A 56240-nucleotide genomic window follows, 5' to 3' on the forward strand; every position below is an offset into this window, starting at 1 on the left:
CAGGTGATCGCCGACTTCACGAACTTCAACGTCGTGACCAGCGATACCGTCACCGGGACCGTGACCTTGCGTCTCAAGGACGTGCCCTGGGACCAGGCGCTCGACATCATCCTGCAGGCCAAGAACCTGGGCGTGCGCAAGAACGGCAACGTGCTGTGGATCGCGCCGAAGGACGAGATCCTTGCTCGCGAGAAGCTCGAGCTGGAATCGAAGCAGCAGGTCGCGCAACTCGAGCCGGTGCGCACCCAGGCCTTCCAGATGAACTACACCAAGGCCGAGGAAGTGGCCAAGGGACTGACCGGGCAGCAAGGCAGCGGTGGCGGTGGTGGTGGCAACGCCAGCCGGATCCTGTCGCCGCGCGGCAGCGTGATCTTCGAGACCCGCACCAACCAGCTCTTCGTCAGCGACATTCCCTCCAAGCTCGAGGAAGTGGCGCAGATGATCGCGCGCATCGACATACCGGTGCGCCAGGTGCTGATCGAGGCGCGCATCGTCGAGGCCTCCGATACCTTCGGTCGTTCGCTGGGCGTCAAGCTCGGCGCCCTGGACCTGCGCGCCCAGCAGGGTGGCGTGCCGGGTTGGGGTGGCACCAACCGCGTGGCCGTTGGCGGCAACTACCTGGGCGTGGGTCAGAGCACGCTGCAGACCTCGAACACGGCCGGCCAGTTCGTGCCCAACTCGTATTTCGTGAACCTGCCTGCGATCGGCATCAACAACTTCGAGGCGGCGAGCTTTGCCATCTCGCTGTTCAGCCAGGCCGCCAATCGCTTCCTGAACCTCGAGATCTCGGCGCTCGAGGCCGACGGCAAGGGCAAGGTCGTCTCGAGCCCGCGAGTGATCACCGCCGACCAGGTCAAGGCGCTGATCGAACAGGGCACCGAGATTCCGTACCAGACCGCCACCTCCAGCGGCGCGACGGCAATCCAGTTCCGCAAGGCGACGCTGAAGCTCGAAGTGATCCCGCAGATCACTCCGGAAGGCAACATCATTCTCGACGTCGATGTCAACAAGGACAGCCCGGGAGCGACCACCGCCGCCGGCATCCTGATCAACACCAAGCACGTCAGGACCCAGGTGCTGGTCGACAACGGCGGCACCGTCGTCATCGGCGGCATCTTCCAGGTCGAGGAACAGATCGACACGACGCAAGTGCCGCTGCTGGGTGACATCCCCTACGTCGGCAACCTGTTCAAGACCCGCACCCGTCGCCAGAACAAGACCGAGCTGCTGGTGTTCATCACGCCGAAGGTCGTGACCGATCGCTCGTCCGCGACCAGCACGCGCTGATCGCCCGTCCCGCGATTGCAGCAGCAACCGATACGCAGAGAGATTCAAATGAGCAAACGATGGATGCAGTGGTTGGTGGCCTTGGCCGGCGCGGCGCTGATGGCGGCGTGTGGCGGAGATGGTGACGGCGGCTGCTCGTTGTATACGGGTGGCTCGGGCAACTCCTGCGGCTCGACGGCGCCGACGGCGGCCAACCTGATCATTGCGCTGGACAAGAGTTCGGTCGCCAACACCGGTTCCGACAACGTTGTCGCCACCATCACTGCGACCGACGCCAACAACAACACCGTCAGCGGTGCCGGTGTGCTGGTCACGGCTGATGCCGGTGCGGTGGTCGCCTCCAGCGCCGCCACTACCGGCACCGATGGCAAGCTGACCGCCACCGTGTCGATCGGCGCCGACCGCTCGAACCGCACGATCACCATCACCGCCAAGAGTGGCTCGGTGACCAACACCGCCACGTTCCAGGTCAGCGGCGCTCGGCTGACCGGAACGCTGGTGCCCGCCGTCGTGGCCCCCGGGGCCGGCGGCCAGGTGCAGTACCGCCTGGTGGATCAAAGTGGCAGCCCGATGGCGAACCAGTCGATCACGGTGACCGCGGCCGGCCTCACGCCGCCCGAAGTCACGGCGAGCACCGGTACCAATGGCGAGTATGTGTACGCCTACACCGCACCGGCGACCAGCGGCAGCTTCACCGTCACTGCCTCGGCCGGCGGTGTCGGTGACAGCCAGTCAGTGCAGGTGCAGACCGTCAGCACGATCCCGCCGGTGACGGCGACGATCACCTCGGCCTCGGTGTCGGCCAACCCGAGCGTCGTCGGCGTCAACACGACCAGTGCGCCGACGGCCAACCGCTCAGAGATCCGCGCGCTGTTCCTCGGCGCCAACAACCTGCCGATCCCGAATGTCCGGGTGCGCTTTGACCTCGACAGCGACGTGAACTCGATCGGTGGCACTTTCAGCACAGACACCTCGATGGTGTACAGCGACGCGAACGGCCTGGCACTGTCGTCGTACATCCCCGGAACACGTTCTAGCCCGACCAAGGGCCTTACGGTGCGAGCCTGCTACAGCGAGACCGACTTCGCGGTGGGCGCCTGCCCGAACTGGACAACCGTGGCGCTCACCGTGACGGCCGAGCCGCTGGGTGTATCGATCGGTACCAACGCCCTGATCAGCAGCACCAACGACAACCTGCTCTACGTCAAGAAATTCATCGTCCAGGTCGTCGACTCGGCCGGGCGCGCCAAGGCCGACGTCGATCTCGCGGTCTCGGTCGATCTGCCGCGCTTCCGCAAGGGCAGCTATATCGCTGGCACCGATGGCTGGATTCAGAACGAAACCTCGGTCTGTGACAGTGAAGACGTCAACCGCAACGGGGTGCTAGAGGCGGGCGAGGACATCAATGGCAACGGCTCGCTGCAGCCAGGCAAGTCGGACGTCAGCGTCATGCTGCTGCAGACCAAGACGCGGGCCGACGGTACCGCCGAACTGCAGATTCAGTACCCGCAGAGTTTCGGTTCCTGGGTCGATGCTGTCGTCACGGTGAGCGCCTCAGGTGTGTTGGGCACCGAGGGCCGCACGACCGCCGTCGTTGCGCCAGTGCCGGTCGACGCCACTTCGGTGAAGAATAAGGACGTCCCGCCGGCGTTTGTCACCAGCCCCTACGGCATCCAGGCCGGCTGCGCCAACCCGAACTGATCTCAGCAGGCTTCGTGTCATCGAGTGGTGGAGGGATCCAACGCCCGATCGCCCTGATCGGCATGCCCGGCGGCGGCAAGTCCTCCGCCGGGCGCCAGATCGCCGCGCGCCTGCACTGGCCCTTCTTCGACAGCGATGCGGTGATCGAGCACAAGCTCGGTTGCCGCATTCGTGATTTCTTCGAGCGCGAAGGCGAAGAGGCCTTTCGTGACGTGGAGCAGCAGGTGCTCGCCGACCTGCTCGCGACCAGCCGGGCGGCGGTCATCGCCACCGGTGGCGGCGCGGTGCTGCGGCCGGCCAATCGCATGGCGCTGAAGGCGGGCGCCTCAGTCGTCTATCTGCGTTCCTCGCCCGACACCCTGCATCGCCGTCTGCGCCATGACACGCAGCGGCCGCTGCTGCAGGTGAGCGATCCCCGAGCGCGCCTGCGCGAACTGTTTGCGCAGCGCGATCCGCTCTACCTGGAGACAGCGCACCACGTGATCGAGACCGGCCGCCCGCCGATGTCGACACTGGTGGCGATGGTGCTGATGCAACTCGAGATGGCCGGCGTGATCGACATCGACGCGGCTGCCTCGCCGGTCGACCCCAACCCGGGCAGCTGAGCCGGTCATGGGCTCCGTCACGAACGCCGGCCGATAAACTCGGCGCGGTGAGCCCCCTCGACATTGACCCCACGCCCCAGTCTTCCGCGCGCGAGCGCGTCCGCCTCGACCTCGGCCCGCAGTCCTATGACGTCCTGATAGGCCGCGGTCTGCTGGAGGATCCTGCGAGCTGGGAGGGACTGCCGAACTCCGCGACCGCGCTTGTCGTCAGCAACACTACGGTCGCGCCGCTCTATGCCGCACGCCTCGAAGCCGTTCTGCGCGCGCGACACCGGCAGGTGCTGCGGCTCGAGTTGCCGGACGGCGAGTCCCACAAGGACTGGGCCTCGTTGAATCTTGTTTTCGACGCGCTGCTTGCCGGGCAGGCCGACCGCAAGACCGTGCTGTACGCCCTGGGCGGCGGCGTGGTCGGCGACATGACGGGCTTTGCCGCGGCCTGCTACATGCGCGGCGTGGCCTTCGTGCAGGTACCGACCACACTGTTAGCGCAGGTCGATTCCTCGGTCGGTGGCAAGACCGGGATCAACCATCCGCTCGGCAAGAACATGGTCGGCGCGTTCCACCAGCCGCTGCGGGTGGTGGCCGACCTCGACACGCTCGCGAGCCTGCCGCCGCGCGAGTTCAGTGCCGGCCTGGCGGAGATCATCAAGTACGGGCCGATCGCCGACATGGTGTTCTTCGACTGGCTCGAGGCCAACATCGATGCGCTGCTGGCGCACGACGACCGCGCCCTGAGACACGCGATCCGGCGCTCCTGCGAGATCAAGGCGCAGGTCGTGCAGCTCGACGAGCGCGAGTCCGGCCTGCGCGCGATCCTCAACTTCGGCCACACCTTCGGTCATGCCATCGAGGCTGGCCTGGGCTACGGCGAGTGGCTGCATGGCGAGGCCGTGGGATGCGGCATGGTGATGGCGGGCGAGCTGTCCGTGCGCCTGGGCCTGGTCGAGGCCGGCTTCGTCGAGCGCCTGAGGCGGCTCGTGCAGCGGGCACGCCTGCCGACGATCGGGCCTGCGCTGGGCACGCGGCGCTACATGGAGCTGATGCAGGTGGACAAGAAGGCCGAAGCAGGCGAGGTTCGCTTCGTCGTCATCGACGGCCCGGGGCGGGCGCGGATGGCGCCGGCGCCGCAGGCGTTGGTGGCCGAAGTGCTGACGGCCTGCACTGCCCCCTGAGCGGCACTTCGATGCAGCTCGCGGTCTACGCCTGCGACCCGCTGCGCAGCCGCGGTCGACGCATTCCGGAGCCGGCCGCACCGACGCGCACCGAATACCAGCGCGACCGCGACCGCATCGTCCACTCGACGGCGTTTCGGCGCCTTGTCTACAAGACGCAGGTCTTCGTCAACCACGAGGGCGATCTCTACCGCACCCGCCTGACGCACTCGCTCGAGGTGGCCCAGCTGGCACGTTCGATCGGCCGCAGCCTGGCGCTCAACGAGGATCTGGTGGAGGCGATCGCCCTCGCGCACGACCTTGGTCACACGCCCTTCGGCCACGCGGGGCAGGACGCGTTGCACCAGTGCATGCAGGGCCACGGTGGCTTCGAGCACAACCTGCAGTCGCTGCGGGTGGTCGATCGGCTCGAGGAGCGTTACGCGGCCTTCGACGGGCTCAATCTCAGTTTCGAGACCCGCGAGGGCATTCTCAAGCACTGCTCGCGCGCCAATGCCGAGCGGCTGGAACGCGAGGAGCCGCGCGGCGTCGCCGAGCGCTTCCTGCGCGGCACGCAGCCGAGCCTCGAGGCGCAGCTGGCGAACCTCGCCGACGAGATCGCCTACAACGCGCACGACGTGGATGACGGCGTGCGATCCGGGCTGCTGACGCTGGAGCAGCTCGAGTCGGTCGACCTGGTCGCACGTGCGCTGGCGCAGGTTCGAGGCGAGCACGCCGGGCTCGGCGGGCGCCGCCTGCTCTTCGAGGCGCTGCGACGCATGCTGTCGATCCAGGTCTATGACGTGATCGACGCCACCCGCGAGCGCTTGAGGGTGGTGGCACCCGCCAGCGTCGACGCGGCCCGCGCGGCGCCGCCGCTTGTAGCGTTCTCGCCGGAGATGCGAGATGCAAGCCGGCAGCTCAAGCGCTTTCTCTTCGCCAACCTTTACCGTCACCCGCAGGTGGAGCGAACGACAGCGCGCGCGCGCCTGGTCGTCTCGACCCTGTTCGAGGCCTACAGTGCCGAAGTTCCAGCCGAAATCGACCGCGTGATGCTCGAGCGTGACGGCACTCCGCGTGCGATTGCCGACTTCATCGCCGGCATGACCGACCGCTATGCCGGTGTCGCGTACGAGCGTGTCACAGGACATCGAGCCTTTGCCTGAGCCGAGTGGCGCAGGCGCCTGGCGGTCGCTTGCGGGATCGGGCTTGCGCTTCGGGCCGATCCCGGGCTCGTTGCCTGTCACCAAATTGCAACAGCGATCCACATCCCGGATGTCGACCGAATCGGCCCAAAGTTATAGTGCGCTGGACAGTCAGTCGGGCTCGGCCCGCTCTGTGCCCGGCGCCCGCCACGGGTGCGACACAAACTACGAAGCTAGGAGATTCCTGATGAAGAAGAAACTTGTCGCTCTCGCTGCGCTGTCGGCGATTGCCGGTGCAGCCCAGGCTCAGTCGAGCGTCACCCTGTACGGCATCGTCGACGTTGCCTACCGCTACACGACCAACCATGGTCCCGCGGTCGACAACGGTCAGAGCCTGAGCAAGGTCATCGGCGGCGGCATGTCGCAAAGCCGCTGGGGCGTCAACATCAACGAGGATCTGGGCGGCGGACTGCGCGCGCTGGCCAACCTCGAGCAGCGTTTCACGCCTGACAACGGCGCCCTCAACGGCAGCGGTACCGGCCAGCAGTTCCAGCAATCGTGGGTCGGCCTGCAGAGCAGCAGCCTCGGCCGTCTGACGATGGGCCGTCAGTACAACGTGCTGTTCGACGTCACGACCAGCACCTTCGCAAGCTTCAAGTACTCGCCGTACATCGAGGCCTACAAGCCCGAAGTTGCGATGGCGCTTGGCGTTCGCAACGACAACATGGTGAAGTACACCTTGTCGCTCGGTGGCTTCACCGGTGAACTGCAGGCCAGCGCCGGCGAAGGCAGCGACACGACCTTCGTGAAGTCCATGGGCGGCATGGCCAAGTACACCTTCGGGCCTTTCGCCGTGGGTGGTGGCTACCTTCAGCGTGAGGGCGCTAACGCGACGACCACCGACCTGAAGGCTGAGAGCTGGATCATCGGCGGTGCCTGGACCAGCGGCCCGATCTACCTGAGCGGTGGCTACGCCGAGAGCAGCTTCGACCAGGGTGTGCCGGTTGCCCTGTTCCTGGTTGGCACTGGCGCAGACAATGTTTTCAGCTACACCAACAGTCCGTTGGCTGGTGTCAACGTCGAGTCGCGCGAGATGTACTTCGTGAACCTGAACTTCCAGGTGACTCCGGCGCTCAACCTGGGCGCTGCGTACTGGAACCTCGAGGACACCTTCTACTCGCCGCTGAGCGGCAGCCCGCAGGGTGATTTCATGGCCTTCATCGCGCAGTACGCCTTCTCCAAGCGCACCGATGCCTACGTCGGCCTCGACTACACGAAGGTCAAGGGCCCGATCTCCTTCACCAGCACCTCGGGCGCCGTCAACAACGCGGACGACCGCACCGGCTTCATGGTCGGCCTGCGTCACCGCTTCTGATCGGCGGGTCTCCCGCGCAAGGCTTGGCGCCTCGGCGCCGGGCAGATCGAAAGGGCACCCTCGGGTGCCCTTTTTCATTGGACGGCAGAACGCGCTTGGCGCACTTGCTTCATGGCCCGTCAACCTCGCGCCGTCTTCGGCGGCCTGCCTCACCTGCTTTCATTGCGGGTTCAGCACCAACAGACGCTGGCGGCTGACGACGCCGACCGCGCCGCCGCCCTGCACCTTTTGAGCGACAGCATGCGCAGCGCCGACGTGCTGATGCACGCCTACGGCCTCGACGACCAGCAGGTCGAACTGGTGGTCACACCGCCGTCGGCCGAGGTGCTGAGTCGTGCCATGCAGGGCTTTGCGCGCCGCCACGCCGCTGCCTTCAATCGCCGCCACGGACGCCGCGGGTCTCTCTGGGCAGGGCGCTTCGAAGCGGCCGCCCTGGAGAGTGAGCCCTGGCTGTTGCGCGCGATGCTGCGGGTCGAGCAAGCGCCCACTGGCGGATGGCGTGGTGTTTCGAGCGCGGCGCACCATTGTGGGTTGGTCGCCGACGCCCGCATCAGCGAGCCGGCGGTCTTCTGGGCGCTGGGCAACACGCCCTTCGAGCGTGATCAGCGCTACCGTGCGGCGCTGTCCGAGCCGTTGCCCCAAATGTGGCGCGCCTCGATGGACGAGGCCTTGCGCGGCGGATGGCCGCTGGGCTCGGCGGCCTTCGTTGCCAGGTTGAGCGAGCAGATCGCTCGGCCGCTCAGTCGCCGCTTGCCGGGGCGTCCGCGTTCGGCCGCCTCGTAAGTGGGCACACTTCAATATGTCCCTGATTTATCTTGGTGCATTTCTGTTGCATCAATATTCGTATCTGACCCCATTTATTAGCGGTTGATGCGATTGCTGCGCCGCAGTACGCTTCGCGCTCGTCTGCTTTGTCCAGGGAGTGCGCCATGAGCCGCGACGCCGCCAGCCAACAAGAAATCGATGCATTGCGGGCCGCCGGCCTCTACGACCCGTCCAATGAGCACGACGCCTGCGGCGTCGGCTTCGTCGCCCACATCAAGGGGCAGAAGGCGCACTCGATCGTCGAACAGGGTCTGAAGATCCTCGAGAACCTCGACCACCGTGGCGCAGTCGGTGCCGACAAGCTGATGGGCGACGGCGCCGGCATCCTGATCCAGATCCCGGACGAGTACTACCGCGCCGAGATGGCTGCCCAGGGCGTGACCCTGCCGCCGCCCGGCGAATACGGCGTCGGCATGATCTTCCTGCCCAAGGAGCACGCCTCGCGTCTGGCCTGCGAACAGGAACTCGAGCGCGCGGTCAAGGCCGAGGGCCAGGTGCTGCTCGGCTGGCGCGACGTGCCGGTCGACCGCGAGATGCCTATGTCGCCCACGGTGCGCGCCAAGGAGCCGGTCCTGCGCCAGATCTTCATCGGCCGCGGCACCGACGTCATCGTGCCCGACGCGCTCGAGCGCAAGCTCTACGTGATCCGCAAGACCGCCTCGGCGGCGATCCAGCGCCTGAAGCTCACGCACAGCCGCGAGTACTACGTGCCCAGCATGAGCTGCCGCACGATCATCTACAAGGGCCTTCTGCTGGCCGACCAGGTCGGCAAGTACTACCTCGACCTGCAGGATCCGCGCGTGACCTCGGCGCTGGCGCTGGTGCATCAGCGCTTCTCGACCAACACCTTCCCGGAGTGGCCGCTGGCGCACCCGTACCGGATGGTCGCGCACAACGGCGAGATCAACACCGTCAAGGGCAACTTCAACTGGATGCGCGCGCGCGAGGGCGTGATGAAGTCGCCGGTGCTTGGCGACGACCTCGCCAAGCTCTACCCGATCAGCTTCGAGGGCCAGTCCGACACCGCCACATTCGACAACGCGCTCGAACTGCTGACGATGAGCGGCTACCCGCTCGCCCACGCCGCGATGATGATGATTCCCGAGGCCTGGGAGCAGCACACGACGATGGACGTGCGCCGCCGTGCCTTCTACGAGTACCACGCGGCGATGCTGGAGCCCTGGGACGGCCCGGCGGCGATGGTCTTTACCGATGGCAAGCAGATCGGGGCCACGCTCGACCGCAACGGCCTGCGCCCGGCGCGCTACATCGTCACCGACGACGACATCGTCGTGATGGCCTCGGAGTCCGGCACGCTGCCGATTCCCGAGAACAAGATCGTCAAGAAGTGGCGCCTGCAGCCGGGCAAGATGTTCCTGATCGATCTCGAGCAAGGCCGCATCGTCGACGACGAGGAACTGAAGAACCAGTTCGCCTCGGCCAAGCCCTACCGGCAGTGGATCGAGAACGTGCGCATCAAGCTCGACGCGATCCCGGTCACGGCCGAGCCGCAGACATTCAAGGAGAGCCTGCTCGACCGCCAGCAGGCCTTCGGCTACACGCAGGAGGACCTGAAGTTCCTGCTCAGCCCGATGGCACAGGCCGGCGAGGAAGGCATCGGCTCGATGGGCAACGACTCGCCGCTGGCGGTGCTGTCCGACAAGAACAAGCCGCTGCCGAACTACTTCAAGCAGCTCTTCGCCCAGGTCACGAACCCGCCGATCGACCCGATCCGCGAGGCGATCGTGATGTCGCTCAACAGCTTCGTCGGCCCCAAGCCGAACCTGCTCGACATCAACGCGGTCAACCCGCCGATGCGGCTGGAGGTGACGCAGCCGATCCTCGACTTCGACGACATGGCGCGCCTGCGCGCGATCGAGGCCCACACCGGCGGCAAGTTCAAGCCCTACGAACTGGCGATCGTCTACCCGTTGGCCTGGGGCCGCGAGGGCGTCGAGGCCAAGCTCGCGTCGCTGTGCGCCGAGGCGGTCGATGCGATCCGCACCGGCCACAACATCCTGATCATCAGCGATCGCAGCATGGACCGCGGCCAGCTCGCCATTCCCGCGCTGCTGGCGCTGTCGGCCATTCACCAGCACCTGGTGCGCGAAGGCCTGCGCACCACCGCCGGCCTCGTCGTCGAGACCGCATCGGCGCGCGAGGTGCATCACTTCGCCACGCTGGCCGGCTACGGCGCCGAGGCGATCCATCCGTACCTCGCGCTCGAGACGCTGGTCGCGCTGCACGCCGAGCTGCCGGGCGAGCTGAACGGCGACAAGGCGATCTACAACTACGTCAAGGCGGTCGGCAAGGGCCTGTCGAAGATCATGTCCAAGATGGGCGTGTCGACCTACATGTCCTACTGCGGCGCGCAACTGTTCGAGGCGATCGGGCTCGACAAGGTGCTGGTCGAGAAGTTCTTCCGCGGCACCGCCTCGCAGGTCGGTGGCATCGGCATCTTCGAGGTGGCCGAAGAAGCGCTGCGCATGCATCGCGCCGCCTTCGGCGACGACCCGGTGCTGGCCTCGATGCTGGACGCCGGTGGCGAGTACGCCTGGCGCGTGCGCGGCGAGGAGCACATGTGGACGCCGGACGCGATCGCCAAGCTGCAGCACGCCACGCGCGCCAACAAGTTCGAGACCTACAAGGAGTACGCGCAACTCATCAACGACCAGAGCCGGCGTCACATGACGCTGCGCGGCCTGTTCGAGTTCAAGTTCGATCCGCTGCGCGCGATTCCCGTTGCCGAGGTCGAGCCGGCCGCCGAGATCGTCAAGCGCTTTGCCACCGGCGCCATGTCGCTCGGCTCGATCAGCACCGAGGCTCACAGCACGCTGGCGGTGGCGATGAACCGCATCGGCGGCAAGAGCAACACCGGCGAGGGCGGCGAGGATCCGGCGCGCTATCGCAACGAGCTCAAGGGCATCCCGATCGCCGACGGCACCAAGCTCAGCGAGGTGGTCGGCGCCAAGGTCATCGCCGCCGACTACGCGCTGAAGGCCGGCGACTCGCTGCGCAGCAAGATCAAGCAGGTCGCCTCGGGCCGCTTCGGCGTCACCACCGAGTACCTGGTCAGCGCCGACCAGATCCAGATCAAGATGGCGCAGGGCGCCAAGCCGGGCGAGGGCGGCCAGTTGCCGGGCGGCAAGGTCAGCGAGTACATCGGCATGCTGCGCTACTCGGTGCCGGGTGTGGGCCTCATCAGCCCGCCACCGCACCACGACATCTACTCGATCGAGGACTTGGCGCAGCTGATCCACGACCTCAAGAACGTGAACCCGCGCGCCGGCGTCAGCGTCAAGCTGGTCAGCGAAGTGGGTGTCGGCACCATCGCCACCGGCGTGGCCAAGGCCAAGGCCGACCACGTGGTGATCGCCGGCCACGATGGCGGCACCGGCGCCTCGCCGTGGAGCTCGATCAAGCATGCCGGCACGCCCTGGGAACTGGGCCTGGCCGAGACCCAGCAGACCCTCGTGCTCAACCGCCTGCGTGGCCGCATCCGCGTGCAGGCCGACGGCCAGATGAAGACCGGTCGCGATGTCGTGATCGGCGCGCTGCTCGGCGCCGACGAGTTCGGCTTCGCCACCGCGCCGCTGGTGGTCGAGGGCTGCATCATGATGCGCAAGTGCCACCTCAACACCTGCCCGGTCGGCGTCGCGACGCAAGACCCGGTGCTGCGCGCCAAGTTCACCGGCAAGCCCGAGCACGTGGTGAACTACTTCTTCTTCGTCGCCGAGGAAGTGCGCCAGATCATGGCGCAGCTGGGCATCCGCAAGTTCGACGAGCTGATCGGCCGCGCCGACCTGCTCGACACCAGGAAGGGCATCGAGCACTGGAAGGCGAAGGGTCTCGACTTCAGCCGCGTCTTCCACCTGCCGGCGGCACCTGCCGAGGTGGCGCGGCGCCAGGTCGACGAGCAGGACCACGGTCTCTCGCGCGCGCTCGACATCAAGCTGATCGAGAAGTGCCTTCCGGCGCTCGAGCGCGGCGAGAAGGTCCAGTTCATGGAGGAGACGCGCAACGTCAACCGCACGGTCGGCGCGATGCTCTCCGGCGAGCTGATCCGGCGTCGGCCCGAGGGCCTGCCGGACCACACGATCTTCATGCAGATGGAGGGCAACGGCGGCCAGAGCTTCGGTGCCTTCCTCGCCAAGGGCATCACGCTGTACCTGATCGGCGATGCCAACGACTACACCGGCAAGGGCCTCAGCGGCGGCCGCGTCGTCGTGCGGCCGAGCATCGACTTCAGAGGCGATGCCACCGCCAACATCATCGTCGGCAACACCGTGCTCTACGGCGCCACCAGCGGCGAGGCCTTCCTGCGCGGCGTGGCCGGCGAGCGCTTCGCGGTGCGGCTGTCGGGCGCGACCGCGGTGGTCGAGGGCACCGGCGACCATGGCTGCGAGTACATGACCGGCGGCACCGTCGTTGTGCTCGGCAAGACCGGCCGCAACTTCGCGGCCGGCATGAGCGGCGGCGTGGCCTATGTCTTCGACGAGGACGGCTCCTTCGCCAGGCGTTGCAACACCTCGATGGTGGTACTCGAGAAGGTGCTGGCGGCCGACGAGCAGCGCGCCACGCAGGACGCTGCGACCTTCCACAAGGGCGTCGCCGACGAGGTGCTGCTGCGCAAGCTGGTCGAGGACCACCACCGCTGGACCGGCTCGCTGCGGGCGCGCGAGATCCTCGACCACTGGGCCGGTGCGCGCGAGAAGTTCGTGAAGGTCTTCCCGAGCGAATACAAGCGCGCGCTCAAGGAGATGGGGGCGACCCAGGAGGCTGACGCGACCATCGCCAAGGCCAAGGCGCCGAGCTCGGCCAAGGGTGGCAAGGCCGTCGCGGCCAAGTGATCAGCGAAGCAACGAATCAATCGATCAAGAACATGGGCAAGATCACCGGCTTCCTCGAATACGAGCGGCTCGAAGAGGGCTACCGCCCCGTGGCCGAGCGACTCAAGAACTACAAGGAGTTCGTCATCGGCCTGGCCGATGACGAGGCCAAGGTTCAGAGCGCGCGCTGCATGGACTGCGGCACGCCGTTCTGCAACAGCGGCTGTCCGGTCAACAACATCATTCCGGACTTCAACGACCTGGTGTTCCGCGGCGACTGGCGCAACGCGATCACGGTGCTGCACTCGACCAACAACTTCCCCGAGTTCACCGGCCGCGTCTGCCCGGCGCCCTGCGAGGCGGCCTGCACGCTCAACGTCAACGACGATCCGGTCGGCATCAAGAGCATCGAGCACGCGATCATCGATCGCGCCTGGGCCGAGGGTTGGGTCGTGCCGCAACCGCCGAAGGGCAAGACCGGCAAGACCGTTGCCGTGGTCGGCTCCGGGCCGGCCGGCCTGGCCGCCGCGCAGCAGCTGGCGCGTGCCGGCCACGAGGTGACGGTGTTCGAGAAGAACGACCGCATCGGCGGCCTGCTGCGCTATGGCATCCCGGACTTCAAGATGGAGAAGTCGCACATCGACCGCCGCGTCGAGCAGATGCAGGCCGAGGGCGTTCGCTTTCGCACCGGCGTGCTGGTCGGCCACCTGCCCGAGGGCAGCAAGGTGACCAACTGGGCCAAGGAGATCATCAGTGCCGACGAGCTGAAGGCCGGCTTCGACGCGGTGCTGCTGAGCGGCGGCGCCGAACAGAGTCGCGACCTGCCGGTGCCCGGCCGCGACCTCGATGGCGTGCACTTCGCGATGGAGTTCCTGCCGCAGCAGAACAAGCTCAACGCGGGCGACAAGCTCAAGGGCCAGCTGCGGGCCGACGGCAAGCATGTGATCGTCATCGGCGGCGGCGACACCGGCAGCGACTGCGTGGGCACCAGCAACCGCCACGGCGCCAAGAGCGTGACCCAGTTCGAGCTGATGCCGCAGCCGCCGGAAGAAGAGAACCGGCCGCTGACCTGGCCCTACTGGCCGATCAAGCTGCGCACCAGTTCCAGCCACGAAGAGGGCTGCGAGCGCGAGTTCGCGATCACGACCAAGGAACTGGTCGGCGAAAAAGGCAAGCTCAAGGCGCTCAAGACGGCCCGCGTCGAATGGCAGAACGGCAAGATGGTCGAGGTGCCGGGTTCCGAGCAGATCTGGCCGGCCGAGATGGTGCTGCTGGCGATGGGCTTCGTCAGCCCGGTCGGCTCGGTGCTTGAGGCCTTCGGCGTCGACAAGGACGCGCGCGGCAACGCCAAGGCAGGCACCGAGCTGCTCGACGGCTACCGCACCAACGTCGACAAGGTCTTCGCCGCCGGTGACATGCGGCGCGGCCAGTCGCTGATCGTCTGGGCGATCCGCGAGGGCCGCCAAGCTGCACGGGCGGTCGACGAGTACCTGATGGGTGCGAGCGACCTGCCACGTTGAGGCGCGGCCCTCGCGGCTCGCCCTGTGGGCGAACGATGGTCGCGCATCGCCTGCGGCGATGCTCGGCGCGAAGGCCGCCAGGCTGCACGGGCGGTGGACGAGTACCTGATGGGCGCGAGCGATCTGCCACGTTGAGCCGCGGCCCTCGCGGCTCGCCCTGTGGGCGAACGATGGTCGCGCATCGCCTGCGGCGATGCTCGGCGCGAAGGCCGCCAGGCTGCACGGGCAGTCGATGAGTACCTGATGGGCGCGAGCAAGCTGCCGCGTTAGGCGGCGGTTGCAACCTGTCACGCTATTGGCGGCCGCCGGGCCGCCCGCCCGACGCATGTCGGTGCTTTCCCCTATCATTCGGATGCCGGTGTCCTCGACACCGGCATTTGTTTGTTGGTGCCCATGAGCGAACTCGCGCTGTCAGAGTCCCGGGCCGGGTCGGCCCCGGCGCCCGGCGCTTCCCCCGTTGCTGCCCCCCCGACGCCCCTGATCGAACTGCGGGGCGTCAGCTGCGGCTATGGCGACCGCGTCGTGCTGCGCGATGTCGACATCAGCGTGCCGCGCGGCACGGTGGTGGCCTTGATGGGTACCTCCGGCGGCGGCAAGACCACCGTTCTGCGCCTGATCGGCCGCCAGATCGGCGTGATGAGCGGGCAGGTGTTCTTCGACGGCGTCGACATCGCCACGCTCGACCGCGACGGCCTCTACGCCGCGCGCCGCCGCATGGGCATGCTGTTCCAGCAGGGCGCGCTGTTCACCGACCTCTCGGTGTTCGACAACGTCGCTTTCCCGCTGCGCGAGCACACCGACCTCGACGAGGAGATGATCCGCGACCTGGTGCTGATGAAGCTCGAGGCGGTGGGGCTGCGCGGCGCGCGCGACCTGATGCCGAGCCAGGTCTCGGGAGGCATGAGCCGGCGCGTGGCGCTGGCGCGCGCGATGGCGCTCGACCCCGAGCTGATGCTCTACGACGAGCCCTTCGCCGGCCTCGATCCGATCTCGATGGGCGTTGCCGCGACGCTGATCCACGACCTCAACGAGGCGCTCGGCGCCACCAGCATCGTCGTCTCGCACGACGTCGACGAGACCTTCTCCATCGCCGACCACGTGGTCTTCATCGCCAACGGCGGCGTTGTCGCCCAGGGCACGCCGGCCGAGATGCGCGCCAGCACCGACCCGCTGGTGCGCCAGTTCGTCGATGGCAAGGCCGATGGCCCGGTGCGCTTTCACTATGCCGCGCCGTCGGCGGCCGATGACTTCCGCGTCAAGGCGGCCGACGGCGACGCCAAGCCATGAGCGAGCCCTCACCCTACCGCTTCGGGCCTTCGGCGCTCGGCTTCGCCGTGCGCGCCAAGCTCGAGGACCTCGGCGCCGGCGCGCGCCTGTTCGCGCGGCTGTGCCTGTTGCTCGGCAGCGTGCTGCGCCGGCCGCGGCTGCTGGTCGACCAGATCCATTTCCTCGGCAACCACTCGCTGGCGATCATCACCGTCTCCGGCCTGTTCGTCGGCTTCGTGCTCGGCCTGCAGGGCTACTACACGCTGCAGCGCTATGGCGCGGCCGAGTCGCTCGGCCTGCTGGTGGCGCTATCGCTGGTGCGCGAGCTCGGGCCGGTGGTCACCGCGCTGCTGTTCGCGGGCCGCGCCGGCACCTCGCTGACCGCCGAGATCGGCCTCATGAAGGCCGGCGAGCAACTGGCGGCGATGGAGATGATGGCGGTCGATCCGGTGCAGCGGGTGCTGGCGCCGCGCTTCTGGGGCGGCGTGATCGCGCTGCCGCTGCTGGCGGCGGTGTTCTCGGCGGTCGGCATCATCGGCGGCTGGGCGGTCGGCGTACTGCTGATCGGCGTCGATGCCGGCGCCTTCTGGTCGCAGATGCAGGGCGGCGTCGACGTGTTCAAGGATGTGGGTAACGGCGTCGTCAAGAGCATCGTGTTCGGCTTTACCGTCAGCTTCGTCGCGCTGTTGCAGGGCTATGCCTGCCAGCCCACGCCCGAGGGCGTGTCGCGCGCGACCACCCGCACCGTGGTGGTGGCATCGCTGGCGGTGCTGGCGCTCGACTTTGTGCTGACCGCGATGATGTTCAGCGTCTGAGGGGTAGGGAAGAACAATGCAGAAATCCAAGAACGACCTCTGGGTCGGCCTGTTCGTGCTGATCGGCGCGGCGGCGATCCTGTTCCTGGCGCTCAAGGCCGGCAACCTGCTGAGCCTGAGCTTCGACGAGAGCTACCGCGTCGACGCCCGCTTCGACAACATCGGCGGCCTCAAGGTGCGCGCGCCGGTCAAGAGCGCCGGCGTGGTGGTTGGCCGCGTGGCGTCGATCAGCTTCGACGACAAGACCTACCAGGCGCAGGTGCAGATCGACTTCGACAAGCGCTTCAGCTTCCCCAAGGACAGCTCGGCCAAGATCCTCACCGCCGGCCTGCTCGGCGAGCAGTACATCGGCATCGAACCCGGCGCCGAGGAGAAACTGCTCGCCGCCGGCGAATCGATCCGCATGACGCAGTCGGCGGTGGTGCTCGAGAACCTGATCAGCCAGTTCCTCTACAACAAGGCTGCCGACGCCGGGGACGGGGCCAAGAAGTGAGGATGAGCACGCCGGCCCGCTGCCTGCGCGCACTGGCCTGGGTGCTGCTCGCCGCATGGCTGGGCGGCTGCGCCACGGTCGATCGCCCGGATCCGATCGAGCCCTACAACCGCAAGATCTTTGCCTTCAACGAAGGCGTGGACAAGTATGCGATCGCACCGGTGGCGACCGTCTACCGCGAGCTGACGCCGCAACCGGTGCGGGTCGGCGTCGACAACTTCTTCCACAACTTCCAGGACGCCTGGTCGGCGGTCAACCTGCTGCTGCAGGGACGCATTGCCGACGCCGGCAACGACCTGATCCGCTTCGGCCTCAACAGCACCTTCGGCTTTGGCGGCATCATCGACTGGGCCGGCGAACTGGGTCTGGAGCGCCACGATGCAGACTTCGGCATCACGCTTGGCCGCTGGGGCTTCGAGCCGGGGGCCTACATCGTGTGGCCGATCCTCGGGCCCTCGACGGTGCGCGACACGGTCGGCCTGCCGGCCGACATCTATTTCTCGCCCGACCAGCAGGTCAACTCGGTGGCGCTGCGCAATTCGCTGTCGGGGCTGCGCATCATCAATGCCCGCTCCCAGTTGCTGGCGGCCACCCGCCTGCTAGACGACATCGTGCTCGACAAATACACCTTCGTGCGCGACGCTTATCTGCAGCGCCGGCGTAACCTGATCTACGACGGCGAACCGCCGGATCGAGAAGAACCCGAGATACCACCCGCCGAGCCGCGCCTCGCCCCCGACCTGCGACCCGAGCCACCCGCGTCGCCGCCGAGCGCTCCGGTGCCCGGTGCACCGGCCTCGGGCCCCGCACGTTGAACACACAGCGGCGGTTCGCGCCGCCCACTCCGTCGATCGAGATGATGAATGCCATGATGAACCTGAACCGACGCCGCTGGATCGGCGCGCTCGCCCTGAGCCTGGGTCTGCTGCCGCTGGCCGCGCTGCACGCCGAGCCGGTCGCGCCCGACGCGCTGATCAAGCAGGTCTCCGATGACGTGATCGACGCGGTCAAGGCCGACAAGGCGATCCAGGCCGGTGACGTCAAGCGCATCGTCGCGCTGGTCGATGCCAAGGTGCTGCCGCACGTCAACTTCGAGCGCATGACGGCCTCCGCGGTCGGCCGCTACTGGCGCCAGGCCACGCCCGACCAGAAGCAGCGGCTGCAGGCCGAGTTCAAGCAACTGCTGGTGCGCACCTACTCGGGCGCGCTGACCCAGGTCAAGGACCAGACCGTCGAGCTCAAGGCGATGCGCGGCAAGCCGGAAGATCCCGAGGTCATCGTGCGCACCGAGGTGCGCGGCCGTGGCGACCCGATCCAGCTCGACTACCGCCTCGAGAAGGTCGGCGAGGGCTGGAAGATCTATGACGTCAACGTGCTCGGCGTCTGGCTGGTCGAGAACTACCGCAACAGCTTCGCGCAGGAGATCAGTGCCAACGGCATCGACGGCCTGATCGCCAAGCTGGCCGAGCGCAACAAGGCGGCGGCCGCCAAGAGTTGAGCGCGGAGGCGATCGCGATGCTGCTGCTGCCCGAGTCGCTCACCGCCCGCGAGGCGCGCGACACGCTGCGCCTGCTCAGGGTCGCGCTCGAGCGCGAGGGCGGCGAGCGGCTGCTGGTCGATGCGATGCCGTTGCAGCGCTTCGACTCCAGCGCGCTGGCGGTGCTGCTCGAGTGCCGGCGCCTGGCCCAGGCCTGGGGCAAGCGCTTCGAACTGCGCCATCCGCCGACGGCACTGCTGCGGCTGGCCAGGCTCTACGGCGTCGAGCAGCTGATCACGGGCTGAGCGCCCACGGCGCGCCGAGCGGCAGGGCGCCGCAGGTACCATCGGTGCGACGCCCGCACGGGGCAATTGCATCCTGGCGCCATGGCCTCGCAACTCGACCAGCTCAAGCAGTTCACCACGGTGGTTGCCGACACCGGGGACTTCCTCCAGCTCGCCGCCTATGCGCCGCGCGACGCCACCACCAATCCGAGCCTGATCCTCAAGGCCGTCAAGCAGCCGGCCTACGCGCCGCTGCTGGCGCAGACCGTCGGCGCCCATCGCGGCCAGCCGCTGGCGGCACTGGTCGATCGCGTGCTGGTGCGCTTCGGCTGCGAGATCCTGAAGGTGGTTCCGGGCCGCGTCTCGACCGAGGTCGACGCCCGCCTGAGCTTCGACACCGCCGCCACCATCGCGCGCGCGCAGCGCCTGGTCCAGATGTACGAGTCCGAGGGCATCGGCCGCGAGCGGGTGCTGATCAAGATGGCTGCTACCTGGGAAGGCATCCAGGCGGCCAAGGCGCTCGAGCACCTGGGCATCCACTGCAACCTGACGCTGCTGTTCTCCTTCTCGCAGGCGGTGGCCTGCGGCGAGGCCGGCGTCACGCTGATCTCGCCCTTCGTCGGCCGCATCTACGACTGGCACAAGAAGCAGGCCGGCGCGGCCTGGGACGAGGCGGCCCAGGCCGGTGCCAACGACCCAGGCGTTGCTTCCGTGACGCGCATCTGGCGCTACTTCCGCAAGTTCGGCATCGACACCGAGGTGATGGGTGCGAGCTTTCGCAACACCGGCCAGATCGTGGCGCTGGCCGGTTGCGACCTGCTGACGATCAGCCCGGAGCTGCTCGGCCAGCTGCAGCAGTCCGAGGCACCGCTGCGGCGTGCGCTCGACGAGGTCGACGCCAAGGCTTGCGATGCGCGCGCCGTCAGCTACAACGAGGCGAGCTTCCGCTTCGCGATGAACGAGGATGCGATGGCGGGTGACAAGCTGGCCGAGGGCATCCGCCTGTTTGCCGCCGACACCCGCGCGCTCGACGCGCTGATCCAAGCTGCCTGAGGACCATTCGCGATGAGCACTGATGCCTGGCGTGCACGACCACGCTGTGACCGTACGCCGGCCTGGGCCTGGCTGCAGGCGCTGCGAGGCCCCTTCGTCGCCGGCTTCGACCTGCGCGCGGCCTTCGCCGCCGATCCGGCGCGCTTCGAGGCCCTCGCTTTCGAGGCGCCGCATCTGCTGGCCGACCTCTCCAAGGCGCACTGGAATGCCGAGATCCGAAGCGCGCTGAACGCGCTGGCCGTCGAGACCGGCGTCGAGGCCTGGCGCGACGCCCAGCTCGCCGGCGAGCCGGTCAACACCACCGAAGGCCGCGCCGCGCTCCACAGCGCCCTGCGCGCACCGCGCGATCCGGCGCTCCCCGCACCGCATGCCGACGAGGTCCACGCGGTGCTCGACGCGCTGCTGGCCTACGCCGAGGCCGTGCGGGCACGCGCGCAGTCGGGCCAGATCGACGACGTGGTCCACATCGGCATCGGTGGCTCCGACCTCGGCCCGCGGCTGGCGGTACAGGCCTTGCGCGGGCACGCGCAGGGTGGCCCGCGGCTGCATTTCGTCTCCAACGTCGATGCCCACGAGATCACGGCGCTGCTGCCGGGGCTGCAGGCGCGGCGCACGCTGTTCATCGTCGCCTCCAAGACCTTCACCACGCAGGAAACCATGGCCAACGCGCAGGTCGCGCGCGCCTGGTTCCTGCAGAATGGTGGCGACGAATCGGCGCTGGCGCAGCACTTCGTCGGCCTCACGACCAACCTCGAGGCGGCCGCGGCCTTCGGCATCCGGCACTGCTTCGGCTTCTGGGACTGGGTCGGCGGCCGCTACTCGCTGTGGAGCGCGATCGGCCTGCCGATCGCGATCGCCATCGGCGCCGAGGGCTTCCGCGCGATGCTGGCCGGCGCCCACGCGATGGACCGCCACTGGGCCGAGACGCCGATTGCGCGCAACCTGCCGATCCAGCTGGCGCTGCTCGCGCTGTGGGAGCGCAACTTTCTCGGCTTTGCCAGCCGCTGCGTGCTGCCCTATCACCAGGACCTGGCGCGGCTGCCGGCCCACCTGCAGCAGCTCGAGATGGAGAGCCTGGGCAAGCGGGTCGACCTGGCCGGCGAGCCACTGCCCGGCGAGTCCGTGGCGGTGACCTGGGGCGAGCCGGGCAGCAACTCGCAGCACAGCTTCTTCCAGGCGCTGCACCAGGGCACGACGGTGGTGCCGATCGAGTTCATCCTCGTGCGCCAGCCGACCCACACCGAGCCGGCGATGCACGCGATGCTGCTCGCCAACGGCCTCGCCCAGAGCCGCGCGCTGATGATGGGCAAGAGCGAGGCCGAGGCACGCACCGAGAAGGCATCGACCGCCGCCGTGGACATCGATGCCGGCGTGCTGGCCCGCCATCGCACCTTCACCGGCAATCGGCCGAGCACCACGTTGTTGCTCGAGCGGCTCGACCCGGCGTCCTTCGGTGCGCTGGTCGCGCTCTACGAACACCGCGTCTCGACGCTCGGCGCGCTGTGGGGCATCAACCCCTTCGACCAGTGGGGCGTCGAACTCGGCAAGCAGATGTGCAACGACCTGCTGCCGCGACTGCAGAGCGGCGACACGGGCGGCCTAGACGGCTCGACCGCCGGGTTGCTGGCGCGATTGCGCGGCGCCTGATAACGGCGACGGCGCGTGCCGAGGTGCGCCGGCGCCGAAGGGAGCGTGGCTTCGAGGCAGATCGTCTGCGCGCCCGGATCACCCTGGACCGATAATCCTGCCAGGCCATGCCATCAGGTGTGCCGTGGGCTGGCCGCTGCGAGCCTGACCGACGACCATGCCGTCATCCGGCACCGGTTCCGTCGCAGCCGATAGATCGCATAACCAGGTGCACTGACCGACCGCGTGCCCCGGCGGCCCAGCGCCCGCCGCCGGATCCACGCTGCTGCGCGGCCATGCGCTTGGCAGGCACGTCACCGGCCAAGCGAGCATGGCTCGCAAGTTGCACTGGCGCCAGGTTGATCCGGTCGTCGCCGTTCGTCAGAGCTGCCACGCCAAGCCGGATCCGAGGATTTCCGTTGGAAGCGGTGCCATGCCCCCAATGCTCAATCCCCCAACCGGTGATCTCGTGCACGAGGCTCCCGCATCGGTGCAGCGCTTGCCAGCGGCGCCGGGTCCGATTGAGGGCTCGCAAGCCTTCAGCGCGACCGCACTCGCGGCAGCAGCCGCTTCCTTGTTGGCCGCCTGTGGCGGCGGTGGCGGCGGGGAGGCCGCCGCCGCCCCGGCGCCGCCGGCCGTGCCAGTCGTCTTGGCCGAGGCCGACACCGAGGCCGCACGCTTCCTGCAGCAGGCCCAGTTCTCGGCATCCGACGCTGCGATCACGAGCGTCAAGAGCCTGGGCCCCGCGGCATGGCTCGATCAGCAGATGGAACTACCGACGGGCGAGACGGCCTGGGACTGGCTCAACTCGCGCGGCTACGACACGATCAGCGACACGACACGCTACTACGACAGCACCTATCCCGCTGACCATGCGATCTGGCGTCAGTTGATGAGCGCCAGCGACCCGGTTCGCAGGCGCATGGCGCTGGCGATGAGCGAGTTCTTCGTGGTGTCGCTGTCTGGCATCGATGTGACCTGGCGCAGCCACTTCGTGGCGCACTACTGGGACCAACTCAATGCCAACGCCTTTGGCAATTTCCGCACGCTGCTAGAGGACGTCACGCTCAACCCCGCGATGGGCGTCTACCTCAATACCCGCGGCAACCAGAAGGAGGACGCCCGCACCGGCCGCCAGCCCGACGAGAACTACGCGCGCGAGGTGATGCAGTTGTTCAGCATCGGGCTCTACAAGCTCAACCTCGATGGCACGCCGCAGCTTGGCGGCGACGGCAACCCGATCGAAAGCTACGCGCAGGACGACGTGACAAACCTGGCGCGCGTCTTCACCGGCTATGACTTCGACAACACCGGCAACCTCAACACCGTCGAGCCGATACGCAACCGCACCATCGGCAACACGCTGAAGACGCGCCTGCCGATGACCGCCGATTCCGCCAGGCATCCGTCCCCTAGTACCAACAGTCGCCACTCGTCGCTGGCGGCCACGTTTCTCGGCGTCACGATCGCGGCCAACACCGACTCCGGCACTGCGCTCAAGACCGCACTCGACACGCTTTTCAATCACGAGAACGTCGGCCCCTTCTTCGGCCGCCAGATGATTCAGCGGCTGGTCACCAGCGACCCGAGCCCGGCCTACGTGGCGCGGGTGGCGGCCGCCTTCAACAACAACGGCAGCGGCGTGCGCGGCGACCTCAGGGCGGTCTGGCGCGCGGTGCTGCTTGACGCCGAGGCGCGCGGCGCCGCCGGCCTCACGGCGGCCGGCTGGGGCAAGCTGCGCGAGCCGATGCTGCGCTTCATCCAGTGGGGCCGGACCTTCGGCCTGCACTCGATCGCGGGCTCGTGGAAGATCGGCGACCTCAGCAACAACGCCAGCTCGATCGGCCAGAGCCCATTGCGTTCGCCGTCGGTGTTCAACTACTTCCGCCCCGGCTATGTGCCGGCCGGTACCGCATTGGCGGCAAGCAGGACACCAGCGCCCGAGTTCCAGATCGTCAACGAGACCACCGTCTCGGGCTACCTGAACTTCATGCAGAGCGTGGTGAAGGACGGCTTGCGCGTCAACTCGCCCGGCGTGCCGCACAACGACTCCACGTCCTCCGGCTACGACGTCGTTCCCGACTATGCGGCCGAGCTGGCGCTGGTGACCGACTCCGCAGCACTGGTCGCGCGACTGAACCTGCTGCTTTGCGCGGGCCAGCTGTCGAGCGCGACCCAGACCATCATCATCAATGCGCTCGACGCCACTGCGCTGAGCGCCACCAGCGCCGACGCGCTCAAGCTCAACCGGGTCGCAGCCGCCGTGCTGCTGGTCCTGGCCTGCTCCGAGTACCTCGTCCAGAAGTAGGTCCGCCATGCGCAACAGCCGATCGGACTTCCTGGCCCGCCGCGCCTTCCTGCGTCGCTCCGGCCAGCTCGCCATGGCCGGCGTGGCTGCACCGTTTGCGCTCAGCCTCGCCGCCATCGGCGAGGCGGCCGCCCAGACCGCCACGGACTACAAGGCGCTGGTCTGCGTGTTCCTCTACGGTGGCAACGACCATGGCAACACCGTCGTGCCCTACGACAACCTCAACTACGACAGGTACAGCGCCATCCGCGGCGGTGGCGCCGGTCGCACCGCAGGTGGCATTGCGCTGGCCCAGGCCGATCTCTTTGCCACAGCGCTGACTCCGGCGGCCGACGCGCCGGCGCTGGCCAACGGCCTGAGCTACGCGCTGCATCCGTCGATGACGGCGATGAAGAGCTTGTTTGACTCCGGCAAGGCGGCCGTGCAGCTCAACGTGGGCCCGCTCGTCATCCCGATGACGAAGGACCAGTACAACAACCGCAACCGGGTGTTGAATCCGCTGCCACCCAAGCTGTTCTCGCACAACGACCAGCAGTCGATCTGGCAGTCGTCCTCGCCCGAGGGCTCGACCATCGGCTGGGGCGGAAACCTCGGCGACCTCGCGCTGGCGAGCAACACCGACGCGGTCTTCACCTGCATCTCGGTGACCGGCAACGCGGTGTTTCTGTCCGGCGACACGGCGCGGCCCTACAGCGTCAGCAGCAACGGGGCGGTGGCCGTCAAAGGCATCCAGGGCAACGTCTACGGTTCCCGAGCGGTCAAGGATGCGCTGGCCACGCTGATCCAGCAGACACGCAGCCAGACGCTCGAGAACGAGTATGCACGCGTCATGCAGCGTTCGATCGCGAGCGAGGCCAAGGTCGAGTCGGCACTGGCCGGCACCACACTGGCCACCGCCTTCCCCGACACCGGTCTGGCCGACCAGTTCAAGATCGTGGCGCGGCTGATCGCGTCGCGCTCGGCGCTCGGCACCAAGCGTCAGGTGTTCATGGTCTCGCTGGGTGGATTCGACCTGCACGACAACCTGATCGCCAACCATCCTCGCCTGCTCGCCCAGGTGAGCGATGCGATGAGCGCGTTCTACAGCGCGACCACCGAGCTCGGCATTGCCAACAATGTGACTGCCTTCACCGCCTCGGACTTCGGCCGCACGCTCGCGTCCAATGGCGACGGCACCGACCATGGCTGGGGCAACCACCACTTCGTTGTCGGTGGCGCGGTGCGCGGCCAGCGCTTCTACGGCACGGCCCCGGCGGTGGAGGTGGGCGGAGCGGGCGATGTTGGCCAGGGCCGCCTTCTGCCGACCACCTCGGTCGATCAGTTCGCGGCCACGCTGGCCACGTGGTTCGGCGTCTCGGCCAGCGAGATGCCGCTGGTGGTGCCCAACATCGACAGCTTTGGCGGCAGTGGCTACCCGGCGAACCTGGGCTTCCTCGGCTGAATGCCGAAAGTGACGACCGTTCACGGCTTGTAGGCCGTGATCGCCTTCTGAAGGTCACGGTACTCCGCGCAGCCGCTGCCGCAGAGGTTCTTCAATCCGCCCAGAGGCTCGCGCGCCGGGCCGATGCTGTTCAACGAGCCTGCGCAAGATCGCGTGCGACGACCTCGATCGCCGCACGCAGCAATGCGGCCCGCGGCACATCGTCCTCGAACAGCGGCGCCAGCAGCGGCATGGCCTCCGACAGGCGCATCGCGATGCCCCAGTGATCGGCGTTGACGAAGCCGAGCAGCGCGCCGGGCACGGCCACCGCGTCGCCCAGCAGCAACTGGCTGTCGTTGAGCGGATCGATCTTCGCCAGCTTGGAGTACGACAGTTTCAGCGCCGGCGAGAGCTGATCCGAGTCAGGCAGGGCGGCGATCGAGTAGAGCGGGATGCCGACTTGCGCCCCATGCTCAGACCACCAGGCCTGGCGCACGTCGCGCCGCAGGTCCCGCAGTTCCTCGCCATCGCCGGCGGCGCAGCGGTCGAAGGGCAATCGCATCAGCGTGGCGCGATAGAGGGATTCGTTGTCTTCGGCCAGCGGCGAGCCCCCGAAGGCACCGGCGATGCCGACGATGGCAGCAACGCGCTTGCCCGCCTGCGGGTACCGCACCGCCATCTCGAGCGCATCGGGCAGTCCCTTGGAGTAGGCGAACATGATCAGCGGCCGCCCGTCGTCGGGCAGGGCGGCGATCTCGCTTGCCAGCAGCGCGGCGTTGGCCACGCTGCTGGTGCGACCGCCGACCGCCATGTCGACGACCTCGAAGCCTTGCTCGCGCAGTGCCGCGATGGCATCGACGAAGGGTCGCGCGGCCGGCTTCAAGCACTCGGCCAGCAGCCCCGGCACGATGGCGATGCGAAAGCGGCTCGCGACCGGCACCGTGGCTGCCACCGGCGGCGGCGCGGGCGCTTCGTCGGCCGCGGCTACCAGCACGTCGGCGCAGGGCCGATCCGCCTTGGCGTCGAGCCTCGAGCACAGCTCGACGCGGAACTCGGCGCGCAGGTCGCGCAGCCCCGTGCGATCGCGCGCGGCCCGTGACAGCGATGGCCCGTGCTCGCTGTCTGCGGCGGGCGGCGTGGCGCAGCCGGCCAGGAACAGCGCGCCGATCGCGACGAGCCCGCGAAACGCGAGTGCCCGTGCCGACAGCCGGCGCAGGCTGCTGGTCGCGTGACGCTGCGCTTGCATGGTGCGTCGAGGGTACACGGCGCGACGCCGGCCGCCAATCCGCGGCCGGCACCGGCGTGCGGGGGCGTCGCTCAGGGCTTGTACGCGGCGATCGCCTGCTCGAGGTCGCGGTATTCCTCGCAGCCGGTGCCGCAGATGCTCTTCAGCGCCACCAGGTGCTCGCGCGCCTTGTCGGGCTGCCTGGCCATCAGGTAGGCCTCGCCGATGTATTCGTGCGCGCCCTTGTGCTTCGGGTCGAGCTTGAGCGCGGTGCCGTAGCTGCGAAACGCGGCGTCGAGGTTGCCGCTCTTGCGATAGCTGTAGCCGAGCCAGTTGTGGACGTTGGCGTTGGTCGGATCCTTCTGCTCGGCGGCCTTGAGCGTCGTGATCGCCTCGGCGTAGCGCTGCTGCTCGATCTGGCCGCGCGCGGTCTTGAGTTCGCGGCTGAGGTCGGGGGCCGACGGCGCCGCCTCCGTGCTGTCGTTCATGTCGGCGAATGCCGGCGTTCCGGCGAGCAGCGCAACAGCCAGCAGGCCGGCAGGGATGCGAAGCATGGACATGGATGCGGCTCCTCGCTGGAGAACGGATTCAACGCGGCGCGGCCAGCCACTGCTCGGCCAGCCGCACCCAGAAGGTGGCGCCGAGCGGGATCAGCTCGTCGTTGAAGTCGTAGCTCGGGTTGTGCAGCATGCAAGGCCCGAGGCCGTGGCCGCCCTCGCGGTGGCTGCCGTCGCCGTTGCCGATCACGAAGTAGGCCCCCGGCTTGTGCTGCAGGAAGTAGCTGAAGTCCTCGGCGCCCATCGTCGGCTCCATCTCGAAGACGTTCTGCGCGCCCACCATCTCTTGCATCACGCAGCGCGCGAAGGCGGTCTCGGCCGTGTGGTTGATGGTCGGCGGGTAGTTGCGGGCGAACTCGAACTCGCAAGTGGCCTCGAAGGCGGCGCAGGTCGCCTCGGCCACCGTCTTCATGCGGCGCTCGATCAGGTCCAGCACCTCGGTCGTGAAGGTGCGCACCGTGCCCTGGATCTCGACGCTGTCGGGCACCACGTTGGTGGCCTCGCCGGCGTGGATCATCGTCACCGAGATCACGCCGGTGTCGATCGGCCGCTTGTTGCGCGTGATGATGGTCTGGAAGGCCTGCACCATCTGGCAGGCCACCGGCACCGGGTCGATGCCCAGGTGCGGCATCGCGCCATGCGAACCCTTGCCGCGGATCGTGATCTTGAACTCGTTGCTCGACGCGAAGCAGGGCCCGTCCTTGATCGCGAACTGGCCGGCCGCCATGCCGGGCCAGTTGTGCATGCCGAAGATCGCCTCCATCGGGAAGCGCTCGAACAGGCCGTCCTTGATCATCTCGCGGGCGCCGCCGCCACCTTCCTCGGCCGGCTGGAACACCAGGTAGACGGTGCCGTCGAAGTTGCGATGCTTGGAGAGATGCTTGGCCGCGGCCAGCAGCATCGCGGTGTGGCCGTCGTGGCCGCAGGCGTGCATCTTGCCGGCATGCTGGCTGGCGTGGGCGAACTTGTTGTGCTCGCTCATCGGCAGCGCGTCGATGTCGGCGCGCAGGCCGACCGCGCGCGATGACGATCCGTTCTGCACGATGCCGACCACGCCGGTCGTGCCGAGGCCGCGGTGGATCGGAATGCCCCAGTCGCCGAGCGCCTTGGCGATCACGTCCGCGGTGCGCTGCTCCTGGAAGCAGAGCTCGGGATGGGCGTGCAGGTCACGCCGGATGGCCTTGACCGCCGCCGCATCGGCCAGGATCGATTCGATCAGTTGCATCGCGCTGCTCCAGCTGTTGCCACCCGACCGCATTGCAGCGGCACAGGGCGAGCAGCGATGGTAGCGCCGCGACCGACAGTGATCAGCGGCGCACGCGGCCGTCGGCGCCGAGGATGGTCAACTCGACGAAGGACGAGCCGGTGTGCTTGCGCGCGCCGAAGTCGACCCGGAAGCCGCCCAGGTCAACGTCGCGCATGCCTTCGAGGCCGGCCACGAAACTCTCGCGGCCGGTGCCGCCGCGGCGCAGACCCTCGAGCAGGACCCGCGCGGCGACGTATCCCTCCATGCTGCTGTAGTCAGGCTTGGCGTCGGCGCCCGTCGCGGCGAGGGCCTGCAGGTATTCGCCGGCCAGCGCGCCGACCGGCGCGAAGGGGTAGGGCATGACCTGGCTGACCACCACGCCACGGGCGTCGGGGCCGAGCTCGTCGGCCAGGGCCTGGGTGCCGACGAAGCTGACGTTGTAGAACTGGCCGCCGTAGCCGGCCTTGCGCGCGCCGCGGATGAAGGCGGCGCAACTGCGGTACGCGCTGACCTGGATCACCGCGTCGGGCTGTGCCGCCAGCAGCGTCTTGAGCGCGGCCTCGACGTCGACCGAGTTGCGCTCGACGGTGGCCACGGCCACCGGCAGCAACGACAGCGGCTCCATCGCGCGCTTCACGCCCGCCAGGCCGGCCTGCCCGTAGCTGTCGTTCTGGTGGAAGACCGCGATGCGCTTGAAGCCGGTCGATGCGAGCTGGTTGACGATGCGCGCGGTCTCGTCGAAGTACGAGGCGCGCACGTGGAAAACGTTGCGGTTGAAGGGTTCGCGCAGCGCCTGCGCACCGGTGAAAGGCGCGAAGAACGGCACATCCGCCTCGCTCGCCAAGGGCAGCGCGGCCAGGCTGGTCGGCGTGCCGATGTAGCCGAACAGCGCGAAGACGCCGTCCTTGATGAGCTTGGTCGTGTTGGCCTTGCAGCGCTCGGGTTCGTAGCCGTCGTCGAGCGTGCGCAGCTCGATCTGCGCCCCGGCCACGCCGCCGCGGGCGTTGCTGCGCTCGAAGGCGAGCCGGGCACCGCGCTGAAACTGCAACCCGAGCTGTGCCGCGGCGCCGGTCAGCGGTGCCGACTGGCCCAACACGATCCGGCGATCACCGGTCTGGGCCAGCGCGGGCAGACCCAGGCTCGCGGCGGCGGCCGCTGCCGCTCCATGCAGAAGGTGGCGTCGTTGCAGCATGCTGCTCCCCGATGATGTTCGTTGTTCTTCTGGTGCGCCGCCCCGACCGAGGCTTGCGCGCCGCCAGACGCGCGCACGACGCGATGCTCGCCGTCCGTGGCGCGCAGCGCGACTAGCGAGTCACGCGGCCGTCGCCGGTCAGCATCGACAGGTCGACGAAGCGCGAGGCGACCCGGTCGCGCGGGCCGAAGGCCACGTTGAAGCCGCCCAGGTTGAGGCTGTTGAGCGACTCCAGGCCCGCCACCAGGCCATCGCGCGAGGCGCCGCGGCCGGCCCGCTTGAGGCCTTCGCTGAACACGCGCGCCGCGAGGTAGCCCTCGAGGCTGGAGTAGTTGGCGCTGTAGTCGCCGCCGGCCTTCTTGACCGCCTCGAGGTACTCGCGCACCACCGGCGTGGCCGGCGAGTAGGGGAATGGCATGACCTGGCTGACCACCACGCCGCGGCCGTCGGTCTTGAGCTCGTCGGCCAGGGCCTGGGTGCCGACGAAGCTGACGTTGTAGAACTGGCCGCCGAAGCCGGCCTTGCGCGCCTCGCGGATGAAGGCCGCGCAGCTGCGATAGGCGCTGATCTGCACGATCGCCTGCGGCTGCAGCGGCACCAGCGCCTTGACGGCGGGCGCCACGTTGACCGTGTTGCGCTCGACGGTGGCAGTGCCGACCGGCTCCAGGTTCAGCGCCTTGAGCGCCCGCGTCACGCCGGCCAAGCCGGCGGCACCGTAGGCGTCGTTCTGGTGGAACACGGCGATGCGGTTGAGCCCGAGCGAGGTCAGGTTCTTCACGATCAGCGCGGTCTCGTCGTAGTACGAGGCGCGCACGTGGAAGACGTTGCGATGCATCGGATCGCGCAGCGCCTCGGCACCGGTGAAGGGGCCGAAGAACGGCATCCTGGTCTCGACCACCTGCGGCAGCGCGGCCAGGCAGGTCGGCGTGCCGACATAGCCGAACAGCGCGAACACATCGTCCTTGATGAACTGCGCGGTGTTGGCCTTGCAGCGATCGGGCTCGTAGCCGTCGTCGAGCGTGCGCAGTTCCACCTGCACGCCGCCGACGCCGCCGGCCGCATTGAACTGCTCGAACCACAGCTTCGCGCCCTGGTTCATCTGGATGCCGAGCTGGGCCGCGTTGCCGGTGAAGGCAGCCGACTGGCCGAGCACGATCTTCGATTCGGCGGCACGCAGGCTCGGCACGCCCAGGGTGGCGGCGGCTGCGGCGGCGGTGCCACGCAGCAGATGGCGACGGGAGATCATCCTTCGGGTTCCTCGGGGCGGTTGCGCGGGGCGGATCGGGGTCGCACCAGCGGGTTTGTCTGGATCCTCGCGAGCATAGAGGCGATGCACCAGCTCCCGCGCCGGCCGGTGGCAGACAAGTGCGGGTTGCGCGCAAGCCGTCACACGATTGCCACGCGACACAACATGTGACACCCAGGTACTTGACTCGCGCGGCCCGCCGCCGCGAGGGCGCTGTGCCATCATTTGCGGATGTTGGAAGTCCCAGATTCAGCCTCGGCCGCCGCGGGCGCCGAGCGCGTGGTCCGCGGCGCCTGCCCGCACGACTGCCCCGATACCTGCGCGCTGCGCATCACGGTCAAGGATGGCATCGCCATCAAGGTTCAGGGCGCCGCCGAACACGTCACGACCCATGGCGCGCTGTGCACCAAGGTTGCGCGCTACCCCGAGCGCACCTACCACGCCGAGCGCGTGCTGCACCCGCTGCGGCGCGTCGGCCCCAAGGGCGAGGGGCGCTTCGAGCGCATCTCGTGGGAGGACGCGCTGGCCGAGATCGCGCAGCGGCTCTCAGCCATCGCCGCGCGCGACCCGCAGGCCATCGTGCCCTACAGCTATGCCGGCACGATGGGACTGGTGCAGGGCGAGAGCATCGCGGCGCGCTTCTTCAACCGGCTCGGCGCCTCGCTGCTGGATCGCACCATCTGCGCCAGCGCCGGCGCCGAGGCGCTCGGCGCGACGCTCGGCGCCAAGGTCGGCATGCACACCCGCTTCTTTGCCGAGGCGAAGCTGATCCTGATCTGGGGCAGCAACAGCATTGCCAGCAACCTGCACTTCTGGACCTTCGCCCAGCAGGCCAAGCGCGCCGGCGCTCGGCTGGTCTGCATCGACCCGCGGCGCACCGAGACCGCCGACAAGTGCCACGAGCACCTGCAGCTGCGCCCCGGCAGCGATGGCGCGCTGGCGCTGGGCGTGATGCAGCAGCTGATCGTCAACGACTGGCTCGATCACGACTACATCGCGCGGCATGTCGAGCAGGGTCCGCGCGGCTGGGATGCGTTGCGCGAGGAAGCGCTGCGCTGGCCGCCGGAGCGGGTGGCCGAGGCGACCGGGCTGGCCGTCGAGCAGATCGTGCGGCTGGCCTTCGACTACGGCACGACCCGTCCCGCGGCCATCCGCCTCAACTACGGCATGCAGCGCGTGGCCGGCGGCGGCAACGCGGTGCGGCTGATCGCCACGCTGCCGGCGCTGGTCGGCGCCTGGCGCGAGCGCGGCGGCGGCATGCTGCTGTCGAGTTCGGGCTGGTTCCAGCCCGACAAGGCCGCGCTGCAGCGGCCCGAGCTGCTCGCCGGTCGCAGGCCGCGCACGATCAACATGAGCACGATCGGTGACGATCTGCTGCGCGAGACCTCGCCCGAATTCGGCCCGCGCATCGAGGCGCTGCTGGTCTACAACAGCAATCCGGTCGCTGTCGCACCCGAGTCGCCGAAGGTGGTGCAGGGCTTCGGCCGCGAGGACCTGTTCACCGTGGTGCTCGAGCATTTCCTGACCGACACCGCCGACCACGCCGACATCGTGCTGCCGGCTACGACCCAGCTCGAGCACCTCGACATCCACACCAGCTACGGCCACACCGACGTGCTGCTCAACGAGCCGGCCATCGCACCGCTCGGCGAGGCCTTGCCCAACACGGAGATCTTTCGCCGCCTGGCGGCGCGGATGGGCTTCGGCGAGCCCTGCTTCGCCGACAGCGACGAGCAGCTCGCGCGCCAGGCCTTTGGCGATTGCATCGACTTCGAGGCGCTGCGCGCCACCGGTTGGGTCTCGCTGCCGATCGCCGACGCGCCCTTCGCCGACGGCGGCTTCCCGACGCCCGATGGCCGCGTGCGGATCGACGCGCCGGGCCATGGTCTGCCCCGCGTCGTGCCGAACCACGAGTCGCGCGAAAGCACACCGGTGCTGGCGGCGCGCTATCCGCTGGCGATGATCTCGCCGCCGGCGCGCAACTTCCTCAACAGCAGCTTCGTCAACGTCAGGAGCCTGCGCGACATCGAGCGCGAGCCGATCGTCGAGATCCATCCCGACGATGCGGCGGCGCGCGGGCTGCAGAACGGCTCGACGGTGCGCGTCTTCAACGACCGCGGCAGCTACCTGTGCCGGGCCGAGCTCAGCACGCGCGCCCGACCCGGCGTGGTCAACGGCCTCGGCATCTGGTGGCGCAAGCTGGGGCTGGAAGGCACCAACGTCAACGAAGTGACCCACCAGCGCCTGACCGACCTCGGCCGCGCCCCCTGCTTCTACGACGTGCTGGTCGAGGTGGCGTCGGCGTGAGCCGGGCGGTGGTCCGACTGGCCGCGCTGGCGTTGGCGGCCGGCCTGGGCGGCGGCGCGCAAGCCGTGGAGCTGGATCCGTCCTACCTGGCGCAATCGATCGGCGGTCACTGGCAGCTGATGCGCGCGGCGCGGCCGGTGGACGAGTTGCTGGCCGATCCGGCGACACCGGCCGAGTTGCGCCAGCGCCTCGAACTGAGCCAGCGGATGCGCGACTTCGCGGTCGAAGAGCTGGCCCTGCCCGACAACGCCAGCTACCGTCGCTATGCCGCGCTCGACCGGCCGGCGGCGGTCTGGAACGTGGTGGCCGCGCCCGAGCTCTCGCTCAAGCTCAGGACCTGGTGCTTCCCGGTGGTGGGCTGTGTCGGCTACCGCGGCTACTACGAACGTGCCGTGGCGCAGGCCTACGCCGACACGCTCAGCCACGAGCAGCCGGCGCTCGACGTGGCGCTGATGCCGGTGCCGGCCTACTCGACGCTCGGCAAGCTGCCGGGCGCCTTCTTCGCCGATCCGCTGCTGTCGACCTTCATCCGCTATCCCGAGGGCGAGCTGGCGCGGCTGATCTTCCACGAACTGGCGCACCAGGTGGCCTACGCCGCCGGCGACACCGAGTTCAATGAAAGCTACGCCACCGCGGTCGAGCGGCTCGGCGGCCAGCAGTGGCTGGCGCAGCACGCCGGCCCCGTCGCGCGCACCGAATTCGCCGAGTGGGATGCGCGCCGGCAGGACTACAAGGCGCTGACGCTGCGCGCGCGCCAGCGGCTGGAGGCCGTCTACGCGAGCGAGCGTGACGACGCTGCCAAACGCGCCGCCAAGGCCCAGGTGCTGCAACAGCTGCGCGACGAGCACGCCGCGCTCAAGGCCGGCCCGTGGCAGGGCGACGGGCGCTTCGACGCCGCGATCGCGCGTGCGAGCAACGCCACGCTCGGTCTGCAGGCCGCCTACGACGGTCATGTGCCGGCCTTCATCGCCCTGTTCGAGCGCGAGGACCGCGACTGGCCGCGCTTTCACGCCGAGGTCAGGCGCCTGGCCGGCTTGCCGGTCGCCGAGCGGCGCGCGACACTGAAGTCCCTGATGCCCTGAATCGCCCGCGCACCATGCCCGACCTCCACATCCGCCGCGATCACGCCCTCGGCCTTGCCCGTGCCCGCAAGGTTGCCTGGAAATGGGCCGAGGACGCCGAGGCCAAGTTCGACATGGAGTGCACCGTGCTCGAGGGCGAGTACAGCGACACCGTCGAGTTCACGCGCAGTGGCGTCAACGGCACGCTGGTGGTCGCGGCCGACCACTTCGAGCTCAACGCGAAGCTGGGCTTCCTGCTCGGCGCCTTTGCCAGGACCATCCAGACCGAGATCGAGAGCAACCTCGACAAGCTGCTCGGCGAAGGCCCCCGCGCCGCCGCGCCCAAGAAAACGGCGGCCACTAAGGCCGCCACCGCGCGCAAGAAGGCTTGAGGCGCCGTTCGCGCTCTACTCCTTGAGCGACTCGATCAGGTCGATGTACTCCTGCTTCGCCTCGTCGCTGCCCTTGCCCTTGAGCTCGTTCCAAGCGTCCCACTTGGCGCGGCCGACCATGTCGGTGAAGCCGGGGCGCTTGCCGTCGACGTCGCCGGCGCTGGCCTGCTTGTAGAGCGCGTAGATCTTCAGCAGGGTCATGTTGTCCGGCTTCTCAGGCAACTGCTTGCTGGCGGCCACGGCGGCATCGAAGGCGGCTTGCAGGTCTGACATCGAAACTCTCCTCGGGCTGGATGAAAATGCTCTTGACGCCGCGGATGTTAGCCGCGAGCGTGCGGGCAGCACAGAGACCAACAACGAGGAGACAAGTCCATGCTCAACAGCCCCGAGGACGTGGCGCTGCCGCCGGGTGCGCAGCGCATGTCGCGTGTGGACACCGCGTGGCTGCGCATGGACACGCCTCAGAACCTGATGATGATCGTCGGTGTCTGGCGGCTCGAGCCCGGCATCACGCTGGCCGCGCTCCAGCAGCGCGTGCAGGAGCGGCTGCTCAAGTTCGGCCGCTTCTCGCAGCGCGTGCAGGAAGACGCCATGGGCGCGACCTGGCTGCCCGACGAGGACTTCAGCCTCGACCATCACGTGGTGGCCGAAAAGCTCGTGCGCAAGCGCGGCCAGGGTGCGCGCCAGGCACTTGAGGCGCGTGTCGGCGAACTGGCCGCGACGCCGCTCGACCCGGCGCGGCCGCTGTGGCAGTTCCACCTGATCGAGGACCATCCGGGCGAGGATGGCAGTCCGGGCAGCGCGATGATCGCTCGCGTCCACCATTGCATCGGTGACGGCATCGCGCTGATCTCGGTGATGATGTCGATCACCGATGGTGGCCCCTTGCCGCCGGCCCGCGCGCGCAAGGCGCGCGCCGAGCAGGCCGCCGAGAACGAGGCCAGCGGCGACTGGCTGGCAGAGGCGGTGCTGCGGCCGATGACCGACCTGACGATCAAGGCGATCGGCATGACCGGCAGCGGCGTCAGCAAGTCGGTCGAGTTGCTGGCCAATCCGCAGGCGCCGCTGGCCGGATCGCTCGAGATGGCCCGTGTTGCCGCCCAGGTGGTGAGCGACGTGGCCGCACTTGCGCTGATGGCCGACGACTCGCCGACCCGCCTCAAGGGCAAGCCTGGCACCACCAAGCGCGTGGCCTGGTGCGACCCGATCCCGCTCGACGAGGTCAAGGCGATCGGCAAGGCCCTGGGCTGCAGCATCAACGATGTGTTGCTGGCCTGTGCCTCGGGCGCGATCGGCGGCTACCTCGAGGATCGCGGCGAGGCCGTCGCCGGCAAGGAGATCCGTGCGATGGTGCCGGTCAACCTGCGCCCGATCGAGAAGGCGCATGAACTCGGCAACCACTTCGGCCTGGTGCCGCTGGTGCTGCCGATCGGCGTGGCCAATCCGGTCGCGCGGGTGTTCGCGGTGCGCGCGCGCATGGCCGAACTCAAGGGCAGCTACCAGCCGATGCTGGCCTTCGCCGTGCTGGCGGTGGCCGGTCTGATGATCCGCCCGGTGCAGCATGCGCTGCTTGGCCTGTTCGCCAAGAAGGCGACCGCGGTGATGACCAACGTGCCGGGCCCGGCGACGAAGTTGAAGTTCTGCGGCTCGACGCTGACACAGACGATGTTCTGGGTGCCGCAGAGCGGCGACATCGGCATGGGCGTGAGCATCCTCAGCTACGGCGGCGGCGTGCAGTTCGGCCTCATCACCGACAGCCTGCTCTGCCCCGACCCCGAAAAGATCATCGATCGCTTCGCGCCGGAGTTCGAGAAGCTGCTGATGACGATGATGATGTTGCCGTGGGGCGAGGACGGCTGAGCTTCATGGCCGGCGCAGCCTCACGCAGTCAGCCGACGCCGCTGCAGGAGACTCAGTCCTCCAACTCCGCCTTCGCCATCTCCACATCCAGCCGTTCCATCGCATCGGCCGGCTCGCAGGCAGCGGCCTGGGCGTAGAGCTTCTCGGCGTCCTTCATCTTCTTGTCGCCTTCGAGCATCACCAGCCCGTTGGCGTACTCGACCATCGCGATCGCGCTCGCCGGGTTGAGCTTGAGCGCGGCCTGGAACATCTTCAGCCCGGTCGCGGCATCGGCACCCTGGGTGCGGCCGAGCAGCTTGCCGACCTTGTCGATCACCTCGGCGTGAAAGGCGCCGAGCGCGATGTGGGCGTCGGCGTGCTTGGGCGAGAGCTTGATCGTGGTCTCGAGCGCGTTCTTGACCTTGCTGCCCAGGCCCTGCGCCAGCGCCTTGGCCACGCTGATGCCCTGGCTGTAGCGGCCGATCGAGTAGGCCAGCCAGTAGTGGGCGTTGGCGTTCTTCGGGTCCTCGGCGATCTGGGCCTCGGCGCGCTGCGCCACTTCGAGGAACAGCTCGAGCTTTGTCTTCTCGCTCTTCTCGAGGTAGTTGGCGTAGATGGCCTGTGCCTTGTTGGCGGCGGTGATGCCGGCGCCACCGGCCTGGAGCCCGGCGTCGACCGCCTTCTTGAAGTCGCCCGCGTGGAACAGCGCCCAGGCCTCGAGCACGGCCGCGTCCTTGGGCAGCGGCTCGGCGTCGCCGGCGTGCAGTCGTGCCCAGTGCTTCTTCAGCGTGGCGGCGTCATGCTCGTAGTCGGCGTTCTCGTAGGGAAAGGGGCTCCACTTGGCCATGTCGTCTCCTGTCGTTTGTTGGTTTGCGGGTCGTTGCCACGCATTGATCAGTTGATCGCCCCCGGCACGGTCGATGCCGCCGGCTGCTGCTGGTACTGGCTGACCAGCTTGAACAGGTGCTCGCGATGGTGCGGCTCGAGGTAGGGCATCAGCAGGCTCAGCAGGTGGTAGGCGCCGCGCATCAGCGCCGCGCCGGCGCTCTCGGGCTCGAGCGCGCGCCGCGGGTCCTTGACGTACTCGTAGCTGAGCCAGTAGGTCAGCAGCACCACCATCGCGGTCGCGGTGGCTTCGGCCTCGCGATCACCGAGCTTGCGCGCGCCGAAGGCGCCGTTGCGTGCCAGGCGGTCGAGCACCGTCTTGACCGCTTCCTGCTTGTGCTTCAGCACGAACTGGAAATGGGTCTCCAGCCGGCGATTCTTGCTGAGCAGGTCGTTGAGGTCGCGGTACAGAAAGCGGTACTGCCAGATCAGCTCGAAGAACATGTGGAAGAACAGCCAGGCGTCCTCCACGTTGCTGATGTTGTCGGCCGCCCGCAGCAGCTCGTTGAGCTTCTTCTCGTAGCGGTCGAACAGGCTGTTGATCAGCTCGTCCTTGGCCGGGTAGTGGTAGTAGAGGTTGCCGGGGCTGATGTTCAGCTCGGCCGAGATCAGCGTGGTGCTGACATTGGGCTCGCCGAAGCGGTTGAACAGGTCGAGCGTCACTTCGAGGATGCGCTCCGCCGTCCGGCGAGGTTCCTTCTTTGGGGGCCGTTGGCTCATCTGGTTGTGCTCCGGGGCTGGGTCGGCAATCTAGCACCTTGGGCGCGCAGCGCCCATCCGGCGGGCGTGGCCGACGCCGCTTTCTACAATGCGGCCAGACCATGCCCTCATCCCCTCAAGAACAACAGGCGACGCCGGCGGTGCGCTTCGATGCCGTCGCCAAGACCTACCGCCGCGGAGGCGGCTCCGAAGTCAGGGCGCTGACCGGCGTCAGCTTCGACATCCAGCCCGGCGAGTTTTTCGGCCTGCTCGGCCCCAACGGCGCCGGCAAGACCACGCTGATCAGCATCCTGGCCGGCCTGTCGCGCGCCAGTTCCGGCCGGGTCAGCGTGCTCGGCCATGACGTGGTCGACGATTACGCGGCGGCCCGCAAGTGCCTCGGCATCGTGCCGCAGGAACTGGTGTTCGACCCCTTCTTCTCGGTGCGCGAGACGCTGAAGATCCAGAGCGGCTACTTCGGCGTGAGGAACAACGAGGCCTGGATCGACGAGCTGCTGCACGAGCTTGGCCTGGCCGACAAGGCCAACGCCAACATGCGCCAGCTCTCGGGCGGCATGAAGCGGCGGGTGCTGGTGGCGCAGGCGCTGGTGCACCGGCCGCCGGTGATCGTGCTCGACGAGCCGACTGCCGGCGTCGACGTCGAACTGCGCCAGACGCTGTGGGCCTTCATCGCGCGCCTCAACAAGCAGGGCCACACGGTGCTGCTGACCACCCACTACCTCGAGGAAGCCGAAGCGCTGTGCGGCCGCATCGCGATGCTCAAGCAGGGCGAGGTGGTCGCGCTCGCGCGCACTGCCAACCTGCTGGCCGGCACCCCGCACCAGATGCTGCGTTTCAAGACCGACGACGCGTTGCCGCCCGAACTGGCGTCGCAGGCACGGGTGACCGGGCGCATCGTGCAGCTCGCGGCACATGGCGCCGGCGAGGTCGAGCGGTTGCTGGCGCGCCTGCGCGAGGCGCGGGTGCGGGTCGAGGACCTGGAGATCGGTCGCGCCGACCTCGAGGACGTGTTCCTCGACATCATGCGCGGCGGCGCGCCGGCCTCGGTGCCGCTGGAGGCGGCGGCATGAGCGCACTCGACGAGCAAGCGCCGGAGGCCGCGGCGTGAGCGGCGGCACCGTCGTGCTGGCCGGCTGGCGGCCGCTGTTTCGCAAGGAGCTGCTGCGCTTCTGGAAGGTCAGCTTCCAGACCGTGGCCGCGCCGATCCTGACCGCGGTGCTGTACCTGCTGATCTTCGGCCACGTGCTCGAGGAGCATGTGCAGGTCTTCCCCGGCGTCGGCTACACCGCCTTCCTGATCCCGGGCCTGGTGATGATGAGCGTGCTACAGAACGCCTTCGCCAACAGCAGCAGTTCGCTGATCCAGAGCAAGATCACCGGCAACCTGGTGTTCCTGCTGGTGACGCCGCTGTCGCACTGGGCCTGGTTCGTGGCCTATGTCGGCGCCTCGGTCGTGCGCGGGCTGGTGGTCGGGGCGGGCGTGCTGCTGGTCACCGTCTGGTTCGCGCCGTCGGCGATGGCGGCTCCGTGGTGGGCGCTGGCCTTCGCCGTGCTCGGCGCCGCGCTGATGGGCGCGCTCGGCCTGGTGGCCGGGCTGTGGGCCGAGAAGTTCGACCAGATCGCCGCCTTCCAGAACTTCATCGTGATGCCGATGACCTTCCTGTCGGGCGTCTTCTACTCGGTGAAATCGCTGCCGCCCTTCTGGCAGGCGGTGAGTCACCTGAACCCCTTCTTCTACATCGTCGACGGCTTCCGGGCCGGGTTCTTCGGGGTCAGCGACGTTTCGCCGTGGCTCAGCCTGGGCGTGGTGGCGACCAGCCTGGTCGTCGTGTCGGCCTTGACGCTGGCGCTGCTCAAGAGCGGCTACAAGTTGCGCTCCTAGAAGGCCCCGACGCGCCGCCCGGCGTGGCCCGGCCCGGGAACGAAGACCCGGTCATCTGCTGCTACAGGGTTCGCCCGTCCATCATGCGGGGGATGACTGGTGCGGGTGCTTCGCACAAGCTGCGCGACTTGTCCAACTCACCGAACGGGAAGGAGTCCGAGCCATGAAGAGAGTGCTGTCGTTCCTTGCGTCTGTGGTCGTGGCGATGCCGCTTGCGCTCGCGCAGGAGATGAACTTCTACGCGCCGGCCGACGTGCAGTGGAAGCCTGGTCCCGGGTCGTTGCCAGCCGGCGCCAAGTTCGCGGTGCTGAACGGAGACCCGACGAAGGAAGGCCCCTTCGTGATGCGTCTGTGGCTGCCGGACGGTTTCAAGATCCAGCCGCATACCCACCCGCAGGTCGAGCGCATCACGGTCATCTCGGGGACCTTCAATCTGGGCATGGGCGACAAGTTCGACCAGGCGGCCACCCGCGAGATGCCCACCGGAGCCTTCGGCTACTGGCCCGCCGGGATGCAGCACTTTGCCTGGGCGCGCGGTGACACCGTGCTGCAACTGCACGGCGTGGGGCCCTGGACGATCACCTACGTCAACCCCGCGGACGATCCGCGCAACGCCAAGAAGTAGTCAGCGCGGACTTTTAGCCAGGTCGCGCGAGCGACCTGGCTGCAACTGCAGGGCCTCGCCGCCTTGCCATGGACAGCGCGGAGCGCGGGCCGATGGCCTGCTTCTAGAATCCGTGCATGGCCGACCCGACCCCCCAGGAAGTGCAGGACTTCATCGCCCGCGGGCTCGATTGCGAGCACCTGAGCGTGGAGGGCGATGGCCGCCATTTCTTCGCCACCATCGTCTCGGCCGAGTTCGAGGGCGCCAGCCGCGTGGCGCGCCATCAGCGGGTCTACCGGGCGCTCGGCGATAGAATGCGCGAACAGATTCACGCTCTCTCGATGAAAACGCTCACCCCGACCGAGTTCGCCGCCGCTGCAAGCGCCGCCGGCACGGCCGTGTCCGCTGCTCATCACCACCACCACTGAACCCGGCCGCAGCTTGTAGCGCGGCCCGGTGAGGTACGCAGCAATCAGGCGCGTGATGTCCTCCCGGGTTTGTGAAGCAAGGCTGCGGCAGCTCCCGCAGCCTTTTTTCTTTCAGCTTCACGAACCATGGACAAGCTCATCATCCGCGGTGGCCGGCGCCTCGCCGGCGAGGTGCCGATCTCCGGCGCCAAGAATGCGGCGCTGCCCGAGTTGTGCGCGGCGCTGCTGAGCGCCGAGCCGCTGGTGCTGCACAACGTGCCGCGCCTGCAGGACGTGGGCACCACGCTCAAGCTGCTGCGCAACATGGGCGCGACTGCCGACTGGCTCGGCGAACGCGACACGCCGGCCGGCAACCAGGTGCGCATCGATGGCGGCGCCGTCACCAACCCCGAAGCGCCCTACGAGCTGGTCAAGACCATGCGCGCGTCGATCCTGGTGCTGGGGCCCCTGCTGGCGCGCTTCGGCAAGGCCAAGGTCTCGCTGCCGGGCGGCTGCGCGATCGGCTCGCGGCCGGTCGACCAGCACATCAAGGGCCTGCAGGCGATGGGCGCGCAGATCGAGGTCGAGCACGGCTACATCGTTGCCAATGCACCCCAGGGCCTGAAGGGCGCGCGCATCAGCACCGACATGGTGACGGTGACCGGCACCGAGAACCTGCTGATGGCGGCCACGCTGGCGCATGGTGAGACGGTGCTTGAGAACGCCGCGCAGGAGCCCGAGATCCCCGACCTGGCCGAGTTGCTGATCGCGATGGGCGCAAGGATCGAGGGCCATGGCAGCAGCCGCATCCGGATCGAGGGCGTGGATCGGCTGCACGCGCCCAGGACGCCGCACCGCATCGTCGCCGACCGCATCGAGGCCGGTACCTTCCTCTGCGCGGTGGCCGCCACCGGTGGCGAGGTGGTGCTGCGCGGCGCCCGCGCCGACCACCTCGACGCGGTGATCGACAAGCTGCGCGAGGCCGGCGTGACGATCGAGGCCGGCGACGGCTTCATCCGCGTCAGCGCCAACGGCAGGCCGAAGGCGGTGGGCTTTCGCACCAGCGAGTACCCGGCCTTCCCGACCGACATGCAGGCCCAGTTGATGGCCGTGAACTGCATCGCCGAGGGCAGCGCGGTGATCAACGAGACGATCTTCGAGAACCGCTTCATGCACGTCAACGAGATGGTGCGGCTGGGCGCGAAGATCGAGGTCGAGGGCAAGACCGCGGTGGTCACCGGGGTCGAGCGGCTGTCGGGTGCCAGCGTGATGGCGACCGACCTGCGCGCCTCGGCCAGCCTGGTGATCGCCGGCATGGTGGCCGAGGGCGAAACGCTGATCGACCGCATCTACCACCTCGACCGCGGCTACGACCGGATGGAGGCGAAGCTGAGGGCGCTCGGCGCCGACATCGAGCGCGTGTCATGAGCGAGGGCCTGACGCTTGCGCTTTCGAAGGGCCGTATCTTCGACGAGACCCTGCCGCTCCTGAAGGCGGCTGGAGTCGAGGTGCTCGACGACCCGGAATCCTCGCGCAAGCTGATCCTGGACACCAACCGGCCCGGGCTGCGCGTGGTGCTGGTGCGTGCGAGCGACGTGCCGACCTACGTGCAGTTCGGCGGCGCCGACCTCGGCGTGGCCGGGCTCGACATCCTGCTCGAGCATGGCAGCGAATGGGGCAGCAGCGGCCTCTACCAGCCGCTGGACCTGCGCATCGCGCGTTGCCGCATGAGCGTGGCGGCGCGCGAGGACTTCGACTACGCCTCGGCGGTGCGCCAGGGTTCGCGCATCCGCGTCGCCACCAAGTACCTCAGCGTGGCGCGTCAGCACTTTGCCGACAAGGGCGTGCACGTCGACCTGATCAAGCTCTACGGCTCGATGGAACTGGCGCCGCTGACCGGCCTGGCCGACGCGATCGTCGACCTGGTGTCGAGCGGCAACACGCTGCGTGCCAACCAGCTGGTCGAGGTCGAGCAGATCATGCCGATCAGCTCCCGGCTGGTGGTCAACCCGGCCGCGCTCAAGCTCAAGCGCGAGCCGATCCGCGCCCTGGTCGACGCCTTCGCGTCCGCGATTTCCAGCAAGGAAGAGTGAAGCTCCCATGATCGTCGCCATCGCCGTTCTCGACACCTCGAACGCCGACTTCGAAGCCGCCTTCCAGCGCAAGCTGCATTGGTCGGCCGAGACCGACCATGCGATCGAGGAGCGGGTCGCGGCGATCGTCGCCGACGTGCGTGCGCGGGGCGACGCGGCGGTGCTGGAGTACACGGCGCGCTTCGATGGTGTCGATGCCGCGTCGGTCGCCGCGCTGGAGATTGGCGCCGATGAGTTGCGTGCCGCGCTCGAGACCATCACGCCGGCCCAGCGCCGCGCGCTCGAGGCCGCTGCGGCTCGCGTGCGCAGCTATCACCAGCGCCAGTTGGAAGCCTGCGGCCGCAGTTGGTCCTACCGCGACGAGGATGGCTCGCTGCTCGGCCAGAAGGTCACGCCGCTCGACCGCGTCGGCATCTACGTGCCGGGCGGCAAGGCGGCCTACCCGTCGAGCGTGCTGATGAACGCTGTTCCCGCGCAGGTGGCGGGCGTCGGCGAGATCGTGATGGTGGTGCCGACGCCGCGCGGAGAGAAGAACGCCCTCGTGCTGGCAGCAGCCAGCATCGCCGGCGCGCACCGCGTGTTCACGGTCGGCGGCGCGCAGGCGGTGGCCGCGCTGGCCTACGGCACCGCGACGATCCCGCGCGTCGACAAGATCACCGGCCCCGGCAACGCCTATGTGGCCAGCGCCAAGCGGCGCGTGTTCGGCCAGGTCGGCATCGACATGATCGCCGGGCCGAGCGAGATCCTGGTGCTGGCCGACGGCTCGACGCCACCCGACTGGGTCGCGATGGACCTGTTCAGCCAGGCCGAGCACGACGAGCTGGCGCAGAGCATCCTGCTCTGTCCCGACGCGGCCTACATCGAGGCGGTGCGGGCGGCGATCGATCGCCTGTTGCCCGCAATGCCGCGCGCGGCCGTGATCCGTGCCTCGCTCGAAGGCCGTGGCGCGCTGATCCGCACGCGTTCGATGGAAGAGGCCTGCGAGATCAGCAACCGCATCGCACCGGAGCACCTCGAGGTGAGTTCGCGCGAGCCCGGCCGCTGGGAGCCGCTGCTGCGCCACGCCGGCGCGATCTTCCTCGGTGCCTATACCAGCGAGAGCCTGGGCGACTACTGCGCCGGCCCGAACCACGTGTTGCCGACCAGCGGTACCGCGCGCTTCTCGTCACCGCTTGGCGTCTACGACTTCCAGAAGCGCAGCAGCCTGATCGAGGTCAGCGAGGCCGGTGCCCAGGTGCTGGGCCCGATCGCCGCCGAGCTGGCCTACGGCGAGGGCTTGCAGGCGCATGCGCGCGCGGCCGAGATGCGGCTCAAGCGTGAAGGCGAAGTGCAATGAGTGATCTGGCGACCCGCATCCTCGCCACCGTGCGCCAGGACGTGCAGTCGATGCACGGCTATGCGATCCAGCCAAGCGCCGGCCTGGTCAAGCTCGACGCGATGGAGAACCCGTTCCGGCTGCCGGCCGAGCTGCAGTGTGAACTCGGCGAGCGGCTCGGCCGCGTCGCCATCAACCGCTACCCGACGAGTTGCGTGGCCGAGGTCATCGCCGCGCTCGGCACGCACATCGGCCTGCCGGCCGGCTGCAAGCTGATGCTCGGCAACGGCTCCGACGAGCTGATCTCGCTGCTCGCGCTGGCCTGCGACCGGCCAGGCAACAGCATCCTCGCGCCGCTGCCCGGCTTCGTGATGTATGAGATGTCGGCCCGGCTGCAGGGACTGCCCTTCGTCGGCGTGCCGCTGACTGCCGATTTCGAGCTCGATGCCGAGGCGATGCTCGCCGCGATCGAGCAACACCGGCCGGCGATCACCTATCTGGCCTATCCGAACAACCCCACCGCCAACCTCTGGGACGACGCGGCGATAGCGCGCATCGTTGGCGCGGTGGCGGCACAGGGCAGCGGCCTGGTCGTCATCGACGAGGCCTATCAGCCCTTTGCCTCGCGCAGCTGGCTGCCGCGGCTGGCGCAGCATCCGCAGCTGCTGGTGATGCGCACGCTCAGCAAGTTCGGACTGGCCGGCGTGCGCCTGGGCTACCTGGTCGGGGCGGTGGCGCTGATCGACGAGATCGACAAGGTGCGCCCGCCGTACAACATCAGCGCGCTCAATGCCGAGGCGACGCTGTTCGCACTGGAACACGCCGACGAGTACGCGCGCCAGGCCGTGCTGCTGAAGGCCGAGCGCGCGCGCCTTCAGTCGGCGTTGAAGGCGACGCCGGGCGCCCAGCCCTTTCCGAGCGAAGCCAACATGATCCTGGTGCGGGTGCCCGACGCGAAGCGCGCCTTCGCCGGCCTCAAGGCGCGCGGCGTGCTGGTCAAGAATGTCGAGGGCCTGCACCCGCTGCTGGCCAACTGCCTGCGTCTGACCGTGGGCACGCCCGAAGAGAACACCCTGTTGATCGACGCCATGAAGGAGTCACTGTGAGTACCGCCCGCATCGCCGAAGTCCAGCGCAACACCAAGGAAACGCAGATCCGCGTGCGCGTCAATCTCGACGGCACCGGCGTCGCCAAGTTCGAGACCGGCATCGGCTTCTTCGACCACATGCTCGACCAGATCGCCCGCCACGGGCTGATCGACCTCGACATCCACGCGGTCGGCGACCTGCACATCGACGGTCATCACACGGTCGAAGACGTCGGCATCACGCTCGGCCAGGCGGTGGCCAAGGCGGTCGGCGACAAGGCCGGCATCCGCCGCTACGGCCATGCCTACGTACCGCTCGACGAGGCGCTGAGCCGGGTCGTGATCGACTTTTCCGGCCGTCCCGGCCTGCACATGGACGTGCCGTTCAAGGCCGCCTCGATCGGCGGCTTCGACACCCAGCTCGCCTACGAGTTCTTCCAGGGCTTTGCCAACCACGCCCAGGTCACGCTGCACATCGACAACCTCAAGGGCGACAACGCGCACCACCAGTGCGAGACGGTGTTCAAGGCCTTTGCCCGCGCGATGCGCTTCGCGCTCGAGGTCGATCCGCGCTCGATCGGCGTGATCCCGTCGACCAAGGGCAGCCTCTGATCCGCCGGGCCGGAACGTAGCGATGAGAACCGTCGCCGTCATCGACTACGGCATGGGCAATCTGCGCTCGGTGTCGCAGGCGGTGCGTGCCGTCGCCGCCGACCAGGGCGTGGAGGTGATCGTCACCGCCGACCCCGCCGTGGTGCGTGCCGCCGAGCGCGTGGTGCTGCCGGGCCAGGGCGCGATGCGCGACTGCATGCGCGAACTGCGCGAGGCGCACGGCGGCGAACTGCTCGGCGCTGTGCTCGAGGCCGCCTCAGCCAAGCCGCTGATGGGCGTCTGCGTCGGCATGCAGATGCTGCTCGAGCACAGCGAGGAGCAGGACACGCCGGGCCTGGGCCTGATCCCGGGCCGCGTGCAGCGCTTTCGCCTCGAGGGGCAACTGCAGCCCGACGGCAGCCGCTACAAGGTGCCGCAGATGGGCTGGAACCGCGTGTTCCAGGTGCCGCACGAGGGCGCCGTGCACCCGGTCTGGGCCGGTGTGCCTGACGGTTCGTTCTTCTACTTCGTGCACAGTTTCTACGCGGCGCCGTCGCGGCCCGAACACAGTGCGGGCATGACCGAGTACGGCGCACGCTTTACCAGCGCGGTGGCGCGCGATAACATTTTTGCCACCCAGTTCCACCCTGAAAAGAGCGCTTCGCACGGCCTGGCCCTGTACCGCAACTTCCTGAACTGGCGTCCCTGAGGCGCAGCGCGCGCTGCCTGCTGCATCGCCCGCGCCACGCACCCTCCCCCATCCTCCAAGCCAGCCATGCTGCTGATCCCGGCGATCGACCTCAAAGACGGTCGTTGCGTGCGCCTCAAACAGGGCGACATGAACGACTCCACCACCTTCGGCGAGGACCCGGCGGCGATGGCGCGCCGCTGGCTGGACGCCGGCGCGCGCCGACTGCACCTGGTCGACCTCAACGGCGCCTTCGCCGGCAAGCCGATCAACGAGGCGGCGATCAAGGCGATCCTGGCCGAGGTCGGCAGCGAGATTCCGGTCCAGCTCGGCGGCGGCATCCGCGACCTCGACACCATCGAGCGCTACCTCGACGACGGCCTTTCCTACGTGATCATCGGCACCGCCGCGGTCAAGAGTCCGGGTTTCGTGCGCGACGCCTGCATCGCCTTTGGCGGCCACATCATCGTCGGCCTCGACGCCAAGGACGGCAAGGTCGCAACCGACGGCTGGAGCAAGCTCACCGGACACGAGGTCGCCGACCTCGGCAAGAAGTTCGAGGACTACGGCGTGGAGGCCGTGGTCTACACCGACATCGGCCGCGACGGCATGCTCTCAGGCATCAACGTCGACGCCACCGTCAAGCTGGCGCAGGCGCTGAGCATCCCGGTGATCGCCTCCGGCGGCCTGGGCAGCATGGCCGACATCGAGGCGCTGTGCGCGGTCGAGGGCGAGGGCGTCGAGGGCGTGATCTGCGGACGCGCGATCTACACCGGCGATCTCGACTTCGCGAGCGCGCAGCGGCGCGCCGACGAACTCAACGGCGCGGGCTGAAGCAGGAAGCCTCCAGGTGCTGGCCAAGCGCATCATTCCCTGCCTCGATGTCACCGGCGGCCGGGTCGTCAAGGGCGTCAACTTCGTCGAGCTGCGCGATGCCGGCGATCCGGTCGAGATCGCGGCGCGCTACAACGAGCAGGGCGCCGACGAGCTGACCTTCCTCGACATCACGGCCACCAGCGATGGCCGTGACCTGATCCTGCACATCATCGAGGCGGTCGCCTCGCAGGTCTTCATCCCGCTCACTGTCGGCGGCGGCGTGCGGGCCGTCGAGGACGTGCGGCGCCTGCTCAACGCCGGTGCCGACAAGGTCAGCTTCAACTCGGCGGCGGTGGCCGACCCGGAGCTGATCCGGGCGGCCTCCGACAAGTACGGCGCGCAGTGCATCGTCGTGGCCATCGATGCCAAGGCGCGCGCCGATGGTTCGGGCTGGGAGGTCTACACCCACGGTGGTCGCAAGAACACCGGCCTCGACGCGGTGGCTTGGGCACGGCGCATGGCCGAGCTCGGCGCCGGCGAGATCCTGCTGACCAGCATGGACCGCGATGGCACCAAGAGCGGCTTCGACCTGGCGCTGACGCGGGCGGTGAGCGACGCGGTACCGGTGCCGGTGATCGCCTCCGGCGGCGTCGGCTCGCTCGACGACCTGGCCGACGGCATCACGCTCGGCGGCGCCGACGCGGTGCTCGCGGCCAGCATCTTTCACTACGGCGAGCACACGGTGGCCGAGGCCAAGGCACTGATGGCGGCACGCGGCATCCCGGTGCGAACCTGAGCCCGCCTACACTGAAACCATGAACTGGCTCGACGAAATCAAATGGGACGCCGCCGGCCTGGTGCCGGTGATTGCCCAGGAGCGCGACAGCAAGGACGTGCTGATGGTCGCGTGGATGAACCGCGAGGCACTGGCGGCCACCGCCGAGCGCGGCCAGGCGGTCTACTGGAGCCGTTCGCGCAACCGACTCTGGCACAAGGGCGAAGAGAGCGGCCACTTCCAGCAGGTGCATTCGATGCGGCTCGATTGCGACAACGACGTGCTGCTGCTCGAGGTCAGCCAGCTCGGCCATGAGCCGGGCATCGCCTGTCATACCGGCCGCCACAGCTGCTTCTTCCAGAAGCTCGAGGCGGGCCAATGGCGCGCGGTGGAGCCGGTGCTGCAGGATCCGGAGCGCATCTACAAATGAGCCAGAACCCAGCCAACGGGAGCCTCGACACGCTCGAGCGGCTGGCCGACGTCATCGATCAGCGCCGTGCCGGCGACCCCGACAAGAGCTACGTGGCGCGCCTGTTCCAGAAGGGCGGCGACGCGATCCTCAAGAAGGTCGGCGAGGAAGCGACCGAACTGGTGATGGCGGCCAAGGATGCCGATCGCCAGAAGATCGTCTACGAGACGGCCGACCTCTGGTTCCACTCGATGCTCGCGCTGGCTCAGCACGGCATCCGGCCGGCCGAGGTGCTGGCCGAACTGGAACGGCGCGAGGGACTGAGCGGACTCGAGGAGTTCGCGCTGCGCAAGCTCAAGCTTCGAGAAGAAGGAGGAACGCCATGAACGAGATCGTCACCCCGGCCGCCGATCCGGCGCCACAAGCTTCAGCACCGGCGGTCGACCCGGTCAAGCTGGCCCAGATCAAGCAGCTGACGCTGATCACCTACATCCTCTATGCGGTCAGCGCCTTCGTCGGTGTCACCGGGATCGTCGCGATCATCATCAACTACGTGAAGCGCGACGACACCGCCGGCACCATCTACGCCAGTCACTTCACCTGGCAGATCCGCACCTTCTGGTGGAGTCTGCTGTGGTTCGTGCTCGGCATTGCCACGATGATCATCGGCATCGGCTTCCTGGTCCTCCTGGCGGACGCGATCTGGGTGATCTACCGCATCGTCAAGGGCTTCCTGAACTTCAACGAAGACAAGCCGATGGAGGTCTGATGAGCGCTTCTTCAGATCCCAACTGCATCTTCTGCAAGATCGCTGCCGGCCAGATCCCGGCCCGGAAGGTCTTCGAGGACGAGCACCTGATCGCCTTCCACGACATCAACCCGTGGGCGCCGGTGCATGTGCTGATCGTTCCCAGGCAGCACATCGTCTCGCTGGCCGAGGTCGGCGAGGAGCACGCCGAGCTGATGGGCCGGATGATGGTGCTGGCGCCGCGGCTGATGCGCGAGTTGGGCGTCAGCAACGGTTTTCGCACGCTGATCAACACCGGCAAGGACGGCCTGCAGGAGGTGATGCACCTGCACATGCACGTGATCGGCGGGCCGCGGCCCTGGGCGAAAGGCTAGCCGCAGGTCGCCCTTTCGCGACGCCGTTCACTGAACCAAGGCCCGCGACACGGGTCCGACATGGCGTCGCACCTAAAATCACCGTTTTCGCTGTCGGCCGCTGGCCGAGGCGTCGTCAGGAGAATTCAATGGGATCGTTCAGCATCTGGCACTGGCTCATCGTGCTGGTCATCGTCGTGCTGGTCTTCGGCACCAAGAAGCTCAAGAACATCGGCTCCGACCTCGGTGGCGCGGTCAAGGGCTTCAAGGACGGCATCAAGGACGGTGCCGCCTCGGTCGACGCCGCGGCCGCACCGGCGGCGCCGGCGCAACAGGTGAGCAACGCCACCGCCAAGGCTGCCGATGCCAATACCGTCGACGTCGAAGCGCGGACCAAGTCCTGAGCTACCGCTGCGGCGTCACTGATCCGGGCTGCGGCAGCCAGCGCTGCCGGCACCCGGCTCGACCATGATCGACTTCGGATTCGACAAGATCGCGCTGATCGGCGCCGTGGCGCTGATCGTCATCGGCCCTGAGCGGCTGCCCAAGGTCGCCCGTACCGTCGGTCACCTGATGGGCAAGGCGCAGCGCTACGTGGCCGACGTCAAGGCCGAGGTCAACCGCTCGATCGAGCTCGAAGAGCTCAAGAAGATGAAGACCGAGTTCGAGGATGCGGCACGCAACGTCGAGCAGACGGTCTCCAACGAGATCCACCAGACCACCGGCGAGCTGAACCAGGCCTGGGACGAACTCGGGCACCAGGCCCAAAGCTACGGCGCCGGCGACGCGCTGGCCGAGCCGCCGCTCGGCTACAAGCCGCCCAAGAAGAACTGGCGCGTCAAGCGTGCCGCGGTGCCACAGTGGTATCGCCAGCGCGCTGGCGTTCGGGCGCACGCACAGTCGGGCGCGGCACGGGTGGCGCGCTTCAGGCCGCCGAAACCGCGCTGACGCGTCCTGCGCCGCTTCGCGGTCCTCAAACATCTATCCTGTGGCCGTGAGTTCCCCCGATCCCAAAGACGAGCTCGAAGGCAGCGAACAGCCCTTCGTCACGCACCTGGTCGAGTTGCGCGACCGGCTGATCCGCGCCGTGGTGGCGGTCGGCGTCGCCTTCGCGATCCTGGCCATCTGGCCCGGCCCGTCGGCGCTCTACGACCTGCTGGCCGCGCCGCTGGTGGCCAACCTGCCGCAGGGCACCACGCTGATCGCGACCAACGTGATCTCGCCGTTCCTGGTGCCGTTGAAGATCACGCTGATGGCGGCCTTCATGCTGGCGCTGCCGTTCGTGCTCTACCAGGTCTGGGCCTTCGTCGCGCCCGGCCTCTACAGCCACGAGAAGCGGCTGGTGGTGCCGCTGGTGGTCTCGAGCACGCTGCTGTTCCTGCTCGGCGTGGCGTTCAGCTACTTCTTCGTGTTCGGTCAGGTCTTCAAAGCGATCCAGAGCGTGGCGCCGAAGAGCATCACCGCCGCGCCCGACATCGAGGCCTACCTCGGCTTCGTGCTCAACATGTTCATCGCCTTCGGCCTCGCTTTCGAGGTGCCGGTGGCGGTGGTGGTGCTGGTGCGCATGGGCGTGTTCAGCGTCGAGCAGCTGAAGGCGTGGCGCGGCTACTTCATCGTGATCGCAGCGATCGCCTCGGCCGTGGTGACGCCGCCGGACATCATCTCGATGGTCGCGCTGCTGCTGCCGATGATCATCCTCTACGAGCTGGGCATCCTCGCCGCCGGCGTGTTCGTGCGGCACACCAAGGCACCGGACGAGGCCGCCGGGGAGCGGCCGGGCAGCGGCAGCTAAGCCGGGCCGCGAGGCTCAGCGCTCGGCGGTGGCGCGTGGCCGCTGCGCGACGCGGATCTTCAGTTCCATCTGCTGCTTGCCGCGCAAGACCTGCAGTGCCGCCTCCGAACGCGGCTTGAGCGCGGCCACCGCCGCCAGCAGCTGCGCGGTGTTGGCGACCCGGGTCTCGGCGACGCGGACCACCACGTCGCCCGGACGCAGCCCGCCCTCGCTGGCCGGGCCGCCCTGCAGCACGCCGGTGATCAGCACGCCCTGGCTGGTCGGCAGGTTGAAGTTCTCGGCCATCTCGGGCGTCAATTCGCGCGGCTCGACGCCGATCCAGCCGCGGGTGACGACGCCGTCGCGGATCAGGCTGTCCATCACCTGCTTGGCGGTGGCCGAGGGGATCGCGAAGCCGATGCCGAGGTTGCCGCCGGAGCGCGAGTAGATCGCGGTGCTGATGCCCATCAGCGCGCCGGTGGCGTCGACCAGCGCGCCGCCGGAGTTGCCGGGGTTGATCGCGGCATCGGTCTGGATGAAGTTCTCGAAGGTGTTGATGCCGAGCTGGTTGCGGCCGAGCGCCGAGACGATCCCGGAAGTGACGGTCTGGCCGACGCCGAAGGGGTTGCCGATCGCCAGCACCAGGTCGCCGACCTGCAGCGTCTCGGAGTTGCCGAAGTTGATGACCGGCAGCGCGTCGAGCTTGATGCGCAGCACCGCCAGATCGGACTCGGGGTCGGTGCCGACCACCTCGGCACGGGTGCGGCGGCCGTCGGCGAGCGCGACCTCGATGCCGTCCATGCCCTCGACCACGTGGTTGTTGGTGAGCAGGTAGCCCTCGGCGCTGACGATCACGCCCGAGCCCATGCCGGAGGGCGGCGGGCTGTCGCGGTCGCCGAAGAAGAAGCGCGACCAGGGCTCGCCGGCGTGCGGATTCTTCTGCGCCAGCAGCTTGCTGGTGACGATGCTGACCACCGCCGGCGAGGCGCGCCGCGCGGCCTGCGAGAAGCCGATGTTGGAGGCCGCCGCGCCGCTGTTGAGAACCGCCGGCTGAACCGCGCCGACCCCGGGCACCGGCATGGCCGGCAGGGTGGCCGGCGCGCCGACGGGCTCGCTGCGCGACAGCCAGTCCGGCCGCAGCGTGGCGACCACGAAGAGCATTGCCAGCCCGATGGTGACCGCTTGCGAGAAAATGAGCCAGATCTTGCGCATCGTCGCTTCAAACCAGACCGGGAGATACCGTGACCAGCCGCGAAGAACTCGAGAGCTACCTGAAGAGCCTGCTGGAGGTGGACCGGTTCAAGGATTATGGGCCGAACGGTCTTCAGGTCGAGGGCAAGCCCGAGATTCGCAAGCTCGTCAGCGGGGTCACTGCCAGCAAGGCGCTGATCGAGGCCGCGATCGCCGCGGGCGCCGACGCGCTGCTGGTCCACCATGGCCTGTTCTGGCGCGGCCACGACGGCCGCCTGACCGGCTGGCTGAAGGCGCGCGTGGCGCTGCTGCTCGAGCATGGCATCAACCTCTACGCCTACCACCTGCCGCTCGACGCTCATCCGGAACATGGCAACAACGCGCAGTTCGGTGCGCGCCTGAAGCTGGCGGTCGATGGCCGCTTCGGCGAGCAGGAACTCGGCTTCCTCGGCCGGCCGGCGCAGCCGCTGACGGCGGCCGCACTGGCGGCGCTGCTGCAGTTCCGGCTCAATCGCGCGCCGCTGATGGTCGAGGGCGACGGCCGCCCGATCCAGCGCGTGGCCTGGTGCACCGGCGGCGCCCAGGGCTACTTCGAGGCAGCGATCGCTGCCGGCGCCGACGCCTTCCTGACCGGCGAGATCTCGGAGCCACAAGCGCACCTGGCGCGCGAGACCGGCGTCGCCTTCTATGCCGTCGGCCACCACGCGAGCGAGCGCTACGGCGCGCCCGCCGTGGCTGCTCACGCGGCGCAGCTGTTCGGGCTCGAGCACCGCTTCATCGAGATCGACAACCCGGCGTGAAGCGCATGCTGCAACCGCTGGCCCTGTCGATGGGCGATCCGCTCGGGATCGGCCCCGAGATCCTCGCCTGCGCCTTCGCCCGCAATGCGCTGCCGGGCGGTTACGTGGTCGGCGACCTCGAGGTGATGCGGCGCGCCGCGCGCTGTGTGGCTCCGCACGAGGGTGGCGTGGAGCTACCGGTCGCGCTGATCGAGTCGCCGGCTGATGCGCTGGCCGTGCCCCCTCGCTGCGTGCCGGTGTGGCAGCCACCCGGCCTGCCGCCTGGCCTGGCGCAATTGCCGCTCGGACGCATCGAGGCCGCTGCCGGTGCGGCCGCCGCGGCCTGCATCCGAAGCGCGCTGGCCCAGGTGGTCAGCGGCGCGGCGGCGGCGCTGGTGACCGCGCCGATCCACAAGGAGGCGCTGGCCGCGGCTGGCGAGCCCTATCCCGGCCACACCGAGCTGCTGCAGGCCGAGTGCGGCGGCGCGCCGGTGCGCATGATGCTGGCCAACGACGAGTTGCGCGTGGTGCTGGTCAGCATCCATGTCTCGCTGCGCGACGCGATCGCCGCCGTGACGCAGCCGGCGGTGCTGCAGACGATCCGGATTGCCGACGCCGCGCTGCGCCGCGCCGGTATCGAGGCGCCGCGCATCGCGGTGGCCGGGCTCAATCCGCACGCCGGCGAGGGCGGCTTGTTTGGCAGCGAGGAACGCGAGCAGATCGCGCCGGCCGTCGCCGCGGCGCGCGCGGCCGGCATCGATGCCAGCGGCCCGCATGCGCCGGACACGGTCTTCATGCACGCCCGCACCGGTGCCTTCGATGCGGTGGTCGCGATGTACCACGACCAGGGCCTGATCCCGGTCAAGTACCTCGGGCTGGAGCAGGGCGTCAACGTCACGCTCGGACTGCCGGTGGTGCGCACCAGCCCCGACCATGGCACCGCCTTCGATATCGCCGGTCGCGGCACGGCCGATCCGGCCAGCCTGATCGCCGCCGCGCGCATGGCGCGGCGACTGGCTGACGCAGCCTAACGCGTCGTCGGCGCGCCGATCTGGGCCAGCTGGCGGCGTGCGCGCATCGTCGCGCGCTCGATCAGCTCGGCCTGCTCGTAGGCGCGGAAGCGCTCGGTCTCGCACATGCGGGCCAGCATGCGGGCGGTCATCGAGATGGTCTTCTGGTTGGCCTTGCCATGCGTGAAGACGAAGAAGGCGCGGCCCGGGCTGGCCCATGACAGCCGCACCCGCTGCCAGCTGCCGTTGAGGTGCATGCGATAGGCGATGCCGGTCTGCAGATGCTCCATCAGGCCGACGCCGTGGGTCGGCGGCGCGCCCTCGGCGAGCGGGCCGTCGAGCACGATGTCGATCTCGGCGCTGCCGGGCGAGCCGGGCTCGCCGAGGTCGATGTCGACCTCGCCGGTCCAGTCGACCGCGCTTTCCTCGACCAGGCCGACCTGCTGCGCCTCTTCCGCCGAGAAGGCCAGCGGTGCCGCATGCGCCTCGGGCGGCGGCAGATCGGTCGCGGCCACGCCCGGCTGGACCGCGGCCAGGTCCTGCGGCTTCGGGATCGGCACCGCCGCCAGCGCCTCGAGCTGCTGCTGCAGCGCCTCGATCGCCGACGGCGCCGACGGCGCCTGCTTCAGCGATTCGGCGTGCGTGGGCAGCAACTTGGCATAGAAATCCTTCTTGGCCTCCTCGGGCCAGCGGATCAGCGCCATGCCCTCGTTGAGGTCCTTCATCAGCTGCGGCAGCTTCAGCAGGAAGGCGCGGCGCAGCGCGGGCTCGCCCTTGGGCTGGACGCTGAGCACCAGTTCCGAGGCGACGCGCTCGATGCGCGTGGCCAGCTCCGGGTTGCCCTTGGGCCCGTTGACCAGCACGACCACCTGGCTCCAGACCTGGGCCAGGAAGTTGCGCAGGAACTCGGGTGCCGGCAGACCGGTCAGGCGCTGCTGCAGCTCGCGCATGTAGCGTTGCTGGATGCGCAGCTCGGTCTCGCGATCGTCGAGCAGCTGGGCGGCGGCGGCGTGCGGCCCGGCGTCCTTGGAGCTCTGCTCGGCCAGCAGCGTCTCGAGCGCCTGCAGCTTGGACTCGTAGAGCTCCATCTGGTCGAAGTCGCCTTCGACGATCTGCTGCACCAGTTCGCGCACGCGCTCGAGGAAGACCTTGCCCGGGCCTTCGTCGAAGTCCTCGTAGGCCGCGGCCAGCGTGGCGATGCGGTTGACGAAGCGCCGCACCGGATGCTTGCGCGAGCTGAAGAAGCCGACGTCCTTGAGCGCCGCGCGCAGCACCGGCATCTGCAGCCGGGCGATCTGGCGCGCCATCTGCGGCGCGACCTTGCTGTCCGACAGAACCTGGTCGAACATCGTCGCGACGACGTCGATCACGAGCTGGTCGAGGGTGCCGCTGGAGGCGCGGATCAACTCCTCGCGATGCGCGCGGATCATGTTGACGGCCATCAGGCCCGGCAGGCCGGCATTGCCGCCGCCCATGCCGCTGCCCAGTTGCGCCGGCATCGACAGCCCCGCGCCGCCATGGCTCGCGGCGGGCAGGCCAAAGCCCTGAGCGGCGCCCGCCATGCTGCCGACACCATGGCCGCCGGCGGTGCCGAAGCCCAGCGTGGCGCGCGACGAGGTGCTGTGCGGCAGGCCGAGCCCGGTGTCCGCGGCGAGCGAGCCGAGCGCGGCCAGGCGCCGGATCACGTCGACCACCTGTGCGTCGCTGGCGACGCCACCCATGCCAGCGCCACCGTGGCCACGCGCGTCGAAGCCCGAGTGGCTGGACGCGCCGCCCGGCTGCCCGCCTCCGTAGCCGCCACCCGCGCCGCCACCGCCGCTGAGCGGCCGATGGCCGCTGGCCGGCGGCTCGGCGCTGCCGCCACCACCCATC

General features: G+C 68.6%; 54 protein-coding genes (2 of these 54 only partly in view). 44 read left to right on the top strand and 10 right to left on the bottom strand.

The window, feature by feature from the left end; genetic code table 11:
• The 19 genes from EV670_RS14305 to EV670_RS14395 all read left to right on the top strand — a co-directional run.
• A protein-coding gene (locus tag EV670_RS14305; RefSeq protein WP_130433256.1) for a type IV pilus secretin PilQ crosses the window boundary here: on the top strand, positions 1-1287 show its 3' portion. It extends 888 nt beyond the left edge of the window; the window shows 1287 of its 2175 coding nt (coding positions 889-2175); its start codon lies beyond the left edge, outside the window; the stop codon is at positions 1285-1287.
• A gap of 63 nt (positions 1288-1350) precedes the next feature.
• Positions 1351-2988: a carboxypeptidase-like regulatory domain-containing protein gene (locus tag EV670_RS14310; RefSeq protein WP_130433258.1), complete on the top strand. Its 1638-nt coding sequence runs from the start codon at positions 1351-1353 to the stop codon at positions 2986-2988.
• Positions 2989-3050: 62 nt separating this feature from the next.
• Positions 3051-3593 (top strand): shikimate kinase, encoded by a 543-nt coding sequence (locus tag EV670_RS14315; RefSeq protein WP_130433811.1) that lies wholly within the window; start codon positions 3051-3053, stop codon positions 3591-3593.
• A 62-nt stretch (positions 3594-3655) separates the two neighbouring features.
• A complete protein-coding gene (gene aroB, locus EV670_RS14320) occupies positions 3656-4765 on the top strand; it encodes a 3-dehydroquinate synthase (protein ID WP_207225086.1) in 1110 nt (369 codons plus the stop codon).
• An 11-nt stretch (positions 4766-4776) separates the two neighbouring features.
• Complete coding sequence (locus EV670_RS14325; RefSeq protein ID WP_130433262.1) at positions 4777-5910, top strand: deoxyguanosinetriphosphate triphosphohydrolase; 1134 nt, start codon at positions 4777-4779, stop codon at positions 5908-5910.
• A gap of 226 nt (positions 5911-6136) precedes the next feature.
• Complete coding sequence (locus EV670_RS14330; RefSeq protein ID WP_130433264.1) at positions 6137-7264, top strand: porin; 1128 nt, start codon at positions 6137-6139, stop codon at positions 7262-7264.
• A gap of 111 nt (positions 7265-7375) precedes the next feature.
• On the top strand, positions 7376-8047 hold the full coding sequence (locus EV670_RS14335) for a transposase (RefSeq protein WP_130433266.1): 672 nt from the start codon (positions 7376-7378) through the stop codon (positions 8045-8047).
• Between the two features lie 146 nt (positions 8048-8193).
• Positions 8194-12939 (top strand): glutamate synthase-related protein, encoded by a 4746-nt coding sequence (locus EV670_RS14340; protein ID WP_130433268.1) that lies wholly within the window; start codon positions 8194-8196, stop codon positions 12937-12939.
• A 32-nt stretch (positions 12940-12971) separates the two neighbouring features.
• A complete protein-coding gene (locus EV670_RS14345; RefSeq protein WP_130433270.1) occupies positions 12972-14438 on the top strand; it encodes a glutamate synthase subunit beta in 1467 nt (488 codons plus the stop codon).
• Between the two features lie 393 nt (positions 14439-14831).
• Positions 14832-15725, top strand: coding sequence for an ABC transporter ATP-binding protein (locus EV670_RS14350; RefSeq protein ID WP_130433272.1), 894 nt, complete (start codon positions 14832-14834; stop codon positions 15723-15725).
• Positions 15722-16519, top strand: a complete 798-nt coding sequence (gene mlaE, locus EV670_RS14355) for a lipid asymmetry maintenance ABC transporter permease subunit MlaE (protein WP_130433274.1) — start codon at positions 15722-15724, stop codon at positions 16517-16519. Before EV670_RS14350 ends, mlaE begins: the two co-directional genes overlap by 4 nt.
• 16 nt (positions 16520-16535) lie before the next feature.
• Positions 16536-17012: an outer membrane lipid asymmetry maintenance protein MlaD gene (gene mlaD, locus EV670_RS14360; protein WP_130433276.1), complete on the top strand. Its 477-nt coding sequence runs from the start codon at positions 16536-16538 to the stop codon at positions 17010-17012.
• Positions 17013-17014: 2 nt separating this feature from the next.
• Positions 17015-17827, top strand: coding sequence for an MlaA family lipoprotein (locus EV670_RS14365; protein ID WP_130433278.1), 813 nt, complete (start codon positions 17015-17017; stop codon positions 17825-17827).
• A gap of 56 nt (positions 17828-17883) precedes the next feature.
• A complete protein-coding gene (locus tag EV670_RS14370) occupies positions 17884-18510 on the top strand; it encodes an MlaC/ttg2D family ABC transporter substrate-binding protein (RefSeq protein WP_130433280.1) in 627 nt (208 codons plus the stop codon).
• Positions 18511-18527: 17 nt separating this feature from the next.
• Entirely contained in the window at positions 18528-18794 is a 267-nt protein-coding gene (locus EV670_RS14375) for an STAS domain-containing protein (protein WP_130433282.1), read from the top strand.
• Between the two features lie 81 nt (positions 18795-18875).
• Entirely contained in the window at positions 18876-19826 is a 951-nt protein-coding gene (gene tal, locus EV670_RS14380) for a transaldolase (protein ID WP_130433284.1), read from the top strand.
• Between the two features lie 12 nt (positions 19827-19838).
• Positions 19839-21473, top strand: coding sequence for a glucose-6-phosphate isomerase (gene pgi, locus EV670_RS14385; RefSeq protein ID WP_130433286.1), 1635 nt, complete (start codon positions 19839-19841; stop codon positions 21471-21473).
• 412 nt (positions 21474-21885) lie between these two features.
• Positions 21886-23760 carry a DUF1800 domain-containing protein gene (locus EV670_RS14390; RefSeq protein ID WP_130433288.1) on the top strand — a complete coding sequence of 625 codons (1875 nt, stop codon included), beginning with the start codon at positions 21886-21888 and terminating at the stop codon, positions 23758-23760.
• Between the two features lie 7 nt (positions 23761-23767).
• Complete coding sequence (locus EV670_RS14395; protein ID WP_130433290.1) at positions 23768-25201, top strand: DUF1501 domain-containing protein; 1434 nt, start codon at positions 23768-23770, stop codon at positions 25199-25201.
• A gap of 130 nt (positions 25202-25331) precedes the next feature.
• Here the strand turns inward: EV670_RS14395 and EV670_RS14400 are convergent, their stop codons facing one another.
• The 5 genes from EV670_RS14400 to EV670_RS14420 all read right to left on the bottom strand — a co-directional run bounded on the left by EV670_RS14400 (position 25332) and on the right by EV670_RS14420 (position 30646).
• Positions 25332-26426 carry a hypothetical protein gene (locus tag EV670_RS14400; RefSeq protein WP_130433292.1) on the bottom strand — a complete coding sequence of 365 codons (1095 nt, stop codon included), beginning with the start codon at positions 26424-26426 and terminating at the stop codon, positions 25332-25334.
• Between the two features lie 71 nt (positions 26427-26497).
• Positions 26498-26965, bottom strand: a complete 468-nt coding sequence (locus tag EV670_RS14405) for a tetratricopeptide repeat protein (RefSeq protein WP_130433294.1) — start codon at positions 26963-26965, stop codon at positions 26498-26500.
• Positions 26966-26993: 28 nt separating this feature from the next.
• Positions 26994-28187 carry a M20 aminoacylase family protein gene (locus EV670_RS14410; RefSeq protein WP_130433296.1) on the bottom strand — a complete coding sequence of 398 codons (1194 nt, stop codon included), beginning with the start codon at positions 28185-28187 and terminating at the stop codon, positions 26994-26996.
• An 82-nt stretch (positions 28188-28269) separates the two neighbouring features.
• On the bottom strand, positions 28270-29400 hold the full coding sequence (locus tag EV670_RS14415) for an ABC transporter substrate-binding protein (RefSeq protein ID WP_130433298.1): 1131 nt from the start codon (positions 29398-29400) through the stop codon (positions 28270-28272).
• 112 nt (positions 29401-29512) lie between these two features.
• Positions 29513-30646 (bottom strand): ABC transporter substrate-binding protein, encoded by a 1134-nt coding sequence (locus EV670_RS14420; protein WP_130433300.1) that lies wholly within the window; start codon positions 30644-30646, stop codon positions 29513-29515.
• Positions 30647-30877: 231 nt separating this feature from the next.
• Here EV670_RS14420 and EV670_RS14425 point away from each other — a divergent pair, with 231 nt between their 5' ends.
• The 3 genes from EV670_RS14425 to EV670_RS14435 are packed head-to-tail and all read left to right on the top strand — an operon-like array spanning position 30878 to position 34406.
• The gene (locus tag EV670_RS14425; protein ID WP_130433302.1) at positions 30878-32953 is read left to right on the top strand and encodes a molybdopterin-containing oxidoreductase family protein; all 2076 of its coding nucleotides are present in this window, start codon (positions 30878-30880) and stop codon (positions 32951-32953) included.
• Between the two features lie 8 nt (positions 32954-32961).
• Positions 32962-34035, top strand: a complete 1074-nt coding sequence (locus EV670_RS14430; RefSeq protein ID WP_242616981.1) for an aminopeptidase — start codon at positions 32962-32964, stop codon at positions 34033-34035.
• Positions 34036-34049: 14 nt separating this feature from the next.
• Entirely contained in the window at positions 34050-34406 is a 357-nt protein-coding gene (locus tag EV670_RS14435; RefSeq protein WP_130433306.1) for a polyhydroxyalkanoic acid system family protein, read from the top strand.
• Positions 34407-34421: 15 nt separating this feature from the next.
• On the opposite strand, the gene EV670_RS14440 is transcribed toward EV670_RS14435, so the two are convergent.
• Positions 34422-34679 (bottom strand): acyl-CoA-binding protein, encoded by a 258-nt coding sequence (locus EV670_RS14440; protein WP_130433308.1) that lies wholly within the window; start codon positions 34677-34679, stop codon positions 34422-34424.
• Between the two features lie 99 nt (positions 34680-34778).
• Here EV670_RS14440 and EV670_RS14445 point away from each other — a divergent pair, with 99 nt between their 5' ends.
• Entirely contained in the window at positions 34779-36266 is a 1488-nt protein-coding gene (locus tag EV670_RS14445) for a wax ester/triacylglycerol synthase family O-acyltransferase (RefSeq protein WP_242616982.1), read from the top strand.
• A gap of 52 nt (positions 36267-36318) precedes the next feature.
• On the opposite strand, the gene EV670_RS14450 is transcribed toward EV670_RS14445, so the two are convergent.
• Positions 36319-37092: a tetratricopeptide repeat protein gene (locus EV670_RS14450; protein ID WP_130433310.1), complete on the bottom strand. Its 774-nt coding sequence runs from the start codon at positions 37090-37092 to the stop codon at positions 36319-36321.
• A gap of 47 nt (positions 37093-37139) precedes the next feature.
• Positions 37140-37850, bottom strand: coding sequence for a TetR/AcrR family transcriptional regulator (locus EV670_RS14455; protein WP_130433312.1), 711 nt, complete (start codon positions 37848-37850; stop codon positions 37140-37142).
• Positions 37851-37951: 101 nt separating this feature from the next.
• Between EV670_RS14455 and EV670_RS14460 the strand changes: the two genes are divergently transcribed.
• The 19 genes from EV670_RS14460 to tatC all read left to right on the top strand — a co-directional run bounded on the left by EV670_RS14460 (position 37952) and on the right by tatC (position 51409).
• On the top strand, positions 37952-38920 hold the full coding sequence (locus EV670_RS14460; RefSeq protein WP_130433314.1) for an ABC transporter ATP-binding protein: 969 nt from the start codon (positions 37952-37954) through the stop codon (positions 38918-38920).
• Between the two features lie 55 nt (positions 38921-38975).
• On the top strand, positions 38976-39731 hold the full coding sequence (locus tag EV670_RS14465) for an ABC transporter permease (RefSeq protein ID WP_130433815.1): 756 nt from the start codon (positions 38976-38978) through the stop codon (positions 39729-39731).
• A gap of 163 nt (positions 39732-39894) precedes the next feature.
• Positions 39895-40356, top strand: a complete 462-nt coding sequence (locus EV670_RS14470; protein ID WP_130433316.1) for a cupin domain-containing protein — start codon at positions 39895-39897, stop codon at positions 40354-40356.
• 116 nt (positions 40357-40472) lie between these two features.
• On the top strand, positions 40473-40763 hold the full coding sequence (locus EV670_RS14475) for a BolA family protein (protein WP_130433318.1): 291 nt from the start codon (positions 40473-40475) through the stop codon (positions 40761-40763).
• Positions 40764-40889: 126 nt separating this feature from the next.
• Positions 40890-42170 (top strand): UDP-N-acetylglucosamine 1-carboxyvinyltransferase, encoded by a 1281-nt coding sequence (murA, locus tag EV670_RS14480; protein ID WP_130433320.1) that lies wholly within the window; start codon positions 40890-40892, stop codon positions 42168-42170.
• The gene (gene hisG / locus EV670_RS14485) at positions 42167-42835 is read left to right on the top strand and encodes an ATP phosphoribosyltransferase (protein WP_130433322.1); all 669 of its coding nucleotides are present in this window, start codon (positions 42167-42169) and stop codon (positions 42833-42835) included. The genes murA and hisG overlap by 4 nt, the downstream gene beginning before the upstream one ends.
• A gap of 7 nt (positions 42836-42842) precedes the next feature.
• On the top strand, positions 42843-44171 hold the full coding sequence (gene hisD, locus EV670_RS14490; RefSeq protein WP_130433324.1) for a histidinol dehydrogenase: 1329 nt from the start codon (positions 42843-42845) through the stop codon (positions 44169-44171).
• Entirely contained in the window at positions 44168-45256 is a 1089-nt protein-coding gene (hisC, locus tag EV670_RS14495) for a histidinol-phosphate transaminase (protein ID WP_130433326.1), read from the top strand. The genes hisD and hisC overlap by 4 nt, the downstream gene beginning before the upstream one ends.
• The gene (hisB, locus tag EV670_RS14500; RefSeq protein ID WP_130433328.1) at positions 45253-45849 is read left to right on the top strand and encodes an imidazoleglycerol-phosphate dehydratase HisB; all 597 of its coding nucleotides are present in this window, start codon (positions 45253-45255) and stop codon (positions 45847-45849) included. The genes hisC and hisB overlap by 4 nt, the downstream gene beginning before the upstream one ends.
• 22 nt (positions 45850-45871) lie before the next feature.
• Positions 45872-46537, top strand: a complete 666-nt coding sequence (hisH, locus tag EV670_RS14505; RefSeq protein ID WP_130433330.1) for an imidazole glycerol phosphate synthase subunit HisH — start codon at positions 45872-45874, stop codon at positions 46535-46537.
• A 66-nt stretch (positions 46538-46603) separates the two neighbouring features.
• The gene (gene hisA / locus EV670_RS14510) at positions 46604-47350 is read left to right on the top strand and encodes a 1-(5-phosphoribosyl)-5-[(5-phosphoribosylamino)methylideneamino]imidazole-4-carboxamide isomerase (RefSeq protein ID WP_130433332.1); all 747 of its coding nucleotides are present in this window, start codon (positions 46604-46606) and stop codon (positions 47348-47350) included.
• A 16-nt stretch (positions 47351-47366) separates the two neighbouring features.
• Positions 47367-48128, top strand: a complete 762-nt coding sequence (gene hisF, locus EV670_RS14515; RefSeq protein ID WP_130433334.1) for an imidazole glycerol phosphate synthase subunit HisF — start codon at positions 47367-47369, stop codon at positions 48126-48128.
• Positions 48129-48147: 19 nt separating this feature from the next.
• Positions 48148-48537 carry a phosphoribosyl-AMP cyclohydrolase gene (gene hisI / locus EV670_RS14520; protein ID WP_130433336.1) on the top strand — a complete coding sequence of 130 codons (390 nt, stop codon included), beginning with the start codon at positions 48148-48150 and terminating at the stop codon, positions 48535-48537.
• Positions 48534-48902: a phosphoribosyl-ATP diphosphatase gene (locus EV670_RS14525; protein WP_130433338.1), complete on the top strand. Its 369-nt coding sequence runs from the start codon at positions 48534-48536 to the stop codon at positions 48900-48902. The genes hisI and EV670_RS14525 overlap by 4 nt, the downstream gene beginning before the upstream one ends.
• Positions 48899-49285 carry a DUF4870 family protein gene (locus EV670_RS14530; protein ID WP_165393329.1) on the top strand — a complete coding sequence of 129 codons (387 nt, stop codon included), beginning with the start codon at positions 48899-48901 and terminating at the stop codon, positions 49283-49285. The genes EV670_RS14525 and EV670_RS14530 overlap by 4 nt, the downstream gene beginning before the upstream one ends.
• Positions 49285-49638 (top strand): histidine triad nucleotide-binding protein, encoded by a 354-nt coding sequence (locus tag EV670_RS14535; protein WP_130433340.1) that lies wholly within the window; start codon positions 49285-49287, stop codon positions 49636-49638. Before EV670_RS14530 ends, EV670_RS14535 begins: the two co-directional genes overlap by 1 nt.
• Positions 49639-49766: 128 nt before the next feature.
• On the top strand, positions 49767-50021 hold the full coding sequence (gene tatA / locus EV670_RS14540; RefSeq protein WP_130433342.1) for a Sec-independent protein translocase subunit TatA: 255 nt from the start codon (positions 49767-49769) through the stop codon (positions 50019-50021).
• 64 nt (positions 50022-50085) lie between these two features.
• Complete coding sequence (tatB, locus tag EV670_RS14545) at positions 50086-50565, top strand: Sec-independent protein translocase protein TatB (RefSeq protein ID WP_130433344.1); 480 nt, start codon at positions 50086-50088, stop codon at positions 50563-50565.
• Between the two features lie 46 nt (positions 50566-50611).
• Entirely contained in the window at positions 50612-51409 is a 798-nt protein-coding gene (gene tatC, locus EV670_RS14550) for a twin-arginine translocase subunit TatC (protein WP_130433346.1), read from the top strand.
• Positions 51410-51424: 15 nt separating this feature from the next.
• Here the strand turns inward: tatC and EV670_RS14555 are convergent, their stop codons facing one another.
• Positions 51425-52600 (bottom strand): S1C family serine protease, encoded by a 1176-nt coding sequence (locus EV670_RS14555; protein WP_130433348.1) that lies wholly within the window; start codon positions 52598-52600, stop codon positions 51425-51427.
• A gap of 29 nt (positions 52601-52629) precedes the next feature.
• On the opposite strand from EV670_RS14555, the gene EV670_RS14560 reads away from it, so the two are divergent.
• Positions 52630-53379 (top strand): Nif3-like dinuclear metal center hexameric protein, encoded by a 750-nt coding sequence (locus EV670_RS14560; RefSeq protein WP_130433350.1) that lies wholly within the window; start codon positions 52630-52632, stop codon positions 53377-53379.
• Positions 53380-53384: 5 nt separating this feature from the next.
• A complete protein-coding gene (gene pdxA, locus EV670_RS14565) occupies positions 53385-54389 on the top strand; it encodes a 4-hydroxythreonine-4-phosphate dehydrogenase PdxA (RefSeq protein WP_130433352.1) in 1005 nt (334 codons plus the stop codon).
• Here pdxA and EV670_RS14570 read toward each other — a convergent pair.
• Positions 54386-56240, bottom strand: the 3' portion of a protein-coding gene (locus EV670_RS14570) for a DUF1631 family protein (protein ID WP_130433354.1). 794 nt of this gene lie beyond the right edge of the window; the window shows 1855 of its 2649 coding nt (coding positions 795-2649); the start codon falls outside the window, past its right edge; its stop codon occupies positions 54386-54388. The two genes, pdxA and EV670_RS14570, sit on opposite strands and share 4 nt — an antisense overlap.

It is taken from the genome of Rivibacter subsaxonicus (assembly GCF_004217215.1).
GTDB classification, from domain to species: domain Bacteria; phylum Pseudomonadota; class Gammaproteobacteria; order Burkholderiales; family Burkholderiaceae_C; genus Rivibacter; species Rivibacter subsaxonicus.

What these genes read in the sequence shown, in the direction of transcription:
- EV670_RS14310 (WP_130433258.1), top strand. Translation starts at nt 1,351, where the DNA reads ATGCAGTGGTTGGTGGCCTTGGCCGGCGCGGCGCTGATGGCGGCGTGT.
- EV670_RS14425 (WP_130433302.1), top strand. Translation starts at nt 30,878, where the DNA reads ATGTTGGAAGTCCCAGATTCAGCCTCGGCCGCCGCGGGCGCCGAGCGC.
- EV670_RS14445 (WP_242616982.1), top strand. Translation starts at nt 34,779, where the DNA reads ATGCTCAACAGCCCCGAGGACGTGGCGCTGCCGCCGGGTGCGCAGCGC.
- EV670_RS14375 (WP_130433282.1), top strand. Translation starts at nt 18,528, where the DNA reads ATGCTGCTGCTGCCCGAGTCGCTCACCGCCCGCGAGGCGCGCGACACG.
- mlaD (WP_130433276.1), top strand. Translation starts at nt 16,536, where the DNA reads ATGCAGAAATCCAAGAACGACCTCTGGGTCGGCCTGTTCGTGCTGATC.
- EV670_RS14530 (WP_165393329.1), top strand. Translation starts at nt 48,899, where the DNA reads ATGAACGAGATCGTCACCCCGGCCGCCGATCCGGCGCCACAAGCTTCA.
- EV670_RS14525 (WP_130433338.1), top strand. Translation starts at nt 48,534, where the DNA reads ATGAGCCAGAACCCAGCCAACGGGAGCCTCGACACGCTCGAGCGGCTG.
- EV670_RS14470 (WP_130433316.1), top strand. Translation starts at nt 39,895, where the DNA reads ATGAAGAGAGTGCTGTCGTTCCTTGCGTCTGTGGTCGTGGCGATGCCG.
- EV670_RS14370 (WP_130433280.1), top strand. Translation starts at nt 17,884, where the DNA reads ATGAACCTGAACCGACGCCGCTGGATCGGCGCGCTCGCCCTGAGCCTG.
- EV670_RS14400 (WP_130433292.1), bottom strand. Translation starts at nt 26,426, where the DNA reads ATGCAAGCGCAGCGTCACGCGACCAGCAGCCTGCGCCGGCTGTCGGCA.
- EV670_RS14435 (WP_130433306.1), top strand. Translation starts at nt 34,050, where the DNA reads ATGCCCGACCTCCACATCCGCCGCGATCACGCCCTCGGCCTTGCCCGT.
- EV670_RS14340 (WP_130433268.1), top strand. Translation starts at nt 8,194, where the DNA reads ATGAGCCGCGACGCCGCCAGCCAACAAGAAATCGATGCATTGCGGGCC.
- EV670_RS14450 (WP_130433310.1), bottom strand. Translation starts at nt 37,092, where the DNA reads ATGGCCAAGTGGAGCCCCTTTCCCTACGAGAACGCCGACTACGAGCAT.
- EV670_RS14330 (WP_130433264.1), top strand. Translation starts at nt 6,137, where the DNA reads ATGAAGAAGAAACTTGTCGCTCTCGCTGCGCTGTCGGCGATTGCCGGT.
- EV670_RS14555 (WP_130433348.1), bottom strand. Translation starts at nt 52,600, where the DNA reads ATGCGCAAGATCTGGCTCATTTTCTCGCAAGCGGTCACCATCGGGCTG.
- EV670_RS14440 (WP_130433308.1), bottom strand. Translation starts at nt 34,679, where the DNA reads ATGTCAGACCTGCAAGCCGCCTTCGATGCCGCCGTGGCCGCCAGCAAG.
- EV670_RS14315 (WP_130433811.1), top strand. Translation starts at nt 3,051, where the DNA reads ATGCCCGGCGGCGGCAAGTCCTCCGCCGGGCGCCAGATCGCCGCGCGC.
- EV670_RS14405 (WP_130433294.1), bottom strand. Translation starts at nt 26,965, where the DNA reads ATGTCCATGCTTCGCATCCCTGCCGGCCTGCTGGCTGTTGCGCTGCTC.
- EV670_RS14335 (WP_130433266.1), top strand. Translation starts at nt 7,376, where the DNA reads ATGGCCCGTCAACCTCGCGCCGTCTTCGGCGGCCTGCCTCACCTGCTT.
- hisG (WP_130433322.1), top strand. Translation starts at nt 42,167, where the DNA reads ATGAGCGAGGGCCTGACGCTTGCGCTTTCGAAGGGCCGTATCTTCGAC.
- murA (WP_130433320.1), top strand. Translation starts at nt 40,890, where the DNA reads ATGGACAAGCTCATCATCCGCGGTGGCCGGCGCCTCGCCGGCGAGGTG.
- EV670_RS14350 (WP_130433272.1), top strand. Translation starts at nt 14,832, where the DNA reads ATGAGCGAACTCGCGCTGTCAGAGTCCCGGGCCGGGTCGGCCCCGGCG.
- EV670_RS14475 (WP_130433318.1), top strand. Translation starts at nt 40,473, where the DNA reads ATGGCCGACCCGACCCCCCAGGAAGTGCAGGACTTCATCGCCCGCGGG.
- EV670_RS14415 (WP_130433298.1), bottom strand. Translation starts at nt 29,400, where the DNA reads ATGCTGCAACGACGCCACCTTCTGCATGGAGCGGCAGCGGCCGCCGCC.
- EV670_RS14535 (WP_130433340.1), top strand. Translation starts at nt 49,285, where the DNA reads ATGAGCGCTTCTTCAGATCCCAACTGCATCTTCTGCAAGATCGCTGCC.
- EV670_RS14410 (WP_130433296.1), bottom strand. Translation starts at nt 28,187, where the DNA reads ATGCAACTGATCGAATCGATCCTGGCCGATGCGGCGGCGGTCAAGGCC.
- tatB (WP_130433344.1), top strand. Translation starts at nt 50,086, where the DNA reads ATGATCGACTTCGGATTCGACAAGATCGCGCTGATCGGCGCCGTGGCG.
- hisC (WP_130433326.1), top strand. Translation starts at nt 44,168, where the DNA reads ATGAGTGATCTGGCGACCCGCATCCTCGCCACCGTGCGCCAGGACGTG.
- EV670_RS14460 (WP_130433314.1), top strand. Translation starts at nt 37,952, where the DNA reads ATGCCCTCATCCCCTCAAGAACAACAGGCGACGCCGGCGGTGCGCTTC.
- EV670_RS14325 (WP_130433262.1), top strand. Translation starts at nt 4,777, where the DNA reads ATGCAGCTCGCGGTCTACGCCTGCGACCCGCTGCGCAGCCGCGGTCGA.
- EV670_RS14395 (WP_130433290.1), top strand. Translation starts at nt 23,768, where the DNA reads ATGCGCAACAGCCGATCGGACTTCCTGGCCCGCCGCGCCTTCCTGCGT.
- hisA (WP_130433332.1), top strand. Translation starts at nt 46,604, where the DNA reads ATGCTGCTGATCCCGGCGATCGACCTCAAAGACGGTCGTTGCGTGCGC.
- mlaE (WP_130433274.1), top strand. Translation starts at nt 15,722, where the DNA reads ATGAGCGAGCCCTCACCCTACCGCTTCGGGCCTTCGGCGCTCGGCTTC.
- hisI (WP_130433336.1), top strand. Translation starts at nt 48,148, where the DNA reads ATGAACTGGCTCGACGAAATCAAATGGGACGCCGCCGGCCTGGTGCCG.
- EV670_RS14390 (WP_130433288.1), top strand. Translation starts at nt 21,886, where the DNA reads ATGCCCCCAATGCTCAATCCCCCAACCGGTGATCTCGTGCACGAGGCT.
- pdxA (WP_130433352.1), top strand. Translation starts at nt 53,385, where the DNA reads ATGCTGCAACCGCTGGCCCTGTCGATGGGCGATCCGCTCGGGATCGGC.
- hisH (WP_130433330.1), top strand. Translation starts at nt 45,872, where the DNA reads ATGAGAACCGTCGCCGTCATCGACTACGGCATGGGCAATCTGCGCTCG.
- tatA (WP_130433342.1), top strand. Translation starts at nt 49,767, where the DNA reads ATGGGATCGTTCAGCATCTGGCACTGGCTCATCGTGCTGGTCATCGTC.
- EV670_RS14345 (WP_130433270.1), top strand. Translation starts at nt 12,972, where the DNA reads ATGGGCAAGATCACCGGCTTCCTCGAATACGAGCGGCTCGAAGAGGGC.
- hisD (WP_130433324.1), top strand. Translation starts at nt 42,843, where the DNA reads ATGATCGTCGCCATCGCCGTTCTCGACACCTCGAACGCCGACTTCGAA.
- pgi (WP_130433286.1), top strand. Translation starts at nt 19,839, where the DNA reads ATGAGCACTGATGCCTGGCGTGCACGACCACGCTGTGACCGTACGCCG.
- EV670_RS14455 (WP_130433312.1), bottom strand. Translation starts at nt 37,850, where the DNA reads ATGAGCCAACGGCCCCCAAAGAAGGAACCTCGCCGGACGGCGGAGCGC.
- tal (WP_130433284.1), top strand. Translation starts at nt 18,876, where the DNA reads ATGGCCTCGCAACTCGACCAGCTCAAGCAGTTCACCACGGTGGTTGCC.
- EV670_RS14420 (WP_130433300.1), bottom strand. Translation starts at nt 30,646, where the DNA reads ATGATCTCCCGTCGCCATCTGCTGCGTGGCACCGCCGCCGCAGCCGCC.
- EV670_RS14365 (WP_130433278.1), top strand. Translation starts at nt 17,015, where the DNA reads ATGAGCACGCCGGCCCGCTGCCTGCGCGCACTGGCCTGGGTGCTGCTC.